The 57,219-nt window shown below is 67.2% G+C and carries 49 protein-coding genes and 1 riboswitch (1 of these 50 only partly in view); of the genes, 24 read left to right on the top strand and 25 right to left on the bottom strand.

The features are described from left to right. The 6 genes from QM682_RS04655 to QM682_RS04630 all read right to left on the bottom strand — a co-directional run. Nucleotides 1–1,285, bottom strand: partial view of a glycerol-3-phosphate dehydrogenase/oxidase gene (locus tag QM682_RS04655; RefSeq protein ID WP_415127596.1) — the 5' portion only. It extends 365 nt beyond the left edge of the window; 1,285 of the gene's 1,650 nt are visible here — the first part of the coding sequence; it begins with the start codon at nt 1,283–1,285; its stop codon lies off the left edge, out of view. Beyond that, the gene (locus tag QM682_RS04650) at nt 1,282–2,805 is read right to left on the bottom strand and encodes an FGGY-family carbohydrate kinase (RefSeq protein ID WP_415127594.1); all 1,524 of its coding nucleotides are present in this window, start codon (nt 2,803–2,805) and stop codon (nt 1,282–1,284) included. The genes QM682_RS04655 and QM682_RS04650 overlap by 4 nt, the downstream gene beginning before the upstream one ends. Before the next feature lie 123 nt (nt 2,806–2,928). Continuing rightward, nucleotides 2,929–3,876 carry a D-ribose ABC transporter substrate-binding protein gene (locus tag QM682_RS04645; RefSeq protein ID WP_415127592.1) on the bottom strand — a complete coding sequence of 316 codons (948 nt, stop codon included), beginning with the start codon at nt 3,874–3,876 and terminating at the stop codon, nt 2,929–2,931. 86 nt (nt 3,877–3,962) lie between these two features. Then, nucleotides 3,963–4,997, bottom strand: a complete 1,035-nt coding sequence (locus QM682_RS04640) for an ABC transporter permease (RefSeq protein ID WP_415127590.1) — start codon at nt 4,995–4,997, stop codon at nt 3,963–3,965. Between the two features lie 24 nt (nt 4,998–5,021). After that, nucleotides 5,022–6,554 carry a sugar ABC transporter ATP-binding protein gene (locus QM682_RS04635; RefSeq protein WP_415127588.1) on the bottom strand — a complete coding sequence of 511 codons (1,533 nt, stop codon included), beginning with the start codon at nt 6,552–6,554 and terminating at the stop codon, nt 5,022–5,024. Beyond that, nucleotides 6,551–7,216, bottom strand: coding sequence for a DUF2291 family protein (locus QM682_RS04630; protein WP_415127586.1), 666 nt, complete (start codon nt 7,214–7,216; stop codon nt 6,551–6,553). Before QM682_RS04630 ends, QM682_RS04635 begins: the two co-directional genes overlap by 4 nt. Before the next feature lie 446 nt (nt 7,217–7,662). Here QM682_RS04630 and QM682_RS04625 point away from each other — a divergent pair, with 446 nt between their 5' ends. The 4 genes from QM682_RS04625 (at nt 7,663) to QM682_RS04610 (ending at nt 12,710) form a co-directional block, all read left to right on the top strand. Next, a complete protein-coding gene (locus tag QM682_RS04625; protein ID WP_415127584.1) occupies nt 7,663–9,228 on the top strand; it encodes an FGGY family carbohydrate kinase in 1,566 nt (521 codons plus the stop codon). 1 nt (nt 9,229) lies between these two features. Then, a complete protein-coding gene (locus QM682_RS04620; protein WP_415127582.1) occupies nt 9,230–10,756 on the top strand; it encodes a glycerol-3-phosphate dehydrogenase in 1,527 nt (508 codons plus the stop codon). After that, nucleotides 10,747–11,679 (top strand): TIM barrel protein, encoded by a 933-nt coding sequence (locus QM682_RS04615; RefSeq protein WP_415127580.1) that lies wholly within the window; start codon nt 10,747–10,749, stop codon nt 11,677–11,679. The genes QM682_RS04620 and QM682_RS04615 overlap by 10 nt, the downstream gene beginning before the upstream one ends. A gap of 107 nt (nt 11,680–11,786) precedes the next feature. Then, nucleotides 11,787–12,710: a sugar-binding transcriptional regulator gene (locus tag QM682_RS04610; RefSeq protein ID WP_415127578.1), complete on the top strand. Its 924-nt coding sequence runs from the start codon at nt 11,787–11,789 to the stop codon at nt 12,708–12,710. A gap of 217 nt (nt 12,711–12,927) precedes the next feature. Here the strand turns inward: QM682_RS04610 and QM682_RS04605 are convergent, their stop codons facing one another. Both QM682_RS04605 and QM682_RS04600 read right to left on the bottom strand, forming a co-directional pair. Next, complete coding sequence (locus QM682_RS04605; RefSeq protein ID WP_415127576.1) at nt 12,928–13,827, bottom strand: alpha/beta hydrolase; 900 nt, start codon at nt 13,825–13,827, stop codon at nt 12,928–12,930. 79 nt (nt 13,828–13,906) lie between these two features. Then, complete coding sequence (locus QM682_RS04600; protein WP_415127574.1) at nt 13,907–14,362, bottom strand: RrF2 family transcriptional regulator; 456 nt, start codon at nt 14,360–14,362, stop codon at nt 13,907–13,909. 113 nt (nt 14,363–14,475) lie between these two features. Between QM682_RS04600 and hmpA the strand changes: the two genes are divergently transcribed. Beyond that, the gene (gene hmpA / locus QM682_RS04595) at nt 14,476–15,684 is read left to right on the top strand and encodes an NO-inducible flavohemoprotein (protein WP_415127572.1); all 1,209 of its coding nucleotides are present in this window, start codon (nt 14,476–14,478) and stop codon (nt 15,682–15,684) included. A 528-nt stretch (nt 15,685–16,212) separates the two neighbouring features. On the opposite strand, the gene QM682_RS04590 is transcribed toward hmpA, so the two are convergent. The 4 genes from QM682_RS04590 to QM682_RS04575 all read right to left on the bottom strand — a co-directional run bounded on the left by QM682_RS04590 (nt 16,213) and on the right by QM682_RS04575 (nt 19,143). Beyond that, nucleotides 16,213–16,437, bottom strand: coding sequence for a helix-turn-helix domain-containing protein (locus QM682_RS04590; protein ID WP_415127570.1), 225 nt, complete (start codon nt 16,435–16,437; stop codon nt 16,213–16,215). A gap of 26 nt (nt 16,438–16,463) precedes the next feature. Beyond that, on the bottom strand, nt 16,464–16,961 hold the full coding sequence (locus tag QM682_RS04585) for a helix-turn-helix domain-containing protein (protein ID WP_415127568.1): 498 nt from the start codon (nt 16,959–16,961) through the stop codon (nt 16,464–16,466). Between the two features lie 115 nt (nt 16,962–17,076). Next, nucleotides 17,077–17,853, bottom strand: coding sequence for a 23S rRNA (adenine(2030)-N(6))-methyltransferase RlmJ (locus QM682_RS04580; protein WP_415127566.1), 777 nt, complete (start codon nt 17,851–17,853; stop codon nt 17,077–17,079). 216 nt (nt 17,854–18,069) lie between these two features. Beyond that, nucleotides 18,070–19,143, bottom strand: coding sequence for an aldo/keto reductase (locus QM682_RS04575; protein WP_415127564.1), 1,074 nt, complete (start codon nt 19,141–19,143; stop codon nt 18,070–18,072). Nucleotides 19,144–19,302: 159 nt separating this feature from the next. Between QM682_RS04575 and QM682_RS04570 the strand changes: the two genes are divergently transcribed. Further along, entirely contained in the window at nt 19,303–20,226 is a 924-nt protein-coding gene (locus QM682_RS04570; protein ID WP_415127562.1) for an AraC family transcriptional regulator N-terminal domain-containing protein, read from the top strand. A gap of 300 nt (nt 20,227–20,526) precedes the next feature. On the opposite strand, the gene QM682_RS04565 is transcribed toward QM682_RS04570, so the two are convergent. Then, nucleotides 20,527–21,507: an NAD(P)H-binding protein gene (locus QM682_RS04565; RefSeq protein ID WP_415127560.1), complete on the bottom strand. Its 981-nt coding sequence runs from the start codon at nt 21,505–21,507 to the stop codon at nt 20,527–20,529. Between the two features lie 234 nt (nt 21,508–21,741). Between QM682_RS04565 and QM682_RS04560 the strand changes: the two genes are divergently transcribed. Together QM682_RS04560 and QM682_RS04555 are read left to right on the top strand one after the other, a co-directional pair. Continuing rightward, nucleotides 21,742–23,283: a UxaA family hydrolase gene (locus QM682_RS04560; RefSeq protein ID WP_415127558.1), complete on the top strand. Its 1,542-nt coding sequence runs from the start codon at nt 21,742–21,744 to the stop codon at nt 23,281–23,283. Next, on the top strand, nt 23,259–24,290 hold the full coding sequence (locus QM682_RS04555; RefSeq protein WP_415127556.1) for a GntR family transcriptional regulator: 1,032 nt from the start codon (nt 23,259–23,261) through the stop codon (nt 24,288–24,290). Before QM682_RS04560 ends, QM682_RS04555 begins: the two co-directional genes overlap by 25 nt. A 12-nt stretch (nt 24,291–24,302) precedes the next feature. Here the strand turns inward: QM682_RS04555 and QM682_RS04550 are convergent, their stop codons facing one another. Beyond that, nucleotides 24,303–25,034: a FadR/GntR family transcriptional regulator gene (locus QM682_RS04550; RefSeq protein ID WP_415127554.1), complete on the bottom strand. Its 732-nt coding sequence runs from the start codon at nt 25,032–25,034 to the stop codon at nt 24,303–24,305. A 103-nt stretch (nt 25,035–25,137) separates the two neighbouring features. On the opposite strand from QM682_RS04550, the gene QM682_RS04545 reads away from it, so the two are divergent. The 5 genes from QM682_RS04545 (at nt 25,138) to QM682_RS04525 (ending at nt 32,846) form a co-directional block, all read left to right on the top strand. Next, nucleotides 25,138–25,710, top strand: a complete 573-nt coding sequence (locus QM682_RS04545; protein ID WP_415127552.1) for a TetR/AcrR family transcriptional regulator — start codon at nt 25,138–25,140, stop codon at nt 25,708–25,710. Nucleotides 25,711–25,826: 116 nt separating this feature from the next. Beyond that, nucleotides 25,827–26,888, top strand: coding sequence for an efflux RND transporter periplasmic adaptor subunit (locus tag QM682_RS04540; protein ID WP_415127550.1), 1,062 nt, complete (start codon nt 25,827–25,829; stop codon nt 26,886–26,888). A gap of 3 nt (nt 26,889–26,891) precedes the next feature. Continuing rightward, entirely contained in the window at nt 26,892–30,005 is a 3,114-nt protein-coding gene (locus QM682_RS04535) for a multidrug efflux RND transporter permease subunit (RefSeq protein WP_415127548.1), read from the top strand. 72 nt (nt 30,006–30,077) lie between these two features. Next, nucleotides 30,078–31,472, top strand: a complete 1,395-nt coding sequence (locus QM682_RS04530) for an efflux transporter outer membrane subunit (protein WP_415127546.1) — start codon at nt 30,078–30,080, stop codon at nt 31,470–31,472. A gap of 75 nt (nt 31,473–31,547) precedes the next feature. Further along, nucleotides 31,548–32,846 carry an anti-phage deoxyguanosine triphosphatase gene (locus tag QM682_RS04525; RefSeq protein WP_415127544.1) on the top strand — a complete coding sequence of 433 codons (1,299 nt, stop codon included), beginning with the start codon at nt 31,548–31,550 and terminating at the stop codon, nt 32,844–32,846. Between the two features lie 50 nt (nt 32,847–32,896). On the opposite strand, the gene QM682_RS04520 is transcribed toward QM682_RS04525, so the two are convergent. After that, nucleotides 32,897–33,193, bottom strand: a complete 297-nt coding sequence (locus tag QM682_RS04520) for a PRC-barrel domain containing protein (protein ID WP_415127542.1) — start codon at nt 33,191–33,193, stop codon at nt 32,897–32,899. Between the two features lie 323 nt (nt 33,194–33,516). Between QM682_RS04520 and QM682_RS04515 the strand changes: the two genes are divergently transcribed. Next, nucleotides 33,517–35,148 (top strand): Na/Pi cotransporter family protein, encoded by a 1,632-nt coding sequence (locus QM682_RS04515; protein ID WP_415127540.1) that lies wholly within the window; start codon nt 33,517–33,519, stop codon nt 35,146–35,148. A gap of 520 nt (nt 35,149–35,668) precedes the next feature. Here QM682_RS04515 and QM682_RS04510 read toward each other — a convergent pair. From QM682_RS04510 to QM682_RS04485, 6 genes are all read right to left on the bottom strand, one after another. Continuing rightward, entirely contained in the window at nt 35,669–36,505 is an 837-nt protein-coding gene (locus QM682_RS04510) for a sulfite exporter TauE/SafE family protein (protein WP_415127538.1), read from the bottom strand. Nucleotides 36,506–37,258: 753 nt separating this feature from the next. Beyond that, nucleotides 37,259–38,296, bottom strand: coding sequence for a class II fructose-bisphosphate aldolase (fba, locus tag QM682_RS04505; RefSeq protein WP_415127536.1), 1,038 nt, complete (start codon nt 38,294–38,296; stop codon nt 37,259–37,261). 6 nt (nt 38,297–38,302) lie between these two features. Continuing rightward, nucleotides 38,303–39,277, bottom strand: coding sequence for a class 1 fructose-bisphosphatase (locus QM682_RS04500; protein WP_415127534.1), 975 nt, complete (start codon nt 39,275–39,277; stop codon nt 38,303–38,305). A gap of 3 nt (nt 39,278–39,280) precedes the next feature. Continuing rightward, nucleotides 39,281–39,742, bottom strand: coding sequence for an RpiB/LacA/LacB family sugar-phosphate isomerase (locus tag QM682_RS04495; protein ID WP_415127532.1), 462 nt, complete (start codon nt 39,740–39,742; stop codon nt 39,281–39,283). Next, a complete protein-coding gene (locus QM682_RS04490) occupies nt 39,739–40,506 on the bottom strand; it encodes a triose-phosphate isomerase (RefSeq protein ID WP_415127530.1) in 768 nt (255 codons plus the stop codon). Before QM682_RS04490 ends, QM682_RS04495 begins: the two co-directional genes overlap by 4 nt. Before the next feature lie 3 nt (nt 40,507–40,509). Further along, a complete protein-coding gene (locus tag QM682_RS04485) occupies nt 40,510–41,274 on the bottom strand; it encodes a DeoR/GlpR family DNA-binding transcription regulator (RefSeq protein ID WP_415127528.1) in 765 nt (254 codons plus the stop codon). A 143-nt stretch (nt 41,275–41,417) separates the two neighbouring features. Between QM682_RS04485 and tkt the strand changes: the two genes are divergently transcribed. From tkt to minE, 5 genes are all read left to right on the top strand, one after another. Continuing rightward, the gene (gene tkt / locus QM682_RS04480; RefSeq protein WP_415127526.1) at nt 41,418–43,448 is read left to right on the top strand and encodes a transketolase; all 2,031 of its coding nucleotides are present in this window, start codon (nt 41,418–41,420) and stop codon (nt 43,446–43,448) included. 52 nt (nt 43,449–43,500) lie between these two features. Beyond that, nucleotides 43,501–43,633, top strand: a riboswitch (FMN riboswitch). 72 nt (nt 43,634–43,705) lie between these two features. After that, nucleotides 43,706–44,143: a 6,7-dimethyl-8-ribityllumazine synthase gene (locus QM682_RS04475; RefSeq protein ID WP_415127524.1), complete on the top strand. Its 438-nt coding sequence runs from the start codon at nt 43,706–43,708 to the stop codon at nt 44,141–44,143. Between the two features lie 185 nt (nt 44,144–44,328). Beyond that, entirely contained in the window at nt 44,329–45,102 is a 774-nt protein-coding gene (minC, locus tag QM682_RS04470; RefSeq protein WP_415127522.1) for a septum site-determining protein MinC, read from the top strand. A 16-nt stretch (nt 45,103–45,118) separates the two neighbouring features. Continuing rightward, nucleotides 45,119–45,940, top strand: coding sequence for a septum site-determining protein MinD (gene minD, locus QM682_RS04465; protein WP_415127520.1), 822 nt, complete (start codon nt 45,119–45,121; stop codon nt 45,938–45,940). Nucleotides 45,941–45,942: 2 nt separating this feature from the next. Then, a complete protein-coding gene (gene minE, locus QM682_RS04460) occupies nt 45,943–46,218 on the top strand; it encodes a cell division topological specificity factor MinE (RefSeq protein ID WP_415127518.1) in 276 nt (91 codons plus the stop codon). Between the two features lie 104 nt (nt 46,219–46,322). Here minE and QM682_RS04455 read toward each other — a convergent pair whose 3' ends face one another. The 3 genes from QM682_RS04455 to QM682_RS04445 all read right to left on the bottom strand — a co-directional run bounded on the left by QM682_RS04455 (nt 46,323) and on the right by QM682_RS04445 (nt 50,555). Beyond that, nucleotides 46,323–48,335: a TonB-dependent receptor domain-containing protein gene (locus tag QM682_RS04455; RefSeq protein ID WP_415127516.1), complete on the bottom strand. Its 2,013-nt coding sequence runs from the start codon at nt 48,333–48,335 to the stop codon at nt 46,323–46,325. 160 nt (nt 48,336–48,495) lie between these two features. Then, entirely contained in the window at nt 48,496–49,887 is a 1,392-nt protein-coding gene (locus tag QM682_RS04450) for a sensor histidine kinase (RefSeq protein ID WP_415127514.1), read from the bottom strand. Continuing rightward, nucleotides 49,884–50,555, bottom strand: a complete 672-nt coding sequence (locus tag QM682_RS04445; RefSeq protein WP_415127512.1) for a response regulator transcription factor — start codon at nt 50,553–50,555, stop codon at nt 49,884–49,886. Before QM682_RS04445 ends, QM682_RS04450 begins: the two co-directional genes overlap by 4 nt. A gap of 87 nt (nt 50,556–50,642) precedes the next feature. Here QM682_RS04445 and QM682_RS04440 point away from each other — a divergent pair, with 87 nt between their 5' ends. From QM682_RS04440 to QM682_RS04420, 5 genes are all read left to right on the top strand, one after another. Further along, entirely contained in the window at nt 50,643–51,734 is a 1,092-nt protein-coding gene (locus QM682_RS04440; RefSeq protein WP_415127510.1) for an ABC transporter substrate-binding protein, read from the top strand. A 205-nt stretch (nt 51,735–51,939) separates the two neighbouring features. Continuing rightward, nucleotides 51,940–52,881, top strand: a complete 942-nt coding sequence (locus QM682_RS04435; RefSeq protein WP_415127508.1) for a Bug family tripartite tricarboxylate transporter substrate binding protein — start codon at nt 51,940–51,942, stop codon at nt 52,879–52,881. Next, nucleotides 52,878–53,372: a tripartite tricarboxylate transporter TctB family protein gene (locus QM682_RS04430; protein ID WP_415127506.1), complete on the top strand. Its 495-nt coding sequence runs from the start codon at nt 52,878–52,880 to the stop codon at nt 53,370–53,372. The genes QM682_RS04435 and QM682_RS04430 overlap by 4 nt, the downstream gene beginning before the upstream one ends. 3 nt (nt 53,373–53,375) lie before the next feature. Continuing rightward, the gene (locus tag QM682_RS04425; protein ID WP_415127504.1) at nt 53,376–54,893 is read left to right on the top strand and encodes a tripartite tricarboxylate transporter permease; all 1,518 of its coding nucleotides are present in this window, start codon (nt 53,376–53,378) and stop codon (nt 54,891–54,893) included. Nucleotides 54,894–55,118: 225 nt separating this feature from the next. Continuing rightward, entirely contained in the window at nt 55,119–55,271 is a 153-nt protein-coding gene (locus tag QM682_RS04420) for a hypothetical protein (protein WP_415127502.1), read from the top strand. A gap of 64 nt (nt 55,272–55,335) precedes the next feature. Here the strand turns inward: QM682_RS04420 and glgX are convergent. Continuing rightward, on the bottom strand, nt 55,336–57,219 hold a 1,884-nt coding region (gene glgX, locus QM682_RS04415), incomplete at its 5' end, for a glycogen debranching protein GlgX (protein WP_415127500.1).

The raw sequence follows: 57,219 nt of genomic DNA, 5'->3' as shown, positions 1-57,219 counted from the left end.
GCGCGATCCATTCGGCCCGCGCCGGGCCCTGCGGCAGATCCCGCCCGCCGCCGATCGCCAGCCCCCGGGTCGAGACCTTGCGCCCCCGCCCCAGCCGGGCCAGGACCAGATCCGCGACCTCTTCGGAAAAGCCCCGGAAGGTGGTCCATTTGCCCCCCACCAGCGAGACGATGGGCCAGCGCCGCGCGCCCTGGGCCTCGGCCACCGGGGCAGAGTGGTCGCGGCTGATCAATCCGGGCGCCACGCCTTCGGAATTCGGCAGGGGGCGGATGCCGGCATAGGCATAGACGATCTGGCCGGGATCGAACTCCAGCCCCGGCAGCAGGCCGCGCAGGGCATCAAGGAAATAGTCGATCTCGGCCTGGGTGCAGGTCACATTCTCGGGGTCGTCGGCGCGGATGTCGGTCGAGCCGACCAGCGCCCGGCCCAGATAGTCGAAGACCAGGCAGATGCGCCCGTCATCGGCCTCGAAATAGATCATCCGGCCCTTCAGAGCGGCCAGAAGCGGGGGGTGGTCCAGCAGGATATGCGACCCCTTGGTGCCCCCGATCAGCTTCGAGGGCGCGCCAAGCTGGGCGTTGATCCGGTCGATCCACGGACCGCCGGCGTTGACGACGATGCGCGGGCGCAGCGCCAGCGGCCCCTGGGGCGTGTCCAGCCGCACCACATCGCCATCGGTGTCCGCGATGGCCGCATGGTTCAGCGCCCGGCTTTCGGGATGTGCGCGCAGCCCGTCCTGGACCAGTTCCCAGACCAGCCGCTCGGGCTGGGTCACGGTCGCGTCGTAATACTGCCCTGCGGCCACGATGCGGGGGGTCAAGGGCGGGATCTCGCGCAGCGCCCGCGCGCGCGACCAAAGCTGGTGCCGGGGCATGACCCGATGGCGGCGGCCATAGAAATCATACATGGCAAGGCCGATCTTCATCAGCACCGCGCCCCGGCTGCGCGGCGCCGTGGTCGAACCCATCAGCGTGCGCAGCGCGGCCGGGATGCCCTTCAGCCAGGAAAAGATCGGGATCACCGTGGGCAGGGGCTTCACCAGATGCGGCGCGTTCTTCAGAAGCAGGTTCCGCTCCAGCGTGGATTGCGCGACCAGGCCAAGCTCTCCGGTTTCCAGATATTTGATGCCGCCATGGATCAGCCGAGAGGGCGCGGCCGAGGTGCCGCCGCCGAAATCACCCTTGTCCGAGATGACGCAGGTGATCCCCTGTTCGCACAGGTCGCGAAACAGGCCCGCGCCGTTCACGCCGGCGCCAAGGATCAGAACGTCGATGTCTTGCGTCATGGCTTTTCCTCGGCCAGGGCCTCGATCCGGGGCCAGATCGGCGCCAGCGCCCCGGCCAGATCGGTGAAGATGGCATAGCGTTCCGCCAGCGCCGCGCTGCGGGCGGGATCGGGCGCATAGGTCCGCGCCAGCGCGGCCATATCGCGCGGGTCCGCCGTGGGGCTGGCGAAAAGCCCGACCGAGGCGCCCGCGCAAAGCGCCGCGCCCCAGGCCGCGGCCTCGTCGGTGTCGCTGACCGAGACGGGCATGGCCAGGGCGTCGGCGAAAAGCTGGGCGAAAAGCGGACTGCGCGAGATGCCGCCAGTCAGCCGCGCCGCCTGCGGGGCGAAGCCGTCGCGCAGGGCGTCCACATGGATGCGGTGGTTGAAGGCGATGCCCTCGATCACGGCGCGCAGCATCTCGCCCCGGTCCTGCCAGCCGCGCAGGCCGAAGAAGCCGGCGCTGGCCTGCGGCCCCATGGGCGAGCCGAACAGGAACGGATGGAAGATCGCGGTCGATGGGCGCGCCATCGCGGCCTGGATCTCGGGGATGATCTCGGCATGGAAGGCACGGCCCTGGGCCTCGGCCCGCGCCCGCTCGGCGCCGCAAAGCGTGTCCAGGAACCAGTCGTAATTCGCCGCCGAGGCGGGCGAGATGGACATGTTGTTCCATTCGCCCAGGGCCAGCCCGTTGCGGCAGAACCAGCGCGGATCGGTTTTCGGCGCATGGCTGACGGTCTCGTTGATGGAATAGGTGCCCGCCACGATGGCGACGGTGCCCCGGCCATGGCCCCCCGCCCCCAGCGCCGAGGCGGTCACGTCATGCAGCCCCGCCGCGACCGGCGTTCCGGGACTGAGGCCGGTCAGCGCCGCCGCCTCGGGTGTGACATGGCCCGCGACGGCGCCGGGCGCCAGAACCCGAGGCAGCGCGTCGGCCAGCGCGCCCAGGCCGAAAAGCGGCAGGATGTCGTCGGCATAGCCCTGGCTTGCCACCTCGGTGAAAGAGGTGCTGGCCTCGGTCAGGTCGGTCGCGATCCGGCCGGTCAGGCAAAAGCGCAGCCAGTCCTTGCAGGCCAGCACATGCGCGATGCGGGCATAGCGGTCGGGATCGGCGTCGCGTATCCACGCCAGCAGCGCCGAGGGGGCCGAGGCATGGGGCATCTGCCCGGTGCGCGCCAGCGCGGCATCGGCCACCCCGTCCCGGCGCCAGCCATCGGCGACCCCGCCCGCGCGGCTGTCCAGCGACAGGATGCCATGGCCCAGCGGGCGGCGCGCGCGGTCCAGCAGATAGACCCCATCGCCATGCGCCGTCGCGGCCACGGCCGCGATTTCACGGGCGGGGCGCCCGCAGGCGGCAACGGCCTCGGCGATGGCGGCGGCCGTCTGGCGCCAAAGCAGGTCCATGTCGCGCTCGACATGGCGCGGCGCGGGCTTGATCTGCGGCACGCGGCGGCGCGCCACCGCCAGCGGCTGGCCCAGGTGATCGAAGATCACGGCCTTGGTCACGGTCAGGCCGTTGTCGATGCCAAGCAGCAGGGGCACGGAAAACCTCGTCGCGCGGGGGATCTTGCGCCCCGCACCCCGGAAGGGGAAGGCGGGCACGGGGCGCGCGGGGGGGGGGAGGAGCGAAAGGGACGGACGCGGCCGAAGCCGCGCCCGCCAGGCTTATTGCTCAAGCACGAAGGGCGCCGTGTAATTGTCGACATTGCTCGCGTCGATCAGCAGGCAGTCGAAAAGCTGCTTCTCGGTGTCGATCCCGGTCTTGCCGGTCTTGATCACCGCATCCGCCTGCTTGACCGCCTCGGCCGAGAAGATGGCGACGGGTTGCAGCACGGTATATTGCAACTCTCCCGCCTTGATCGCCGCCACCGCGTCGGGCGAGCCGTCGAAGCCGCCGACCTTCACGTCCTTCAGCTTGCCCGCCTCTTTCAGCGCGGCGATGGCCCCCAGCGCCATCTCGTCATTGCCCGAGATCACGCCGTTGATGTCGGGATGGGCTTGCAGCAGGGACTGCATCTTCTGGTAGCCCTTGGTGCGGTCCCAGTCGGCGACCTCCTGGCCGGCCTTTTCCAGGTCGGGATACTGGCTCAGCACGGTCTCATAGCCGTTCGAGCGGGTCTGGGCGTTGTTGTCCGAGGGCGCGCCGAACAGTTCGACATATTTGCCCTTGTCGCCCACGGTCTCGACCCATGCCTGCGCGCCAAGCGCCGCGCCCTGGGCGTTGTTCGACACCAGTTGCGCCTTGGCCAGCCCTTCCTGGTTGATCTCGGCATTGACCAGGATCACCGGAATGCCCGCATCGACGGCCTTCTGCACCGCCCCGACCGAGCCGTCGGCATTGGCCGGATCCAGGATGATCGCCACGGACTTGTTGGTGATCGCGGTGTCGATCAGGGTGCTTTCGGTGTTGGTGTCGCCGCGATGGGCACCGACATTGGCGGTATAGCCCATGCCCTCGGCGGTCTTCTTGGCGACCTCGCCCTCGGTGAACCAATAGGGGTTCGCCGGGTCGTTGACGATGATCGAGATCAGGCCCTCGGCCGAGGCGGCTGCCGCCATCAGAGGCAGCGAAGCAGCGGCGGCCAGCAGCGCGCGGCGGGTCAGTTTGAACATTCTTCTCACTCCCTTGGGGTTGGTTCACTGCCTTGCGGCAGACTTTCGCCGGGCGGCCGTTCCGCCCGGCGGGAAGGTCGCGCGCGTCAGCCCTTGCGGGTGCCGCGCCCGTATTGGATCGAGTTCATCAGCACCGCCAGCACGATCACCGCGCCGGTGAAGACCGTCTGCCAATAGGACGAGACCCCGATGATCACCAGGCCCGCCGACAGGAAGCCGATGACGAAGGCGCCCAGCATGGTGCCGCGCACCGTGCCACGCCCGCCGGTCAGCGCGGCGCCCCCGATCACCACCGCCGCGATGGCGGTCAGTTCATAGGTGGTGCCGGCGGTCGGCCCGGCCGAGGTCAGCTGCGACGACAGCACCAGCCCGGCGATGGCGGCAAGCGCGCCCGAGATCGTATAGACGGTGATCTTGACCCGGCGCGTCGGCACGCCCGACAGTTCCGCCGCGCGCTCGTTCCCGCCCGAGGCGTAAAGCCAGCGCCCGAAGGCCGAGCGCGACAGCATCAACCCCGCCAGCACCGCGATGGTCGCAAGCACGATGACCGAGATCGGCACGCCTGCGATGCGGTTGAAGCCCAGCCAGTTGAAGCCGGTATTGCCCAGATCCGGCGTGCCGCGCAGGTTGTTGTAGGTCAGCCCGTTGGTCATCAGAAGCGCGACGCCGCGCGCCACATACATCACCCCCAGCGTGGCGACGAAGGGCGGCACCTTGAAGACCGAGATCAGCAACCCGTTCAGCGCCCCCACCGCCGCGCCCACGGCGACGGTCAGCACCACCACGCCCCAGACCGGCGGATAAAGGATGACCCCCAGCGCGTCCATCTCGATCCCCTGCATCATCGCGCCCGCGACCACGCCGCAAAGCGCCAGGATCGAGCCGACAGACAGGTCGATGCCGCCGTTCAGGATGACCAGAAGCATGCCGATGGACAGGATGCCATAGATCGCGACCTGCGAGGACATGATCAGGAAGTTCGACAGCGTGAAATAGTTCGGCGACAGGAACGAGAATACCGCGATGATGGCGATCAGCGCAAAGAAGGCGCGGCCCTCAAGCAGGATACGGCCGATACTGAAATCGCTTTTCGGTGATGCGGTGGCGGTCGTGGCAGACATGGGTTTCCTCTCTCACCAGATCCGTCAGGCGGCCACGGACTCGCCCGAGGCGGCCATGATCTTTTCCTTGCTGACGGTGCTATCGAATTCGGCCGAGATGCGGCCCTTGTGCATGACGATGATCCGATGCGCGATGGACAGGCATTCGCTGACCTCGGACGTGGTATAGACGACCGCAAGCCCGTTCTCGGCGCCCTTGGCCAGCAGCTTGAACACCTCGGCCTTGGCGCCGATGTCGATGCCGCGCGACGGCTCGTCCAGCATGATCACGCGCGGATTGGTGGCCAGCATCTTGCCGATGACCACCTTCTGCTGATTGCCGCCCGAAAGCGAGCCGATGGCCGCGTCGCCCCCCGCCGTCTTGACGGTGACGGCCTTGATCGAATGCTCGATCAGCTTCTTCTCGGCGACCCGGCTGGTGAACAGCCCCCGCACGAAGCTGTTGATCGAGGCCAGCGTCAGGTTCTCACCCACGCTCATGGTCTGGACCAGCCCGTCGCGCTGCCGGTCCTCGGGGACCAGCGCGAGGCCGCGCGCGATCCGCTCGGCGATCGAGAGATGCGAGATTTCCCGCCCCTCCAGCACGATCTCGCCCGCCGAGGCGGAAAGCCGCCCGGCACAGGTCTCAAGAAGTTCGGTCCGGCCCGCGCCCATCAGGCCGTAGATGCAGACGATCTCGCCCGCGCGCAGGTCCAGGGACAGCTTGTCCACCAGGTTGAAGCCCGCCGGATCGGGAACCGAGAGATTGCGGATCGACAGCGCCACCTCGCCGAATGTCGTCGCGGGCGGCGCGCCCAGGTCGTAATTGTCGCCGACCATGTTCCTCACGATCCATTCCAGGTCGATCTGATCGCGCGGCGCATAGGCGGTCATGTTGCCGTCGCGCAGCACCACGGCGTGATCGGTGATGGTCAGCGCCTCTTCCAGGTGATGCGAGATATAGACGATGCTGACGCCCTTGGCGGTCAGGTCGCGGATGACCTTGAACAGCACCTCGACCTCGCTGGCCGAAAGCGCGCTGGTCGGCTCGTCCATGATCAGGATGCGGCTGTCCACGGACAGCGCGCGGGCGATCTCGACGATCTGCTGCTGGCCCAGGCGCAGTTCCTCGACCGGGGTAAGCGGGTCGATCGCTTCCTCAAGCTCCTCCATCAGCCTGCGGACCTGACGCTCTTCCTCGGCGAAGTTCACGCCGCCGGGACCCATGATCTCGCGGCCCATGAAGATGTTGTCGCGCACCGACATGTTCGGCGCCAGGCTGAGTTCCTGATGGATGATCGAGATGCCGCGGTCGCGCGCCTCGCTGGCGCTGGCGAAGGCGACCGGCCGGCCGTCCAGGATGATCTCGCCCGTGGTCGGGCGGATGACGCCCGACAGGATCTTCATCAGCGTGGACTTGCCCGCGCCGTTTTCGCCGAACAGCGTCGTGACCTGGCCGCGATGGATGTCGAAGTTCACGCCCTTCAGCGCATGGACCGAGCCATAGGACTTGGCCACGTTGCGCGCGGCCAGCACCACCTCGGCCGTGTCGGGCCTGCCGGAAAGGATCTGGTTCATTTGACGCCGACCTCGACCGGGGTGATCAGCCAGTTCTTGGGATTGATCAGGCGGAACGCGCCCGTCACCTCGACCGTCTTGCCCGACAGGTTCGCGGCGTCGATCCCGTCCAGCACGGCGGCCTTCATGGCGCGGTTTATGCCGGCACCGGCGTTTTGATATTCGATCTGGTTCTTGAAGCCGCCGAAGGCGATGTCGCCCGGCGCGTCGCGCAGGTCGGTGCCGTTGATCGCCGGGCCGGTCTGGACGCGGACATTGACGCCCTCGGGCATGCCATCGACCGCCAGCGGATAGATCCCGGCCTTGGCCTCGCCCGCGATGCCGGTCACGCGCACCGACATGATCGCCCCGGTCGAGGCGGGCGTGCCGTATTTCGCGATGGCCGCGTTCTTGTCGGCGGCGATGGCGGCGGCGATCTCGGGGGCGTCGCCCGCCCTGGCCTTGATCGCCTGGGCGATGCGGGGAAATTCCTTTGCGCCATAGCCATCGGGCGAGAATGCCTGCTGGCGCAGATCGGCGTCCGAGCCAATATGCACCACCTTGGTATCAAGCGCGATGCCGGCCAGCAGCAGAACGGCGGCGCCGGCGCCGATGATCAGACCGCGACGCGACGACGCCGGAGCTTTGGGTGCGGACCCGGTCGGGGCTGTGCTCTGGACCATATTCATGCCTCGGATGTGATGAAGGGGCGGCGCCGGAACGCGGCGCCCGGAAAGCGCGCCTCAGGCCGGGCGGGCCTGCGAATCGGCGACACGAGGGGAAACGGGCACGACCGCGCGGCACCCTGGCATGCGCATCCCGATACAGGACATTCCCTGCATTTTCCGGCCCTCCTCTGGCTGGTCATGCGGCCCGGCGGCATCCGCCGCCCAGGCATTTCTCCTCCTGCCGACGGGGCTGGGCCGCAGCCTCGAATCCCGCCGTCCGCATCACCATATCTGAAATATTTTTCGTTGTCCGTAAAAAAATGCATTTCCGAATTCGGCCGTCTGGGCTATGAATCCCTCCGAGGAGATCGCCATGCCAGCGTGCCCCGATCGGCCCGCGCCGCCCGGCGAAGGAGGGACCATGCGCCATCGACCCATCGCCCGCCGGCGGGAACAGCACCATGCCGGGGCCTGACATCCTGATCGGCATCGATGCCGGAACCTCGGTCATCAAGGCGGTGGCCTTTGACCTGGGCGGGGGCCAGATCGCCGCCGCCGCCGTGCCGAACCGCTATCATGCGGGCGCCGACGGCGCAGCCACGCAATCCCTGCCCCGGACCTGGGAGGATTGCGCCACGGCCCTGCGCGGGCTGGCGGGGAAGGTGCCGGACCTGGCCCGGCGGACGGCCGCGCTTTCGGTCACGGCGCAGGGGGACGGCACCTGGCTGGTGGGCCGCGACGGGCCTGTCGGCGATGCCTGGCTGTGGCTTGATGCCCGCGCCGCGCCCACGGTCCGGCGCCTGGCCGCCGGGCCGCTTGGCCGTGCCCGCTTCGAGGCGACCGGCACCGGGCTGAACACCTGCCAGCAGGGCAGCCAGATGGCCCATATGGACGCGCATGCGCCCGAGCTTCTGGACCGCGCCGAGGTGGCGCTGCATTGCAAGGACTGGCTTTATCTGAACCTGACCGGGGTGCGGGCGACCGATCCATCGGAGGCCAGCTTCACCTTCGGGAATTTCCGCAGCCGCGCCTATGACCCGACCGTGATCGAGGCTCTGGGCCTGGACCATCGCCGGAACCTTCTGCCGCCGATCCTGGACGGCAGCCGGACCACCCATCCCCTGACGCCCGAGGCGGCGGCGGCGACCGGGCTTCTGGCGGGCACGCCGGTCAGCCTGGGCTATGTGGACATGGTGATGACCGCGCTGGGGGCCGGCGTGCATGGCGGGGGCGCGGGGGACGTGGCCTGCTCGACCGTCGGCTCGACCGGGGTGCATCTGCGCGCCGTGCGGTCGCAGGACGTGCATCTGAACGCCGAGGGCACGGGCTATGTCATCTGCCTGCCGATCCCCGGCATCGTGACCCAGGTGCAGACCAACATGGCCGCGACCCTGAACCTCGACTGGATCCTGGGCGTGGCGGCGGGGATCATGTCCGACATGGGCCAGCCCGTCACCCATCGCGACCTCGTTGACCGCATCGAGGATTGGCTGGCGCGGTCCCGTCCCGGCCAGATCCTTTACCACCCCTATATCTCGGAGGCGGGCGAGCGCGGCCCCTTCGTCGATGCCCAGGCGCGCGCCGGGTTCATCGGCCTGTCGGCCGGGCATCGCTATCCCGACCTGATCCGCGCCGTGGCCGAGGGGCTGGGCATGGCGATGCGCGACTGCTACGCCGCCATGGGGCCGCTGCCCGGCGAATTGCGCCTGACCGGGGGCGCGGCGCGGTCCAGGGGGCTGCGCGGCATCCTTGCGGCGGCGCTTGGCGCGCCGGTGCGGGTCTCCGGCCGCGACGAGGCCGGGGCGGCCGGCGCCGCGATGATGGCCGCCGTGGCCATCGGCGCCTATCCCGACATGGAAGCCTGCATCGCGGAATGGGTCACGCCGCTTCTGGGCGCGGCCGAACCGCCCGACCCGGCGCTGGCCGCCGCCTATGGCCGGATCTTCCCCGCATTTTCCGCGGCGCGGCGGGCGCTGCCGCCGGCATGGGACGCGCTGGCGCAAGCCCGCGACCCGAAAGGAGCTTGAGATGACCCAGGAACAAGACATGATCGACCTTTTCGTGATCGGCGGCGGCATCAACGGCGCGGGCATGGCGCGCGACGCCGCCGGCCGGGGCCTGAAGGTCGTGCTGTGCGAAAAGGACGACCTGGCGCAGGGCACCTCGTCGCGCTCGGGCAAGCTGGTGCATGGGGGGCTGCGCTACCTTGAATATTACGAGTTCCGCCTGGTGCGCGAGGCCCTGATCGAGCGTGAGGTGCTGCTCAACGCCGCGCCGCATATCATCTGGCCCATGCGCTTCGTGCTGCCGCATTCGCCCCAGGACCGGCCCGCCTGGCTGGTGCGGCTGGGGCTGTTTCTTTACGACAACCTGGGCGGGCGCAGGAAACTGCCCGGCACCCGCACCCTGGACCTGCGCCGCGACCCCGAGGGCGCGGCACTGCTGAACGAATACGCCAGGGGGTTCGAATATTCCGATTGCTGGGTCGATGACGCCCGCCTTGTCGTGCTGAACGCCATGGATGCCGCCGAGAAAGGCGCCGAGGTGCTGACCCGCAGCCCCTGCGTCTCGGCCCGCCGCGAGAATGGCGCCTGGACCGTCCAGACCCGCAGCGAGATCACCGGCGAGATTCGGACCTTCCGCGCCCGCTGCGTGGCGAACTGCGCCGGCCCCTGGGTCTCGGAGGTGATCGCCGATGTCGCGGGCGCCACCTCGACCCGCAAGGTGCGGCTGGTCAAGGGCAGCCATATCATCGTGCCGAAATGGTGGGCCGGCGCGCACGCCTATCTGGTCCAGAACCACGACAGGCGCGTGATCTTCATCAATCCCTACGAGGGGAACATGGCGCTGATCGGCACCACCGATATAGCCTGGGAAGGTCGGGCCGAGGATGTCGAGATCGCCGAGACCGAGATCGACTATCTGCTGGCCGCCGTGAACCGCTATTTCAAGGAAAAGCTGCGGCGAGAGGATGTGCTGCACTCTTTCTCGGGGGTGCGGCCGCTGTTCGACGATGGCAAGGGCAACCCCTCGGCGGTGACGCGGGACTATGTTTTCGACCTGGACGAAGGCGGCGGGGCGGCGCTGCTGAACGTCTTCGGCGGCAAGATCACCACCTTCCGCGAACTGGCCGAACGCGGCATGCACCGGCTGCGCGGGATCTTTCCGCAGATGGGCGCGGACTGGACCGGGACGGCCCCCCTGCCCGGCGGCGACATGGCGAACGCGGATTACGAATCCTATGCCGAGCTTCTGCGCCAGTTGAACCCCTGGATGCCGCGCGCGCTGGTCCACCATTACGGCCGCCTTTACGGCACCCGCACGCGGGAGGTGGTGGCCGGGGCGCTGTCGCTTGCCGGGCTGGGCCGACATTTCGGCGGCAATCTCTACGAGGCCGAGGCGCGCTATCTGGTCGCGCGCGAATGGGCGATGACACCCGACGACATCCTTTACCGCCGCACCAAGCATTACCTGCACCTGACCGAGGATCAGCGCCGCGCCTTCGCGGCGTGGTTCGCCGCCTCGGACCTGGCCCCGAGGACATCATGCCCCTGACGCTTTCGCTGAACACCAATCCTCTGGTCAACCGCTTCGCCGAGCCGGGCGATCTGATCGACACCGTGGCGCGCGACCTGAGGATCCGCGACCTGCAACTGACCCATGAATTCATCAACCCAAGCTGGCCCGCCCCGGTGATCCGCCGGTTGACGCGGGCCATGGGCGCGGCGCTGGCCCGGACCGGGGTGCGCGTCACCAGCGGCATGACCGGGCCTTATGGGCGGCTGAACCATTTCGGCCATCCCGACCGCGACGTGCGGCGCTATTATGTCGATTGGTTCAAGACCTTCGCCGACATCATCGCCGATCTGGGCGGGGTTTCGGTCGGGACGCAATTCGCGATCTTCACCTATCGCGATTACGACGACCCGCGGCGGCGCGAGGAACTGATCCGCATCGCCATCGACTGCTGGGCCGAGGTCGCGGAACATGCCAAGGCGGCGGGCCTTGCCTATGTCTATTGGGAACCGATGAGCGTGGGGCGCGAATTCGGCGAGACCATCGCCGAATGCATGGCCCTGCAAGACCGGCTGACGGCGGCGGGCATGGCGGTGCCGATGTGGATGATGGCCGATATCGACCATGGCGACGTGACCAGCCCGAACCCGGACGATACCGATCCCTATGCCTGGGCGCGCGCCGTGCCCAGGGTCAGCCCGATCATCCATATCAAGCAGTCGATGATGGACAAGTCGGGCCACAAGCCCTTCACCGCCGCGTTCAACGCCAAGGGCCGCATCCAGCCCAAGCCGTTGCTGGCCGCCTTTGCCGAGGGCGGCGCGCAAGACAACGAGATCTGCCTTGAGCTGAGCTTCAAGGAGCGCGAGCCGAACGACCGTCAGGTGATCGGCCAGATCGCCGAAAGCGTCGCCTTCTGGGCGCCGCATATCGACACCGGCGCGGATAAGTTGAATATCTGAAAGTCCGACCGCAGCCCGCCAGCACGAAAGACGCCCGCCATGACCTGCCCACTTGCAATCCGGCCCCTCTGATGGCCCGGCATGGCCCCATCGACCCGGAACAAAGCTTGGCCATCCGGGCGGCCTGGCTGCATTACGCGGGCGGGCTGACCCAGGCTGCGGTGGCGAAGCGGCTGGGGCTTCCTTCGGTCAAGGCGCATCGCCTGATCGCGCGGGCAGTGGCCGAGGGCGTCGTCAAGGTCTCGATCGACGGCGAAATCGTCGAATGCGCCGCGCTTGAGGACCGGCTTTGCCGCCGCTTCGGCCTGGATTACTGCGAGGTCGCGCCTGATCTGGGCGAAGAGGGCATCCCGCTGCGCGCGCTCGGGATGGCGGGGGCGGGCTTCCTGCGCCGCCAGATCGAAAGCGGCGAACACAAGGTGATCGGGCTGGGGCATGGCCGCACGCTGGCGGCGGCGGTCCGGCAATTGCCGCGCTTCGACGCCAGGGACCGGCGCTTCGTCTCGCTCCTGGGGGGGCTGACGCGGAACTATTCGGCCAATCCGCATGACGTGATGCACAGCCTGGCGGCCAAGACCGGGGCGCTGGCGCATGTGCTGCCGGTGCCCTTCTTCGCCAATTCCGAGGCCGACCGCGCCATCCTGCTGGCCCAGCCCGGCGTGCGCGAGATCTTCGACCTGTCAAACGGCGCGACGCTGAAATTCGCGGGCATGGGCACGGTGGACGCGGGGGCGCAACTGGTCGCCTCGGGCATGATCGAGGCGCGCGAGATCGCCGAGATCAACGCCGCCGGCGGCGTGGGCGAGATCCTGGGCCATTTCTTCGACAAGGACGGGCGGGTGCTGGACACCATGCTGAGCGCGCGCACCCTGGCGGTCGATCTGGACGGACCCAGGGGCGCGCGCATCGTCGCCATCGCGGGCGGGCTGGAAAAGGCCGGCGCGATCCGCGCGGTGCTGAAAAGCCGCCGCCTGTCGGGGCTGATCACCGACGAGGCGACGGCCCGCGCGGTGCTGGCGGACGAGGACTGAGGGCCCCCTTCGCCCCCGGCCTGGGCGGGCTTTGGTCGCTGACCCCTGGTCCGAGATTTTGTCACCCTATCGGCGCATATCTTTCAATTCGCGGCGGGGATGCGATGACGGTTCGAGGTGACGGGTCCTGACCGGATCACGCCGAAATCGGGGCTTTCGCGCGGCAGCTCGTCAAAGATCCGCAAGCGAGGCCGATGGCGGGCCGGTCGTGCAACCCTTAGCCCTGCGACAGGCCGAAGACGCAATGCAGCGCCCGGTTCACCGCGACCGGCAGCACCGACATATGCGTTTCATCCGCATAGGTCTGATAACTGGCCCGGACGCCGGGGATCGCGGCCAGATGGAAGGCCATCTCGCGTGCGGCCTCAAGCGTGCGCTCGCGCGATTTGGCCGTCAGGCGTTGATCGGCATCGGCGGCGGCGCGCTGGAAGGGGGCCAACGCGGAGCCCTCCCATTCGCCGGCCGACAGATGCACCGTCACGGGCCGCGATGGCACGAAGGCATCGCGATGGCCCAGCAGGAAACCGTCCTCCCAGGTGATCGAGGGGCTTGCGGCGATCCAATGGCTGAAGGCATCGGGCCGGGTGAACAACAGCCAAAGCGCGAAAAGCCCTCCGAAGGAATGGCCGAAAAGCCCTTGCCGCGCCGGATCCAGCCGGACACGCGGGGCAAGGAAGGCCCGCACATCCTCAAGGATGAAACGCGCAAGCTCCGCCCCTCCGCCCGTCCTGACTTCGGGCGTGCCGGGCCAGAAGGGCGGATAGGTGGCGCCGGGCGGCGGTCCCAGATCCCAACTGCGGCGGAAGGGATCATAGGCATCCTCCCCAGGATAACCGATGGCGACCAGCGCGCCCCAGCCAAGATCGGTGCCGCCGGGCCAGCTTGCCTGCGCCCGCATCGCGTCGATGGCGGTGGCGATCACCGCATTGCCGTCGGTCATGGTCAGCGCGGGCCAGCCGGCAGCGGGCGCCTCGCCCGGCGGCAGCCACACAAACACCCGCCGCACCGCGCCGGTCGCGCTGTCCGCCAGATCGAACCAGCGCAGCCCGGCATGCCCGACGCCTTCGGCCAGCGGCGCCGGAGCGGGGACGGCCATGGGAACAAAGGGCCGGCTCATGCGTCACCCATCGCAAGCGGGGACAAGGCCCCAAGCCCCAGGGCAGCGCCCCTGCCCCCCCGCGCGATCCGGCGGCGCATCAATGCGGCCTCTCGGCGCGGCCCCGCGCCGGATCGGCGACCGGATTGAGCAAGGGCAGGAAATCGCCCTTGCGCCCCAGCGCATCGGCCAGCGACTGGCGGTCCAGCACCGCCATGAACGCCGCAAGCGCCTCGCCCAGCACGCAGGTCAGCCCGCAGGCCGGGGCGATGATGCAGCCACCGCAGCCAACCAGATCGAAATCGTCCTCGGTATGGCGCACGACCGCGCCCAGGCTGATCTTTTCGGGCGGCAGCGCCAGCCGGATGCCGCCGTTGCGGCCCCGGACACTGCTAAGCCAGCCCGCGTTCACCAGGTCGTTGATCACCTTCATCAGATGGTTTTGCGAGATTCCGTAAGCCCTCGCAATCTCGGAAATAGAGCATAGCCGGTCCGGCTGGCGGCCCAGATACAGCAGCACCCGCAGCGCGTAGTCGGTGTATCGCGTCAGTCTCATCATCCGGTCCAGAATTGATGTATATCAATTACATCATTTTGGCGGGGAGTATAGATGCATTTCGGATGCATGCTTCAGCACCCTTCGCAGCGAAAGTCACGCAGGAGAAATAGATGACCCGCACGCCAAGCCCTCGCACCATCGAACTGGTCAAGGCGACCGTCCCCGCCTTGCAGGCGCATGGCCTTGACATCGTTCATGAGATGTATGGGCGCATGTTCCGCGACCCCCAGATCCGCGACCTGTTCAACCAGTCCCATCACGGCATCAGCGATGCCCAGCCGCGCGCGCTAAGCGGCGCGGTCCTGGCCTATGCCGCCAATATCGACAATCTGGCCGCCCTGGCCCCCGCTGTCGAGCGGATCGCGCAGAAGCATGTGGGCCTTCAGATCCTGCCCGAGCATTACCCGCATGTGGCCAATGCCCTTCTGGGCGCGATCGGCCATGTGCTGGGCGATGCCGCGACCCCCGAGATCCTGGAAGCATGGGGCGAAGCCTATTGGTTTCTTGCCGATATCCTGATCGCGCGCGAGAGTCGGATCTATCAGGATCAGGCCGCCTCGACCGGCGGCTGGAACGGCTGGCGCGATTTCCGCATCGCCGAGGTGACGCGCGAAAGCGACGTGATCACATCGTTCCTGCTGCGCCCGGTCGACGGCGCTCCGGTCATGGCGCATCGGCCGGGGCAATATCTGACCTTCTGGTTCCAGATCCCCGGCCATCCACCGGCCAAGCGGAACTACTCCATCTCGTCGGCGCCGGACCGGCGGGGCTATCGCATCAGCGTCAAGGCCGAGCCGATGGGCCTGGTCTCGCGCTGGCTGCATGCGCAGGCGCCGGGAACGGTCCTGAAGGTGGCGGCGCCCGCGGGCGAGTTCTTCCTTGAGGCGCTGCCGCAGCGCCCGGTGGTGCTGCTTTCGGGCGGGGTCGGGCTGACGCCGATGGTCTCGATGCTGGAATGGCTGGTCGCCGAGGGCGCGACCCAGCCGGTCCATTACATCCACGGAACGCATGATCGCGACAGCCATGCCCTGCGCGAACATGTCCGCGCCCTTGCCGCGCGCGGCCATGCCGTGCAGGTCACCGATTTCCATCAGACCCCCTTGCCCGAAGAGGTGGCCGGCCGCGACTATAACCAGGCCGGGCTGATCAGCGACGACTGGCTGCTGGCGCATACGCCGGTCGCGCAGGCGGATTACTATATCTGCGGCCCGCGCCCCTTCCTGCGCGCGGCTGTCCTGGCGCTGTCGCGCGCAGGCGTTCCGGCCACGCGCATCCATTACGAATTCTTCGGCCCCGCCGACGAACTGCTGGCCGCCTAGAACAAGCGGCCCCGGCCCGGCGACCGGGCATGGCCAACCCCTCTTCGCCGGATCCGGCGAAGAGGGAGTTACGGTCAACCATCGAAAGCAGGCAGCATATCCCTGAAGGCCAGCGCGGCGAGGCGAGGAGACATAAGCATAATGACATCCTCGTGCATTATTCGGCCTTCTTCCCACTCATGGGGTGGAGGCAACGGCGCGTGCTCGATAACGAGTGTATCCCCGGAGCCGCTTATGCGAAGCCTGAATGGTTTTAGGCCGGTAAGCGCGAGTAAGAAGGTGATCGGGTAGGGTCGGTCCCCATGAGCCTCGTAGAATAGCTCGGCATGGAGCGAAATAAGTTTCATGACGATTTTCCCTGGCTGACCGCTTCGTCCCGCATGGCTGACCTACCAAGGCCACCAGCGGCGGCGGGACTGACTGCCCTGTGGTGCAGGTAGCATCCGGCGCAGGTCCTCGATGTGCTTTCCTCGTTCCTCGGCTAGAGCCGCGCGTTTCTCGGCATCCGCAAGCTGCTCTTTCAGCACTTCAATTTGACCGTGTAAGGGGGTGTTCTTGGTGGTCAAGTTTTCCCGGATTGTCCTGCCTCGGCTGGTAAACTCTTGCCATCTCTGATGGATCTATTGTCCACGTTCCTTGTCCATCCTGAACACCTGAAACCTTACCAGATTTCAGGGCTTTTTGCAGGGTTGGCCGGGAAACATCGAAGTGTTTTACCGCCTCTCGTATGGAAAGTTTGTCCACCTTTTTCACCCCTGTTCCTGCTGGTCGAAATCGGGTTATTTTTCCCGGTCAAATGCGGGCAAATCTGGCTCCATCCCGTCAAGGAATGGTTGTGAAGGAGGGGGGAGGCCGTTCCCGCTCGGAAGTTGCTGTTCTCCACGAAACAGGCTGGGAAGGCGGCGCAAAGGCGCTTGGTGGTCGATCTGATCGCGGTCAGGCTGTTCCTCATCGGAGACGATCACGGCGGCGGTGAACAGGCTGTAGCGGATGCCATCACGCTTGCCGCTCCATGCTACGCGATCATTGATGATGTGCGCGTTCACGGTGCCGTTCTCCCCGATCTGGCGAACCTCAATCCAGCGGTCCTCAACCAGCACGTCAACTGCCCGCTGGACGGTTCGGCGGCTGCACTTCATCAGGGCTGACAGCGTTTTCTGGCTGACGACAACGGCGTTATGCTCTCCTACCCGTGCTGTCAGGATGTGCATGAGCTGTGCGCGAAGCCCGGTCGATGAAGGCTGTCGGCGCAATGGGGAAACCGGGCCCTGAGCCATCGCCTATCTCTTGCGGAAGTGCTTTTTCCCAAAGCCGGCCGTGGACGCGCGAAAGGCACGTCCAGACGACGGGTCGCTATGCTGGGGCAATCCATGGCCGATGTCCGCAATCGCCTCAAACTCTGGCATATAGCGCCCTCAGCCGCGCAGCCTCGTTGTCCAGCCCATAGGGCGGATTGATCACGAACATGCCCGAGCCGACCATGCCGTGCCCCGGACGGGCAGGCGGAAAGCGGACCTCGGAAAGCAGCGCCTTGGGGTGATCCGCCCGCAACTGCCGGACCATCGGCGCCTGGCGATCATCGGTCAGCACCGGATACCAAAGCGCGATGATGCCCACGTTCCATTTCCGCGCCAGTTTCGCGATATGGCGCGGCACCGCCTCGTAATCGGCCTTCACTTCATAGCTGGGGTCGATCAGCAGCAGGCCCCGGCGCGGGGTCGGGGGGCAAAGCGCGTTGGCCATCTGAAAGCCGTCCTGCCGGTGCAGATGGGCAAAGCGGGTGGCCTGGGCCAGGGCCTCATGCTCGGCCGGGTGCAGTTCGGCCAGATGGGCGTTGTCCTCGGGGCGCAGGAAATGGCGCGCGATCAGGGGCGAGCCGGGATAGGCCGCCGGTCCATGCTGGCGGCGGATGGCCTCCAGCGCCTGGGTCAGGGGATGATCCGCCGGCAGCCACCCCTCGCGCAGGGCGCGGGCGATGCCGGCCTCGGCCTCGCGGGTCTTGCCGGATTCCGGCCCGGACAGGTCGTAAAGCCCACGCCCGGCATGGGTCTCCAGATAGGTGAGGGGCTTGGACTTGGCGGCCAGGTAATCCAGCATCCAGGCCAGAAGAGCATGCTTGTGCAGGTCGGCCAGGTTCCCGGCGTGGAAGGCGTGCTGATAGGACAACATCCCCCGCGCTTATCCCGGCCAGCCTGAAATGAGAAGCGGCGCCACGCATTTCCCCGCGTATTTTCCATGCGGGTTCCATGCGGGGCAGTTCCGTCCTGGATCGCCCGGCCCGATCAGGTCCGGCCCATGCATATCGCCGACAATCCCATGGCGCGTCGATTGCATGCGAAAGGACGGTGCGGCCGGGCGGACGCATTCGCCCGCCCGGCCATGGCATCATGACTTTCGAAGCCCGACGGCATGCGCGCCGAAGATAAGCTGCTGGCCCATCGGGCGGCCGATGAAGCGTTCGGGAAAGATCGGCGGCAAGGCGCTGGCCTGGTCCAGCCGGGCGATCTGTTCGTCGCTGAATGTGATCCCCAGCGCCCCGAAATTGTCTTCGGCCTGTTCGACGGTGCGTGCCCCCACGATAGGCGAGGTGACGGCGGGGTTGAGCAGCGTCCATGCCAGCGCCACCTGCGAGCGCGAGGCCCCAAGCTCTTCCGCGACCTCACCCACCACATCGGCGATTTCAAGCGAGCGTTCGTTGAGATGGCCGGTCGAGGCGATCACGCCCTTTCGCGTCGGCGCGACATTGGCGCCGTTCTCGTCCGACAGGTCGGCGCGGCTGTATTTGCCCGTCAGGATGCCGCCGCCAAGCGGCGACCAGGGCAGCACGCCAAGCCCCAGTTCGCGCGCCATCGGCATCAGTTCGTATTCGACCGTGCGCTCGATAAGGCTGTATTCGATCTGAAGCGCGACGAAGGGCGACCAGCCGCGCAGGTCGGCCAGCACCTGCATCTGCGCCACCCGCCAGGCCGGCGTGTTGCAGATGCCGACATAAAGGATCTTGCCCGCGCGAACCAGATCGTCCAGCGCGCGCATGACCTCTTCGGGCGTGGTCGTGAAGTCCCAGGCATGCAGATAAAGAAGGTCGATCCGGTCGGTGTCCAGCTGGCGCAGGCTGGCCTCGACCGACCGCATGAGGTTCAGGCGATGATTGCCGCCCGAGTTGATGTTCCCGGCATCGCGCGCCATCGTGAACTTGGTCGCCAGCACCACGCGCTCGCGCTTGTCCTTGACGAAGCCGCCAAGGATCCGCTCGGACGCGCCATTGGTGTAGTTGACCGAGGTGTCGATGAAATTCCCGCCACGCTCGACATAGACGTCGAAGATGCGGCGGGCCTCGCCCTCGTCGGCGCCCCAGCCCCAATCCGACCCGAAGGTCATCGTGCCGAGCGACAAAGGCGAGACGCGCAGACCCGAGCGGCCCAGCAGCCGATACTGGTCCAGGGAAGTGGTGTTTGACATGGAAAGGCTGTCTCCGGTTATGGGCGAACGTGTCGCTGTTTCTTGCCCGTCCATATCGGCGGCCCGGCTGCGCCGGCGGTAGAATGTTTGTCCCGAATCCTTGCATGATCGTCCAGATAAGGCCATTGCCGCCTTCCCGCTTGCGTGGGATAAGGCGGCATGAGCCAGCTTGCGACACTTACGGATATCCTCAGCCGCCATGCGCCGGTGGATGGCGCCCATTCCTGCCCTCTGCCGGGTGTGACGCTGCTGCGTTCATCGACGCCGACGATGCCGATGCCGGTCGTCTACGAGCCGACGCTTTGCATCATCGCGCAGGGGCGCAAGCGTGCCATGCTGGGCGCGACCGCCTTCGTCTACGATCCGGCGAGCTATCTGATCGCCTCGGTCGATCTGCCGATCATGGGATCGGTGATCGAGGCAAGCGCGGAGCGGCCATATCTTTGCCTGCAACTGGATCTGGACGCGGCCGCGCTTGGCGAACTCGCGATCCGCCACCCCGCGACGGCTCCCGAGGCCGAGGGGCCTCCGGCCGGGATCGCGCTGAACCGGACGACGCCTGCGCTGCTTGATGCCGCGATCCGGCTTGCGGGGCTGCTGGATACGCCGGAAGACATCGACGCGCTTGCGCCGCTGACGATCCGGGAAATCCTTTACCGCCTGCTGACGGGGGATAGCGGGGCCACGATCCGGCAGATGGCGCGTGCCGACAGCCGCCTCAACCAGATCGCCCGCGCCATCGTCTGGATCAGAACGCATTTCCGCGAAGCTTGCACGATCGAGCAGGCCGCCGCCGTGGCGGGGATGAGCCGCTCGACCTTCCATGCCCATTTCCGGGCGGTCACCTCGATGAGCCCGCTTGAGTTTCGCACGCATCTGCGCATGCAGGAGGCGCAGCGGCTGATGGTCAACGATGCGCTGGACGCGGCCAGCGCGGGTTTCAACGTGGGATACGGAAGCCCGTCGCAGTTCAGCCGCGACTATGCCCGCATCTTTGGCGCACCGCCCGCCCGACATGCCAATCGGCTACGCGGCACGGCCGAAACCCTGCCCGGCATGTCGGAATCGGCGACCGCCGCCTAGTCGTTTGATCCCACGATTTGATGGTGCGATCCTTTCTATGGAATGGAAGGATGCCCTATGGGACAAGTTCGTCCCGTCGGCAGGCTGATCGCGAACGGGATCGCGAAGCCTGTCGATGCCGAGGCGGCGGCGCGGCTTCTCAACGGCACGGCGTTGAATGCCGCTTATGGGTGGCGGCAAGCGATGAACCGGGCGCCGTGCTGCCCAAAGCCGTCAAGGCGCTCCGCGTGATGGCAACGGGTTTGCTGGCCGACCGGAATCCATCCTGAGACCATGGCCGCATCGGCGGGGATGCCCTTTTCAATCGGGCGCGACAGCGGCCTGCCGGAAAGGCTCGGGCAGGCAGCCCATATCAGCCAGGCTTGCCCGGACTGCCTGGTCAAGCGGGGTGCGCGGCTCGGGGCCGATCAACTGTTCCAGGCGGCCATTGTCAAGCCGGACAGGGTGGCGCCAGTATTGGGCGATCTCGGCCGCCTCGCGCGGAAAGCCGCCGAACGGCGACAGCAGATGCATGGCCCACCAGGGAAAGCGGCGGCGGACGACCGCATGGCCGGCCGCGCGCGCGATGGCGTCGGCAATGCCGGTCCCCGTCTCGTCGCAATAGCCGGCGAATTGAACGGCTTCGAATACGGCCAGCTTTTCCGGGACGCCCAAAAGACGCGCCAGCGCCTCGGCCAGATCGGGCAGATAGGCCCAGCTATGGCCGCCGCTGCGATCCAGATTGACCACGCGGCGGACGGGCCGACCGGGCTTGACCATGGCCTGGCTGAACCAGCTTGAACGGACGCCGGGACCGAAGAAATCACCGGCGCGCAGGACCAGCACCGGAGCGTCATGGGAACTCTCTCCAAGGCGGCGCTCAAGCGCGACGCGGATGGCGCCCTTGCGGCTGCGCGGATTTTGCGGACTGTCCGCGTCGATCACCGGCGTCTTCGCCGGATCGAAATTATAGATCGTGCCCGGCAGGACGATCCGGGCGCCGGCCGATTTCGCGGCGGCGATGGTATTGTCCACCATCGGCAGGACCAGCTTGTCCCAATTGGCGTAGTTGGGCGGATTGACCGCATGGATGATGACCGACGCGCCAGAGGCCGCGGCGGCGACATCCCCGGCCGTCATCGCATCGCCGCCGACCCAATCAAGCCCCGGTTTCTTGGCCAGGGCGGCCGGGACATCGCGCGCCATGCCGCGAACCTGCCAGCCGCGGCGGATCAGCGTATCGGCGATAACCCCGCCGATACCGCCGGTGGCGCCAAGGACAAGGGCTTTCCTGTCGGTCATGATCTTCGCTGCATCTTTTGCGTTTCTAATAGCTTGGCTGATTCATGCATGTCGGTTTCATACATGTCGATGGGCCTTTGGGGCGGCCATGCGATCCCGCGACGTTGCGGGCTTTTGTGTTGCACATCGGTCCGGGTCTCCTCCCCATGGCCAATTATTGGTCAACAGCCGGTTGACTTGAGGGGGCATAGCATGATTGATTTATGCGCGCAATAATCATTTCTGGAAGCCACCATGAAAGCGGAAGCCGTCTCTCCTGTGATCCTGCTCAACCCGGCGGACAATGTCGGCGTCGCGCGCATGGCCATCGCCCAGGGCGCCCCGGTCGTGATCGACGGCGCGACGCTGGCCGCGCTGGCCGAGATCCCCAGCGGCCACAAGATCGCGCTGCGCCCCATCGCTGCGGGCGAGCCGGTGCTGAAATACGGCCAGGTCATCGGCATCGCGACGGCGGCCATCGCGCCCGGCGATCATGTCCACCTGCACAATCTGGCCATGCAGGACAGCCATGTGACGCATCACTTCGCGCAGGACGCGCGCGCCACGCCGCTTTTGCCCGAAGGGCAGCGCCGCGGCTTTCAGGGCTATGCGCGCGCCGACGGGCAGGCGGGGACGCGCAATTACATCGGCATCGTCACCTCGGTGAACTGCTCGGCCACCGTCGCCCGAGCCATCGCCGACCACTTCAATCGCGGCGGCGGGCTGGACGGTTTCGACAACGTGGACGGCGTGGTGGCGCTGACCCATGGCACCGGCTGCGCCATCAACATGCAAAGCGAGGGCTATCTTTACCTTCAGCGCGTGCTGGCCGGCTATGCCCGCAACCCGAATTTCGCCGCCATCCTGTTCATCGGCCTGGGCTGCGAGACGAACCAGATCGACCCCATCGTCAGCAGGTTCGGGCTGAAGGAGGGGCCGCATCTGCGCACCATGACGATCCAGAACCTGGGCGGCACGCGCAAGACGGTCGAGATCGCCTGCGGCATCATCCGCGACATGCTGCCCGAGGCGAATGCCGCCGAACGCACGGCCCTGCCCCTGGCCGGGCTGAAGGTCGCGCTGCAATGCGGCGGCTCGGACGGCTATTCCGGCATCTCGGCCAATCCGGCGCTGGGTTACGCGGCCGACCTGATCGTGCGGCATGGCGGCACCGCCGTCCTCAGCGAAACCCCCGAGATCTATGGCGCCGAGCATCTGCTGACCCGCCGCGCCGTCACCCCCGAGGTGGCCCAGAAGCTGATGGACCGCATCGAATGGTGGCGCGAATACACACGGCGCAACGGCGCCGAACTGAACAACAACCCCTCGCATGGCAACAAGCTGGGCGGGCTGACCACCATCCTGGAGAAATCCCTGGGCGCGGTGGCCAAGGGCGGCACGATGCCCCTGGAAGCGGTCTATGAATTCGGCGAGATCATCGACCAGACCGGCTTCGTCTTCATGGACACGCCCGGCTACGACCCGGTGGCGGTCACCGGCCAGGTCGCGGGCGGCTGCAACGTGATCGTCTTCACCACCGGGCGCGGCTCGGTCTCGGGGTTCAAGCCGGCGCCCTGCATCAAGGTTGCAACCAATACGCAGATGTATGAACATATGAGCGACGACATGGACATCAATTGCGGCGGCATCGTCCAGGGCACCGATACGATCGAGGCGGCGGGCAGGCGCATTTTCGAGAAGATCCTGGCGGTCGCCTCGGGCGAGCATACGCTAAGCGAGGATTACGGCTTTGGGGACAATGAATTCGTGCCATGGCAGATCGGAGCCGTAACCTGACCGTCCAGCCCCCGCAAACCCCGGCCGGCGCCGCCATGATCGCGGGCCCGGCCTATGCCACCATCGAGGCCCGCATCCGCCAGAGCATCGCGGCGGGCGCCCTGCCGGACGGCACCGTGCTGCTGGAGGGGCCGCTGGCCGCGCTGTTCGGCTCCAGCCGCTCTCCGGTGAAACGCGCGCTCGCGGCGCTTGAGGACGAGGGGTTGCTCAGCCGCTTCGACGGGCGCGGGCTGCTGGTCGGCAACAAGGGAATCCCGCGCCGCGTGAAGATCGTCCCCGACATGCTGCTGCTGGACGGCGAGGACGGCATCAGCGCCAAAAGCTTCGCCTGGCAGCCGCATTACTACGATTTCGAACGCGAGATCATCCTGCGCTCGGTCTTCGGCCGGGCGCGGGTCAACGAACTGGCGCTGGCCCGGCACCTGGAGGTCAGCCGCACCGTGGCCCGTGACCTGCTGATCCACGCGCGCGAGGTCGGGATCGTCTACAAGGACGACGGGTCGCGCTGGTGGATCGTGCCGCTGGACGAGGCGCGGTTCGAAAACCTTTACGAATTGCGCATCCTGCTGGAACCCGTGGCCATGACCAGCGCCATCGGCCGCATCCCGGACGAGCGTCTGGACAGGATCGAGGCCCGGCTGCTGCGCGCCCAGCAGCGTTTCCCCCGCCTGACCGTGGGCGAGCTGGACCTGCTGGAAGCCGACCTGCATATCGACTGCCTGGGCCATGGCAGCAATCCCGAGATCGCCGAGACGCTCAAGCGCAGCCATTGCATCCTGGTCGCCGGAAAGCATATCCAGCTCGCACTGGGCGCCGAGGCCCGCGTCGATCCCTTCACGGGCGAACACCTCGAAATCCTGGCCGCGCTGCGGGCGCAAGATCCCGCCACGGTGCGCGAAACATTGGTCAGGCACCTGGAACTCTCCGCACAAAAAGCCGTCCATCGCCTCGCTGCCTTTCGCAGCAAGAACAACCAGCACAAACTTCCATATATCCTGGAAACGTGACCGCCGCCGCGCTCAGGCGGCGGTGATCCAGGTCATCGCACGCGTCACCCGGTCCAGATGGTCCTGCATGGCGACCCGCGCCTCGGACTCAAGGCCGGCGGCGATCGCCTCGGCGATGCGGCGATGCTCGTGGTTCGCGCCGACCCGCCGATCCGCCATCAGATCGACCAGTTCGGATTGCCGGCGCAGCGCATCGCGCGATTCCGCGACGATATGGACGAAAAGCGCGTTCCGCGACGCCTGCGCGACCAGGTTGTGAAACTCGCTGTCCAGGGCCACCCATTCCGGGCCGTCCGCAGGCTGCTCCATCTGGTCGCAAAGCGCGGCCAGCAGCCTCGCCTGGGCCTCGGTCCGGCGCAGCGCCGCCCAGCCCGCCGCCGGAACCTCGATATGGGCGCGCGCCTCGATCAGGTCGCGGGCCGCGATATTGCCATAGACCAGATCGGCATGCTGCATGTTCGAGATCACGAAGCTGCCGCTGCCCGAACGGCTGCGGGTCAGGCCCAGCGTCTGCAACGAACGCATCGCCTCGCGGATGATGGGCCGGCTGACGCCATAGCTGCGGGCAAGCTTTTCCTCGGAGGGCAGGCGCGTGCCGACAGACACCTCGCCCGCCAGGATCGCTGCGCGCAGATCCTCGAACACCATCTCGGCCGCGTTCTTGCGGTGGATCGGCGCCTTCCGCGTCAACCAGTCCGACACCTTGGCCCCCATCCGCGCGATTTCCGTCCCAGTCTGGCGCATGGCTCGGCGCAGGGCAATGGCCGTCGCGCGGCCAGAGATCACGGCGGCTTGACTCGCGCAGGGAGTTTATTTACGAACGGTCGTATGGAAAAAAGGAAGTCCGATGGGCCGCAAGCGCAGTATCGACCGTGACGGGCTGATGCAGGCGGTCGAAACCGTCGCCCGGCGCGTCGGCGTCAGCGGACTAAGCCTGGATGCCGTCGCCAAGGAGGCCGGCGTCAGCAAATCCAGCGTCGTTTACGATTGCGAGGGCAAGGCCGGGCTTCTGGCGGCCTTCGTGCGCCATCAGATCGCACAATTCCGCAAGGCGCATGGCGAGGCTTATGCCCGCCACCGCGACATCGCCACGCCCAATCCCTGGCTGCACGCCATGCTTGACGAATTCCGCATCGCGCCAAGTGATGACGACATCTCGATCACCATGCTGATCAGCGCCAGCATGGGCGAGAATGCGGAATGCCGCGATGTCATGCGCAAGGCGCTGGTCCAGGACATCGAAACCGTCGTCGCCCAGGCCGCCGAGCCGTGCAAGATGCTGCGCACGCTGCTGACGCTGCAAGGCATGCTGTTTCTGGAGTGCTTCGGCTTTCACCGCTTCGACGAAGTGACCCGCAACGAAATCCTCGACGACCTGATGGTCCTCGTGGACAGCGACAAGGGGGCCGCGATCCCCTGACAGCCGAACGCCCTCCCCCACCTCCCCCTCAGCCTAAGAGTTTGATCATGCATTTTCTTTCAATCCCGGGCGGGGTAACCTGCCTGCTGGCGGCGCTTGGTCTGTCAAGTGCGGCCATGGCCCAGCAGCTGCCGCCACCCGCCGTCAGCGTCCAGACCATGGTGCCCCAGCCCCTGCCGGTGATCAACGAACTGCCCGGCCGCGTCGCCGCCACCCGCACCGCCGAGGTGCGCCCCCAGGTCGGCGGCATCGTCATCAGCCGGGTCTTTGAACAGGGCAGCCACATTCAGGCGGGCGACGTGCTTTACAAGATCGACCCCGCGCCCTTCGCCGTGCGCGTCGCCAGCGCCCAGGCCCAGCTTACCCGCGCCGAGGCCGCCGAGGCCAATGCGCGCGACCAGATGCGCCGCACCGAGGCCCTGCGCGAGCGCCGCGTGACCGCCGGGGTCGAGTTGGAGAATGCAGCGACCACGCTGGCCCAGGCCCAGGCGGACGTGGCCATCGCCCAGGCCGCGCTGCAAGAAGCGCGGCTGAACCTGGGATATACCGATGTGACCGCGCCGATCTCGGGCATGGTCGGCCGCGCGCTGGTGACCGAAGGGGCGCTGGCGGCCGCGCAGACCGATGTGATGGCGACGATCCAGCAGCTTGATCCGGTCTATGTGGACTTCACCCAGTCCGCGTCCGAAATGTTCGCCCTGCGCCGTGCCCATGATGCCGGGCAACTGGCGCTGGCCGCCTCGGGCGATGCGCGGGTGCGGCTGATCTTCGACGATGGCAGCGAATATGCGCGATCGGGCAAGCTTCTGTTCTCGGAATCCAGCGTGGACAGCTCGACCGGGCAGATCACCATGCGGGCCGAATTCCCCAACCCGGACGGCGACCTGCTGCCCGGCCTTTACGTCCGCGTGCGGATCGAACAGGCGGTGCGGGAAAACGCGCTGACCATCCCGCAGATGGCGGTGCAGCGCGACGCCTCGGGCCAGGCATATGTCTATGCGCTGAAGAACGAGGATACCGTCGAGCGCCGCGACATCCGCCTGGGCCAGACCGCCGACAGCCATTGGCTGGTCGAAGAGGGGCTGGCCCCCGGCGACAAGGTCGTCGTCGCGGGCGCGCAGAAGCTTTTCCCCGATGCCAAGGTCGTGGCCCAGCCGGTCGCGCAGGCGAAGGAGTAGCCCATGGCCCAGTTCTTCATCGTCAGGCCGGTCCTGGCCTGGGTGATCTCGATCTTCATCGTGATCGCGGGGCTTCTGGCGCTGCCGCGCATGCCCATCGCGCAATATCCGCAAGTGGCCTGGCCGCAGATCAATATCTCGACCAGCTATACCGGCGCCGCGCCCGAGGAAATCAACCAGGCCGTCGCCCAGCCCATCGAGGACGAGCTGAACGGCGTCCAGGGCCTGGCCTATTACGAATCCGTCGCCGACAGTTCCGGCGTCATGCAGATCGCCGCGACCTTCGAGCCGGGCAGCGACATCGCCCGCGCCCAGGTCGACGTGCAGAACGCCGTCGCCCGCGTCGAGCCGCTTTTGCCGCAAAGCGTGGTCGATCAGGGCGTGCTGGTCGAAGAGGCGGGCGCGGGCTTTCTGATGCTGGTCGCGCTGACCTCCGAGGATGGCTCATATGACGACATCGCGCTGGGGGACTACATCAACCGCAATGTCGTGGGCGAAATCCGCCGGATCGAGGGCGTGGGCCGGGCGCAGGTCTTCGCCCCCGAGCGCGCGCTGCGGATCTGGATCGACCCCGCGAAGATGACCGGCCTGAACCTGTCCAGCGCCGAGGTGGTGGCGGCGATCCGGGCGCAGAACGCCCAGGTCTCGGCCGGCAAGGTCGGGGCGGACCCGAACCCGGTCGGCCAGCAACTGACCGCGAACGTGCTGATCAAGGGCCAGCTTTCGGACCCGCGGGAATTCGGCCAGATCGTGCTGCGCGCGAACCCGGACGGCTCGAACGTGCTTCTGCGCGACGTGGCCCGGATCGAGGTGGGGGCCGAAAGCTACAGCTTCGCATCCTCCATCAACGGCAAGCCCGCCGCCGCCATGGGCATCCAGCTTTCGGCCACGGGCAATGCGCTGAACACCTCGGACGCGGTGCATCAGAAGATGCAGGAACTGGCGCGCTTCTTCCCGCCGGGGATCAGCTATACGATCCCCTACGACACCACCCCCTTCGTCGCCGCCTCGATCGAGAAGGTGCTGCATACGCTGGTCGAGGCCGTGGCGCTGGTCTTCGTCGTCATGTTCCTGTTCCTGCAAAACTTCCGCTATACGCTGATCCCGACCATCGTGGTGCCCATCGCGCTTCTGGGCACGGTCGCGGTCATGCTGGTGGCGGGATTTTCCATCAACGTGCTGACCATGTTCGCCATGGTGCTGGCCATCGGCATCCTGGTCGACGACGCCATCGTCGTGATCGAGAACGTCGAGCGGATCATGGCGACCGAGGGCCTGCCCCCGCGCGAGGCCACGCAAAAGGCCATGGGACAGATCTCGGGCGCCATCGTCGGGATCACGCTGGTCCTGTCGGCGGTGTTCATTCCGATGGCCTTCTTTCCGGGCTCGTCGGGGATCATCTACCGGCAATTCGCGCTGACCATGGTGGTCTCGATCCTGTTCTCGGCCTTCCTTGCGCTGACGCTGACCCCGGCGCTTTGCGCGACCTTCCTGAAGCCGGTGCAGGGCCATCACGGGAAAAAGGGCTTCTTCGGCTGGTTCAACCGCAATTTCGACCGGCTGACCGCGCGCTATACCGGGGCGGTCACGCTGGTCACGCGGCGGCGGCTGGTGATGATGGCGCTTTACCTGGCGCTGGTCGGCGCCACCGCCTTCGGTTTCCTGCGCCTGCCCTCCAGCTTCCTGCCGAACGAGGACCAGGGCTTCATCATCACCGATATCCAGACCCCGCCCACGGCCAGTTCGAACCGCACCGACCAGGTGCTGGCCCAGGCGACGGACCTGTTCCAGGGCATGGATGCGGTCGAGAACACCGTCGCCATCCGTGGCTTCAGCTTCTCGGGACAGGGGCCGAACGCGGGGCTGATGTTCGTGACCTTCAAGGACTGGGCCGAGCGCGACCAATCGGCGCAGGAACTGGCCAGCGCCGCGAACATGCAGATGTTCGGCTATCAGGACGCGCAGGTCTTCGCCCTGTCGCCGCCGCCGATCCCCGGCTTCGGCACCACCGGCGGCTTCAGCTTCCGGCTGCAAGACCGCTCGGGACAGGGACAGGCGGCGCTGCTGGCGGCGGCCCGGCAACTGATGGCGCAGGCGCGGGAAAGCGGCATCGCCACCGGCCTGCGGATCGAGGGGCTGCCCTCGGCCGCGCAGGTCTTCGTCACCGTGGACCGCGAAAAGGCCAATGCCTTCGGGGTCAGCTTCGCGGATATCTCCTCGACCATCTCGCAATATCTCGGCTCGGCCTATGTGAACGACTTCCCGAATGCCGGGAAGAACCAGCGGGTGATGGTCCAGGCCGATACGGGCGCGCGGATGGATGCGCAGGACATCCTGAAGCTGACGGTGCGGAACGCGAATGGCGGCATGGTGCCCTTCAGTTCCTTCGCCACGGCAAGCTGGGAACAGGGACCGTCGCAGGTGGTGGGCTATAACGGCTATCCCTCGATCCGCATCGCCGGCGCGGCGGCGCCGGGCCACAGTTCGGGCGCGGCCATGGATCAGATGGCGCGCCTGGCCGAGGAACTGCCGCAAGGCTTCGGCTATGAATGGACCGGGCAATCGCTGGAAGAGATCCAGGCCGGATCGCAGGCGACGCTGCTTTACGCGATGAGCATCCTCTTCGTCTTCCTGCTGCTGTCGGGGCTTTACGAAAGCTGGTCGATCCCGCTTTCGGTGATGCTGGTGGTGCCGCTGGGCATCCTGGGCTGCGTGCTGGCGGTGATGCTGCGCGACATGCCGAACGACATCTATTTCAAGGTCGGGCTGATCGCGATCATCGGGCTGTCGGCCAAGAACGCGATCCTGATCGTCGAATTCGCCAAGGAACTGCGCGAGCAGGGCGAAAGCCTGATCGAGGCCGCGACCCAGGCCGCGCGCCTGCGCTTCCGGCCGATCCTGATGACCTCGCTGGCCTTCACGCTGGGCGTGGTGCCGCTGGCGATCGCGACCGGCCCCTCGGCCGCCAGCCAGAACGCCATCGGCACCGGGGTCATCGGCGGCATGGTGGCGGCGACGGTGCTGGCGATCTTCTTCGTCCCGGTCTTCTTCGTCTTCGTCCTGGGGCTTTTCAGCCGGCTGACCAGGCGCCGGGCCGAAACCGCATCCGCCGGCTGATCGTTCAATCCGCGCGACGCGGGCCAGGGACGATCCCGGCCCGCGCCTTTTCCCTTCTTCGAGTGATCCCTCATGACACAGAATATCACGCTTTCGCGCCGCCTGATGCTGGGCGGACTTTCCTCGATCCTGGCGCTTTCGGCCTGCTCGCAGGTCCTCTATACCGCGCCCAAGGCGGATGTGGCCGACCGCTTCGCCGCCAACAGCCCCGCGCGCGGGGCGGGCGACAACATCTGGTGGGCGGCCTTCCGCGACAGCCAGCTGGACGCGCTGGTCGATGCCGGGCTGAAGCGGAACCTGGACGTGCAAACCGCCATCTCGGTCATCCGCGAGGCGCAGGCGAATGCCCGGCTGGTCGGCGCGAACGACCTTCCCCAGGCCAGCCTGGAAGGCGCGCTTTCGCGCGGCGACAGCGAGGGCAGCGGCATCGTGCTTGAAAGCAGTTCGGCCACGCTGGGCATATCCTGGCTGATCGACATCTTCGGGGCCAATCGCGCGGCGCGGGCCGGGGCCTCGGCCCAGGTCGACGCGGCCTATCTTTCCGCCGAGGTGGCGCGGCTGACGGTCGCCAGCGCCATCGCCTCGGCCTATGTCGATGCCCGCTATTACCAAGAGGCCATCGCCCTGACCCGGCAAAGCCTGGAAAGCCGCCGCCGCACGCTGTCGCTGACGCGCGAACAGGACGTGCTGGGCAGCATCAGCCGGGTCGAGGTCTTGCAGGCCGAGCAACTCGTGACCCAGGCCGAGGCCGCCCTGCCTGCGCTGGAACTGGGCTATGACCAATCGGTGAACCGGCTGGCCACGCTGACCGCCGGGCGCAGCGCCGACATCGCCGCGCGGTTGCGGCGCGGCGGCGGCAGCCAGCCCCGCGCCCGCTATCAGGCCCGCGTGGGCGTGCCCGCCGACGTGATCCGCGCCCGCCCCGATGTGCGCGTGGCCGAACGCAACCTGGCCGCCGCCGCCGCCTCGGTCGGCGAGGCGCAGGCCGCGTTCTATCCCAAGCTGACGCTTTCGGGCAGCGTGACCCCCATCGACCTGGGCCGCGCGGGCAGCATGAAGACCTGGGGCTTCGGCCCGCAGATCTCGGTCCCGCTATTCACCGGCGGCGCGAACAAGGCGCGGCTTTCGGCGGCGCAGGCACGGGCCGAGCAGGCGCGGCTTGCCTGGCAGGCGGCGGTGCTGAAGGCCGTGGAAGAGGTCGAGAACGCCCTGGCCGGCTATAACCGCGATGCCCGCTCGGTCAGCGCGCAGTCGCGGCTGGTCGACAATGCCCGCGAATCCGTGGGCCTGGCCCGCGCCTCCTATGAGCTGGGCGAGGCGGGCTTCTTCCCGGTCCTCGATGCCGAGCGCACGCTGTTGTCGGCACGCCAGGACCTGGCCAATGCGGTGCGCCAGCAGGCGCTGAACTTCGTCGCCCTCAGCGTCGCCTCGGCGGGCGGGGTCGGCATGAGCGCGCCGCGAAGCTGACCTGTCCCCGTCCCTGTCCCTTTCCGCCGCCCTGCCCTATGAAGCGGGCGGCGGTTTGCGGGAAAGGATCGGGCAATGGTATGGGATCAGCGGCGCGAGGGCGGGGCGCCCCGGCAGGCCGAGGCACGCGACCCCGGCGAGATAGATTATGCGCGGGTGATCCATTCGGCCTCGTTCCGGCGCTTGCAGGGCAAGACCCAGATCCTGAACCTGGGCGACGGCGATTTCTACCGCACCCGGCTGACCCATTCGCTGGAGGTCTCGCAGATCGCGGGCGGGCTGGTGGCGCAGCTTGCGCGGAACTTTCCCGACCATCCCGCCCGCGCCCACCTGCCGGGGCGCAGCCGGATCCAGGCCATCGCCTGCGCCCACGACCTGGGCCATCCGCCCTTCGGCCATGGCGGCGAGGTGGCGCTGAACTATTGCATGCGCGATGCCGGCGGGTTCGAGGGGAACGGCCAGACCCTGCGCCTGCTCGCCCGGATCGAGGCGTTTTCCCGGACCGCAGGCGCCGACCTGACGCGGCGCAGCCTTCTGGGCGTGCTGAAATACCCGGTCGGTTATGCGCGCGCCGCCAATCCCGCGTTGAAGCCGTGCCTGCATGGCGATCTGTCGGTCTTGCGGACCATCGACCTGGAAAGCGCCGCGCCCCCGAAATGCTACCTGGAAAGCGAGGCCGAGGTGGTGGACTGGATCCTTGCCCCGCTCTCGGCCTCGGATCGGGACGGCTTCGCCGCGCTGGCCGAGCGGCCACGCGGCCACGCCAAAAGCCTGCACAAATCGCTGGATTGCAGCATCATGGATCTGGCCGACGACATCGCCTATGGCGTCCACGACCTTGAGGACGCCTTTGCCCTGGGCCTGGTCGGCGCCAATGCCTTCCGCGCCGCCGTGACGCCCGAGGATTGCGCAAGCCTGACGGGATGTGATCACAACGCCCTGGCCCAGGGGCTGGCCGGGTCCGAGCACGCCCGCAAGCGGGTGATCGGCGATCTGGTGCATCACCTGATCGCGGGTGTCGGGCTTGTTGCCGTCCAGGGCTTCCACGATCCGCTTCTGGCCTGGCGCGCCGCGATCCCCCCAGGACCACAGCGCCTGCTGGCCGCGCTGAAAAGCTTCGTCATGGGCCAGGTGATCCGCAGCCCCTCGGTGCAGCAGCTTGAATTCAAGGGGCAGGCCATGGTCGTGCAGGTGTTCCAGGCGCTGCAATCCGACCCCCAGCGGCTATTGCCGCGCCCGTGGCTGGCGCGTCTGGAACGGGACGGCATGCGCGCCATCTGCGATCATGTCGCCAGCCTGACCGATGCGGGGCTTCTGAAAAGCTATGAGCGGCTGTTCGCACCGCGCATGGGCTCGGTCTTTGACCGGCTCTGACGGCAGACGGCCCGCGACAAGGCGGGGCGCCGCCGAATGTTCCGTCGCGATCAGCCGCGATGCGCGCGCATTCCCTTCAGCTCATGCTTGCTCCAACGGCTTAGGGCGTGGACGGCACCCGCGTCGTCGCGCATGAATTCAAGCTGGCTCACCGGCAGGGCGACGGGTTTCGCGCCGGTCCCCAGGAAACCGCCGACATCGACGACCGCGACCGCATCCGCGCCATGGCCGTGCATATGCGCGATGCCGCCGATCTTTTCGTCGCCCGGCCCATAGACGGGCGCGCCGGTCAGATAGTTCTGCGTCAGCTCGTCAGGATTCAGCCGGGCATGAGTTGCATGGTCCATCGTCGTTTCTCCTTTCAATGCTCATGCCGGCCCAACGCCCGCCGCAAGGGGCCGTTCCGCTGACATAAATCAGTCCGCGGCCCAGACCGGGACCGGGCGTTGATCCCTGAAGGAAAGGCCGCCATGCGCCGGGAACCGATATTCTCGCCGGGATCTGCAAGGACAGCCCGCAATCCGGGCAGATCCCCCAACCCGCGCGCGCTGAGGCGGCAAAGACACAAGGCGGTCGCGGCATCACCGGACCTGCTTGATCGGGAAACCGTCCCAAGTCACGCTTTATTCACCCCTTGGGCGTAATCTCTGGAAAACCCGCAGGAGAGGGAATGGCGTCGCTTCTGATCTTCTTCCAGCTTGCCGGCGCGGTGGCGCTGTTGCTTTTCGGCCTTTCGATGGTGCGCGAGGGGGCAACGGACGCCTTCGGCATGCGCCTGCGCATGGCATTGGGACTGGGGACCAGAAACGGGCCAAGGGCCTTTCTCTCGGGCCTGCTGGCGACGCTGGGGCTGCAATCCTCGACCGCGACGGCACTGCTGACCACCTCATTCGTGGAACGCGAAATGATCCGCCCGCGCATGGCGCAGGTGGTGCTTCTGGGCGCGAATCTGGGCACGGCGCTGACCGCGTGGATCGTCTCATCGGGGGTCGAGGCGGTGGCGCCGCTGCTGATCTTTGCCGGCTATGTGCTGTCGCGCCGGACGGGCGCGCTTTGGACGGGAACCGGGCGGGCGCTGATCGGGATCGGGCTGATGCTGGTCTCGCTGGCCCTGCTGGCACAAGCGACTGGGCCGCTGCGCGCCTCGCCGGGGCTTGCGGCCTTCCTGCCGGTGCTGGATGGCGCCTGGCCGGTGGCGCTGGTCTTTGCCGCCGGGCTGGCGGTGCTGTGCTCCTCGTCGCTGGCGGCGGTGCTGCTGGTCGCCTCGCTGGTGCTGCCGCCGGGCCTGACGGTCGTGCTGGTCCTGGGCGCGAACCTGGGCGGGGCGATCCCCGCCGTGATGGCGACCGCCCGGCTGGGGGCCGCGGCCCGGCGCGTGACCTGGGGCAACCTGACCGTTCGCGCAGTCGGCTGCATGCTGGTCCTGCCCTTCGCCGCGCCGCTGGCCGCCGCCCTGCAAGCCGTGCCCCTGCCTGAAACCGGCCTTGCGGTCGAGGCGCATCTGGCCTTCAACCTGGGCCTGTCGGTCCTTGCCTGGCCCTTTGCCGGGCTGCTTGATCGCCTGCTGACCCGCCTCATCCCCGAGGATGAGGATGAAGGCCACGAACCCGGCCCGCAATGGCTGGACGAGACGGCGCTGGGAACCCCGCTTCTGGCCCTGACCGGCGCCAGCCGCGAGGTTCTGGCCATCGGCGATGCGGTCCAGCGCATGCTGACCCAGACCCGGCTGGCCTTTCGCGACAATGAACCCGAGCCTCTGGCCGAGGTCGCGGCGATCGAAAACCGCGTGGACCGCCGCCAGCACGAGGTGAAGTCCTATCTTTCACGGCTGGGCAGCGCCGCCAATGACGAGGATCGCCGCCGCTCGATCACGATCCTGGATTATGTCATCAACCTGGAACATATGGGCGACATCATCGACAAGGGCCTGGCCCGCGCGGTGCGGCGCAAGATCGGGCTGCGCCTGCGCTTTTCCGATGCCGGCTATCAGGAGCTTGAAACCCTGTTCATGATGACCCAGGAAAACCTGCGCATGGCGCAGACGGTGTTCATGACCCGCGACAGGGACATGGCGCGGCGGTTGATGGAACTGAAGGTGGATATCCGCAACCATGAGCGCCTGTCGGCCGAGCGTCACCTGATCCGCCTGCGCGAAGGCCGCCCCGACAGCCGGGAAACATCATCCCTGCATCTGGACATCCTGCGCGACCTCAAGCGGATCAACGCGCATCTGGTCTCGGTCGCGCATCCGATCCTGGATGAGGAAGGGTTGCTGATCGAAAGCCGGCTGCGCAGCGCCTGAGACGGTTGCCGGATTCCAAGAGGATCGCCAAAGGGCTTTGTCGCACAAATATCGCGATGGGAGTCATCTTGGAGATCCGGGATCATGGCCAAGCAGCACCGGCCGAAGCGCGCATGCGCAAAGGCAGGCTAAACCGGCCCGCTTCGACAGGGTTCGGCCCGCCGCACGCCGTTCATATCGCCGATGTTGCTCGTCCGGTCTCCACGCTTGGTCGAATGCGGTGATATCCCCATGGCTTCGGCCAATCTGGTCGCCGGGCATGGCGGGGCCGCCTTCATTGTCACCGTCTTCGCCTTGATGCGGCGTCAGGCGCATGATCGTTTCAGCAGCCGCAAGGGCGCCGGGGTCGCGGTTTGCGGATCAAGGCTTGCCGCCCCGGTCAGGGGCGTGACGCGGCTGCGGCGCGTTTGGCCATGAGGCCCGGGAGCGCGACCGGCATGGCGATCCGGCCTATGTCCAGAAATGCGCGCGGCCGCCCCCGACGGTAGCGGCCGCGCATCCGCCTTGCCCAAGCCGTTCCTCAGCCGAAAGCCTTCCAGAGGTTCCAGATGCTGAGGCTGGTGATAAGCAGGCCGACGATGATCAGCAGCACCCGCGTCGGCAGGTAACGCACCAGCGCCGCAGCAAAGGGTGCCGCGAACAGGCCGCCGACCACCAGCCCGGCGATCGTCGTCCAGTGGGTAAGACCGCCGAGCAGCGCGAAAGAGAAGCCGGTGCTGACCGCAAGGAAGAACTCGGCGGCGTTGACCGAGCCGATCGTGGTGCGCGGATCCTGACCCGAACCCACCAGCGAGGTGGTGACGACCGGACCCCAGCCGCCGCCGCCAATGGCATCGACAAAGCCGCCGATCAGGCCGAGGGGCGCCACATAGGTCGGCGGATCGGTGCGGATGCGGATGGTGCGGAACGCCTTGACCAGGATGAACAGGCCGATCAGGACGAGATAGCCCGAGATCCACGGCCGAAGCACGGTGCTGTCGAGATTCGTCACCAGATAGGCGCCGATCAGGCCCCCGGCGATCCCGGGGATCAGCAGCCGCTTGAAAAGCGCCTTGTTCACATTGCCGAGCTTCCAGTGGGAAAAGCCCGAAAAGCCGGTGGTGAAGATCTCGGCGATATGCACCGAGGCCGAGGCCGCCGCCGGCGTCACTCCGGTCGAAAGCAGGAAGGTGGTCGATGTCACGCCATAGGCCATGCCAAGCGCGCCATCGACCATCTGGGCGAAAAGCCCGACGCCAGCCGCGGTCCAGAAGCCGCGCGAGGTGACGCCGGCGTGGATCTCGGCCGAGACGACGCCCCAGTCCACCGGCGCCAGCAGCAGGGTAAGCAGCAAAGCGGCCACCACCACGCCGGCCACGACCGGGATCCAGTTGCGATTTATCCAGGGGCGGGCCTCCGGGACTGCCGCCGTTGAAGTATCTGTAGGTGCCATCTGTCTTTTCGCTCTCTCGTTTTTCTTCCGCAGCGAACGTCTTTCTGGGGCGCTTGGTCCAGGGCGGCGCGAACCGGCCATGACAAGACCTCCTGACGGATCGATGCTGGGGGATTGTTGGGGGGAGCTGTTCGGCGGGCCTGCCCTTGAACTAGCTCTCTGCCATCGGCTGCGTGCTCCATTCTGGAAACGGGCGACACACCCGTCCAATAACACAGTAATTCTGTTGATTTTATGTGATTTGCAAGAAAAGGAACCGGGCGGATTATGCCGCGACGCAACAATGCTTTTCCCCAGCACGATGCCTTGGCAGGAATTTCTCGTGTCCGTCCCGCCAGGTTGGGCGGTCGACCGATCGGCTTTCAAATCGCGGGTGATTCGCCATCCGTATCGGGAAGCGGACGATTCATGCTTGCTGCGGCACGACCGCGCCCGCTGTCGGGGCCAATCTCCAGGCCATTGATGCCGGCGGCACGCGCGCACCAGACCTTCCCTTTCGGAGCAGGCTCTTCTGACCCTCCCTCCGGCCACACCAGGAGGTGAGCGCGACGATCTGGATGAGGGCCCGGCATGCCAACCCATGCGCCCGGAAAAGGGGACGGGGCGAGCCAAGGCTCGCCCCGGTCGCTGCCGCTGGGCCGGAGGCGGGGCGCGCGCAAACGCGCGCCCCGGCCGGGATCAGGCGTAGCGTTTCGCCATGGCGGCCAGCGACAGCGGACGGATCCTGTCGGCCTGGCCGGTGGTGCCGAAGGCTTCGAACCGATCCTTGCAGACCTGGCTCATCATCGCCATCGCGGGTTTCAGGTATTTGCGCGGGTCGAACTCGGCCGGATCTTCCGAGAAGACCTTGCGGATCGCCGCCGTCATCGCCAGCCGGTTGTCGGTGTCGATATTGACCTTGCGCACGCCCGACTTGATGCCGCGCTGGATCTCTTCGACCGGCACGCCCCAGGTCGGCTTGATGTCGCCGCCATGGTTGTTGATGATCTGTTGCAGATCCTCGGGCACCGAGGACGAGCCATGCATCACCAGATGGGTGTTGGGCAGGCGGCGGTGGATCTCTTCGATCACATGCATGGCCAGGATGTCGCCATCGGGCTTGCGGGTGAACTTGTAGGCGCCGTGGCTGGTGCCCATGGCGATGGCCAGCGCGTCGACATTGGTGTCGCCGACGAAGCGCACGGCCTCGTCTGGATCGGTCAGAAGCTGGTCGTGGCTAAGCTGCCCGGTCGCGCCATGGCCGTCCTCCTGGTCGCCCATGCCGGTTTCCAGACTGCCCAGAACGCCCAGCTCGCCCTCGACCGAGACGCCGCAGGCATGGGCCATCTCGACCACCTTGGCGGTCACGTCGCGGTTATAGGCGTAATCCGCGGGCGTGGTGCCGTCGGCCTTCAGGCTGCCATCCATCATCACGCTGGTGAAGCCATTCTGGATCGCGGTGGCGCAGGTCGCAAGCCCGTTGCCGTGGTCCAGATGCATGCAAAGCGGAATCTCGGGGAACGCCTTGGCGAAGCCCTGGATCAGGCCGGCCAGCACCAGGTCGTTGGCATAGGCGCGCGCGCCCCGGCTGGCTTGCAGGATCACCGGCGAATTGGTCGCCTGCGCGGCGGTCATGATCGCCAGACCCTGCTCCATGTTGTTGATGTTGAAGGCGGGAACCGCGTAACCGTTCTCGGCCGCGTGGTCCAGAAGCTGGCGCAGGGTAATCATGGCCATGGGGCGTTATCCTTTGCTGTGAAGATAGGAGAGGATGGTCTCGACCTCGTCCCTGGCACCGAAGATCAGGGGCGACATGTCATGGGGCGCCGAGGGGCGGCGTTGCAGGATGGGCTGCGTGCCGTCCGAGGCCAGGCCGCCCGCCTGCTCGACCACGAAGGCGATGGGGACGCATTCGTAAAGCAGCCGCAGGCGCCCGTTCTCGAAGCCCGGCCGACTGTCGCCGGGATAAAGGAAGGCGCCGCCGGTCAGCAGGATGCGGTGCAGATCACCCACGGCGGCGCCCAGCCAGCGCATGTTGAAGCTGCGCCCGCGCGGGCCGTCGCGGCCCAGCCGCAGATCCTCGACCCAGGCTTGCAGGCCCGGCGGCCAGTTGCGTTCGTTCGAGGCGTTGTAGGCCATGATCGAGGCCGTGGGCTTCAAGACGACATTCTCGCGCACCATGCGGAACTCGCCCGCCTCGGCGTCCCAGCCCGCGATATGGGTGCCGTCGCCCAGCGACCAGCAGAAATCCATCGAATGCCCGAACGAGGCATAGCCCGCCGCCACCACGGATTCGCCCGTGCGCAGGAACCCTTCGGGCGCGGCCGGCATGATCGAGAACAGCATCCCCAGCGGCGCGCCGATGCCGATGCTGCCCGAACCGTCGATGGGGTCCATCGCCACGTCCCAGGCACCCTCGGGATTCAGTTCGATGACCGCCTCGGCCTCCTCGGACAGGACCAGCCGGACGCCGGCGCGGCGCAGCACCTCGATCATGTGGTGATGCGCGCCCACATCCAGCGCCTTCTGCCGGTCGCCGCTGTCGTTCACTCCGACGATCTCGGTCGGATCGCCGTGCAGGCGTCCCGCCGCCAGACGCTCGGCCAGCGGCGGCTGCGCCTCGGCGATGGCGCGGACGATGGCGGCGGGGCCGTCGCCGGTCAGGACCTGCGACAGCAGGCGGCCCGTCGCGGGGCCGTCATTGGGCAGTTTCAACATGGGTCACACCTTGCCATATTTCGCATCGACCTGGTCGATGGCGCAGACATTGCCGGCCGAGCGGCCGTTCGGATCGAAATTCATCGTCTGGGCCAGCCAGGCATCGGCGATGGCCTTGGCCAGTTCGCTGCCGATGACGCGGGCGCCCATGGTGATGATCTGGGCGTCGTTCGACAGGGCCGCGCGCTCGGCGGAATAGGTGTCATGGGTCAGCGCGGCGCGGATCCCCGGCACCTTGTTCGCCGCGATGCAGACGCCGATGCCGGTGCCGCAGACCAGGATGGCGCGGTCGTATCTGCCCGCCAGAACCTCGGAGGCCACACGATCCGAGAGATTGGCATAGAACGCGTCCGGCCCCGCCTCGGTGCGCGAAATCTCGGCCACCTCGTGCCTGTCCTTCAGATGCTCGGCCAGGGTCTTGGCCAGACCCTCGCCCGCGCTGTCGCCTGCGATCGCCAGTCTCATTTCTCGTCTCCGATGGTTGCGGCGCAGCGCGCCAGAATGTCCAGATAACCCTCGACCTTCCAGGCGGAACGGCCGATGAAAAGCCCGTCCACATGCGGGCAGGCGATCAGTTCCTCGCAATTGCCCGGATTGACCGAGCCGCCGTAAAGGCAGGGCACGCGGCGGCCCAGCACGTCCCGCGCGACCGCGATGATCTCGGCCTGGCGCGCATCGGCATAATCCGAGGTCGCGGGAATGCCGTCGACGCCGATGGCCCAGACCGGCTCATAGGCCAGAAGGATCGGCGCATCGCTGCCCGCCGCGCCCGCCAGCGCGCCGCGCACCTGGGTTTCCAGCACCTGCCGCGCGCGGCCCGCCTCGCGCTCGGCCAGGGTCTCGCCGATGCAGATCAGCGGGATCAGGCCGTGGCGAAGGGCGGCGGCGGTCTTCAGGCCCACGGTCTCGTCCGTCTCGCCGAAATGGGCGCGCCGTTCGGAATGGCCCAGTTCCACGATGTCGAGGTTGCAGTCGCGCAGCATGACGGGGCTGATCTCGCCGGTCCAGGCGCCCTCGTCCTCCCAATGCATGTTCTGCGCGCCGACCTTGACGGAACTGTTGGCCAGGATCTCCTTGACCTCGCGCGCGGAGGTGAAGGGCGGGATCACGAAACGCTGGATGCGCGGATCGCGCGTGCCCTCGGAGGCGGCCAGGGCATTGGCAAAGCCCTGCGCCTCGGCCAGGGTCTTGTTCATCTTCCAACTGGTGCCGATCCAGAAATCCGTCATATGTCAGTCCTTGGCTATGGTCAGGGGCAGCCCTGCCGCCTCGATCGCGGCGCGGTCGGGACCCGGCGGGGCGGCATCGGTGATGATGGCGTCGAACTCGGCCAGGTCGGCCAGCGTGTGCAGCGCCGAGCGGCCGAAACGATTGTGGTTGACCAGCAGCACCGCGCGATCCGCCGCCGCGATCATCGCGCGCTTGGCGCGCACGGCGGCATCGTCCATGTGAAACGCGCGCAGGCCCGCCACCGCGGGGGTCGAGACAAAGGCCAGGTCGGCCCGCAGCCGCGTCAGCGCATCTTCGGTCACGGTGCCGAAAAAGCCGTTGAACTTGGCGCTGAACATGCCCCCCAGCGCGATCAGCGCGATCCGGGGCGCGGATTTCAGCGCCTCGATCACGGCGGCATTGTTGGTGATCACGGTCAGCGGCGCCGTTTCGGCAAGCCGCGCGCCCAAAAGCGCCGCCATCGAGCCGTCATTGATCATCACCGTCATCCCCGGCTCGACCAGGTCCAGCGCCGCGCGGGCCATGCGGCCCTTGGCCTCGGCATCCTGAAGCGCGCGGATGCGGAAATCGCTTTCGAACTGGGTGCCGGCCTCGACCGTGGCGCCGCCGCGCACCTTGCGCAGCAGTCCCGCCTGCTCAAGGTCGTCAAGGTCGCGGTGGATGGTCATCTTCGAGACGGCGAAACGCTCGGCCAGCGCGTCAAGCTCGACCGCGCGGGCCTGGGCCAAAAGCCCCATGATCGCCTGTCTGCGCTCGTCCCGTTTCACCAGTCGGCCCTCTCCCATGCGCCGGTTGTAACATTCCCCCGCAAATTCGCAACATCATTCTTGTGAGATTGTGACCGGCCATTGTTATGATTGTTGTTATCGCTGACAGGGCGGGTTATGCAGCAGCAAAACCGGAGGAACCCATGCCCCTAGATTCGCCCAAAGACCCGAAGATCGCCGAAAAGGCCGCGCTTGATCCGCAGAATTTCGCGCTGGCGAACTGTATCCGCGCATTGTCGTTCGACGCGGTGAACGCCGCCAATTCCGGCCATCCGGGCGCGCCGATGGGCATGGCGGACGCGGCCGCCGTGCTTTTCTCCAAGCATCTGAAATTTGACGCGAAAAACCCAGACTGGCCGGATCGCGACCGCTTCGTGCTGTCGAACGGCCATGCCTCGATGCTGCTTTACAGCCTGCTGCACCTGACCGGCTATGAGGATATGACCCTCGATCAGGTCAAGAACTTCCGCCAATGGGGCGCGATCACGGCGGGCCATCCCGAATACGGCCATGCCAAGGGGATCGAGACCACGACCGGCCCGCTGGGCCAGGGCCTGGCCACCGCCGTCGGCATGGCGCTGGCCGAAAGGCGCCTGGCCGCCGAATTCGGCGACGATCTGGTCGATCATCACACCTATGTCATGCTGGGCGACGGCTGCCTGCAAGAGGGCATCGGCCAGGAAGCCGCCAGCCTTGCCGGCCATCTGGGCCTGGGCAAGATGATCGTGCTTTACGACGACAACTCGATCACCATCGACGGCCCGACCTCGGTGTCCTTCTCCGAGGACGTGCCGGCGCGCTTCCGGGCCCTGGGCTGGCATGTGCAGTCCTGCGACGGCCATGACGGCCAGGCGCTGGACGCGGCGATCGCGGCGGCAAAGGCCGAAACCGGCAAGCCCTCGCTGATCGCGATGAAGACGATCATCGGCTTCGGCTCGCCCAACAAGGCCGGCACCTATGCGGTCCACGGCTCGCCCCTGGGCAAGGATGAGGCCGCGCTGACCCGCGAAGCCATCGGCTGGTCCTCGGAACCCTTCGTGATCCCCGATGCGCTGGCGGCGGAATGGCACGCCATCGGCACGCGCGGCGCCAAGACCCGCGAAGCCTGGGAAGCGCGCCTGGCCGGCAAGCCCCAGCAGACCCGCGCCGAATTCACCCGCCGCCTGTCGGGCGCCCTGCCCGAGGGCTATGACGCCGCCGTCAAGGCCGCGCGCGACACGCTGTTCGCCGCGCCCAAGAAGGCCGCGACCCGCAAGGCCAGCCAGATGGCGCTGGAACCGCTGACCGCCGCCCTGCCCGAGATGATCGGGGGCTCGGCCGACCTGACCGGCTCGAACCTGACCCGCGTGAAGGCGGTGGACAGCCAATACACGCGCGAGGCGCCGGGCCGCTATATCGGCTATGGCGTGCGCGAATTCGGCATGGCGGCCGCGATGAACGGCATCAACCTGCATGGCGGCTTCATCGCCTATGGCGGCACCTTCCTGGTCTTCTCGGACTATGCCAGGAACGCCATCCGCCTGTCGGCGCTGATGGGGGTCGGCACGATCTATGTCATGACCCATGACAGCATCGGCCTGGGCGAAGACGGCCCGACCCACCAGCCGGTCGAGCATCTGGCCAGCCTGCGCGCCATTCCCGGCCTGACCGTCCTGCGCCCCGCCGACACGGTGGAAACGCTGGAAGCCTGGGACATCGCCATCCGCAACCGGCATGTGCCCTCGCTGCTGGCCCTGTCACGCCAGGACGTGCCGCAGCTGCGCCTGGACGCGGGTGACGAGAACCTGACCGCCAGGGGCGCCTATGTGATCCGCCAGTTCGGCGAAGGCCGCGACGCCACGATCATCGCCACCGGCACCGAGGTCACCATCGCCGTCGACGCGGCCGAAAAGCTGCACGCGGACGGGCTGAACGTCGCCGTGGTCTCGATGCCGTCCTGGGAACTGTTCGACGCCCAGCCCGAGGCGTATCGCAAGGAAACCCTGGGCGACGCGCCCCGCATCGCCATCGAGGCGGCGGGCAAGTTCGGCTGGACCCGCTATGTCGCCAGCGAGGATGACGTGATCGGCATGACCGGCTTCGGCGCCTCGGCCCCCATCGACCGGCTTTACGCCGAATTCGGCATCACCGCCGAGGCCGCCGCCGCCCGCGTCAAGGTGCTGACCGGCAAGTAACGCGAAACGGGGTCCGGGGGCTTGTCTTTCCCCCGGACCTCCTTCAAAAAGCAGGCGTTCTCGGGGCGGGGTGCGATTCCCCACCGGCGGTTACAGCCCGCGAGCGCCTCTGTCTTGGCAGGGGGTCAGCAGATCCGGTGAAATTCCGGGGCCGACAGTCACAGTCTGGATGAAAGAGAATGGGATCGGTCATGGCGCGCCATGATCGGGCCTGCGATCGCCTTGGGGCCATTCTGCGATCAGGAAAGGTTCCGCATATGACCAATACCCTCAATATCGCCTTCATCAAGGCCCGCTGGCACGCCGATATCGTGGACCGGGCGCTGGAAGGCTTCCAGGCCGAGATGGATCAGACCACCACGGCCTGCAACATCACCGCCTTCGACGTGCCCGGCGCCTTCGAGATGCCGCTGCTGGCCAAGAAGCTGGGCCAGTCGGGCAAATACGACGCCATCGTCGCGGCCGCCCTGGTGGTGGATGGCGGCATCTATCGCCATGATTTCGTGGCCCAGGCCGTGGTCTCGGGGCTGATGCAGGCGCAGATGGAAACGGGCGTGCCGACATTCTCGGTCAGCCTGACGCCGCATCACTTCCACGCCAGCGACGAACATCACGGCTTCTATCGCGACCATTTCGTCAAGAAGGGCGCCGAGGCGGCCCATGCCGTCCGCGCCGTCGCCGCGCTGGACCTGTAAACCCTTCGCCCCCGCTGCTCGCGACGGGGGCAAGATCCGTGTGATCACATTCGCTTTTGCAGGCACGGTTCCGCCGAATGCACCCATCGTCGGCAAAGCGCATGGACGTTGCGGCGCTGGCAGGGTAGTCAGTCCAGAACCCGGAGACGCGGCCCCCCGCGCGCCCCATAACTTCGAGCAGAGACGTGGCACAACAGAACCGCAGCAGCGCGACGCCGGTCGCGACGGTCAAGCCCATCCAGATGCGCGGGCGGTTCTTCACCGCCGTCGCCCTGCATCTGGCGGGCCGCCCCGATCAGGGCTTCTTCGACGCGCTGGACGCCAAGCTGCGCCAGACCCCGCTGTTCTTCGAGAACGCGCCCCTGGTGATCGACCTGGAACAGGCCCAGGGCCTGGACGGCGCCGGCGATCTGCAAGCCCTGGCCGAGGCGCTGCGGGCGCGCAAGCTTTCCGTCTTCGGCATCCAGAACGGCACGCCCGAGATCGCCGCCGCCGCCCCCGCCGCCGGCCTGGTCGTGATGCCGGGCGGGCGCAATGTCCCGCTTGAGCGGGTGGACCGCGAACGCCGCCAGGCCGCCGTCGCCGCCGCAGTCACGCAGGCCCAGTCCGAACCGCCCGAGCCGCCCGCGCCCGCCTCCAAGCTGATCACCCAGCCGGTGCGCTCGGGGCAGACGGTCTTCGCCGACCGGGGCGATCTCGTCGTCATCGGCTCGGTCAGTTCCGGCGCCGAGGTCATCGCGACCGGCAACGTCCATATCTACGGCCGGCTGCGGGGCCGCGCGCTGGCGGGTGTGAACGGCGACACCTCGGCCCGCATCTTCTGCCACGCGCTCGATGCGGAATTGCTGGCCATCGCCGGGCTTTACACCACCAGCGAAAGTCTGGCGGCGGATACGCCCAGGGAATATGTGCAGGTCTTCCTGGAAGGGGAGAAGCTGCGCGTCGAAAGCCTCAAATAGAAAAAGGATAGGTTTCGTGAGCAAGGTCATCGTAGTCACATCCGGCAAGGGCGGCGTCGGCAAGACCACGTCCTCGGCGGCCATCAGCGCAGGGCTGGCGATGCGCGGGCACAAGACCGTCGTCATCGACTTCGACGTGGGCCTGCGCAACCTCGACATGATCATGGGTTGCGAACGCCGGGTGGTCTTCGACTTCATCAACGTCATCCAGGGCGATTCCAAGCTGAAGCAGGCGCTGATCAAGGACCGGCGGCTGGAAAACCTGTATGTGCTGCCGACATCGCAGACCCGCGACAAGGACGCGCTGACGAAAGAGGGCGTCAAGAAGGTCCTGGACGAACTGCGCGAGGAATTCGACTATATCGTCTGCGACAGCCCCGCCGGGATCGAGCGCGGCGCCCATCTGGCGATGTATTACGCCGATGAGGCCGTCGTGGTGACGAACCCCGAAGTCTCGTCCGTGCGCGACAGCGACCGGGTGCTGGGGCTGCTGAACTCCAAGACCTTCCTGGCCGAAAAGGGCGATGGCAGCGCGGTCAAGTCGCAGCTTCTGCTGACCCGCTTCGATCCCACCCGCTCGGCCAAGGGCGAGATGATGAGCGTGCAGGACGTGCTGGAAATCCTGGCGATCCCGCTTCTGGGCATCATCCCCGAAAGCACCTCGGTGCTGAAGGCGTCGAACGAGGGCACGCCGGTCATCATGGATGAGAACTCGGCCGCCGCCAAAGCCTATACCGACGCGGTCGGCCGCCTGGTCGGCGAACAGATCGAGATGCGCGTGAACGGCGGCGAACAGCGGCGCGGGTTCTTCTCGCGGCTGCTGGGGCGGACGGCCTGACCATGTTCGGTTTCTCTTTCCGCCAGAAAAAGCCCGCCTCGGCCCAGACCGCCAAGGAACGCCTGCAAATCATGCTGGCGCATGAAAAGGTCGGGAATTCCGTCAGCCCGGATTTCCTGCCACTGCTGCAACGCGACATCCTTGAGGTGGTGCGCCGCCATCTGGAAATCGGCATCGATGATGTCGAGGTCAAGATGGAGCGCAGCGACGACCTGTCCAGCCTTGAAATCAATATCGAACTGCCGGGCACCGAAAAGCTGAAGGTCCGCCAGATCTGATCCCGCATAAGGGATGCGAAAAGGCCCGGAGAACGCTCCGGGCCTTTTTCCGTTTTCAGCGAACCCCGCCGGTCAGGCCCCGGACAAGCCGGGGCCTTCGCGGATCAGAAGTCCATCTTCACGCCCAGCGTGATCGTGCGGCCCGACGCGTAAAGCGGATCGATGTCGCGCGCCAGCACGCCGCCCCGCACCACATCGCGCTCGCCATAGCTGGAACGCTCGTAATAGGCGCGGTCGAAGACGTTATCGATGCCCAGATGGACCACGACATTCTCATAGTTCGCGGGGCGCCACTCGCCGTAAAGGTTCAGCACGGTATACGAGCTTTCGTCGTAGAAACCGGCCTCGGCCAGATCGTCGCCGTCCAGCTTGCCGGCCCATTCGACCGAGCCGCCGACCTTCAGGTTGTATTGCGCGATCTCTTGATCGACGAACAGCGTCGCGACCTTGCCGACCGGGACGGCGGCGCCGCCGGCGGGCAGGGCATCGATGCCGCCCTGGCTGACATCGGCCTTGGTGAAGCTGCCGCCCACCCGGCCCGAACCCCAGCTATAGGCGCCTTGAAGCGTGAAGCCCTTGCTGCGGTATTCATCGACATTGCCCAGGTAATAGGGCTCTTCATCAAAGATGAACTCGCCCATGTTCTTCAACCGGGTGTCGAAGAAGGTCAGGTTGCCGGTCCAGTTGCCCTGGTTGGCGTTCAGGCCCAGCTTGATGTTGCGCGCCGTCGAAGGCTCGAAATCGCTGGCGGTGTAAAGGTCCGAGGTCCGCGCGTGCAGCAGCGCGTATTCGCCGAACTTATAGCCCAGCCAGGTATGCGATGCCCCCGCGAACACCTCGTAGCCCTGGGCGAACTCATACGAGATCGTGCCGTTGACGCTGGCGCCGGTATCGCTGTGACGCTCGCCGTTCCAGTCGGTGAAACGGTGGTGATCGACGCGGGCGCCGGTGGACAGGTCGATGCCATTGTCGAATTCGAACCGGCCCTGCACGAAGGCGCCGATCTGCATCGTCTCCATGGTCCAGTAACGGCGGTCGGTATCGCCGTAATTGTCCACGTCATAATCGTTATAGGCCCAGTCGATGCCCGAGGTGATCTTGCCCGGACCCAGCGTATAGGTGTTCTTGATCACCCCGCCGATGGTGCGGTTCTTCAGCTTCATATCGCCGTTGGTCGCGTCCACCGCATAGTCGGGACGGTCGTATTTGTTCTCGGTCAGATAAAGCATCGCCTCGGGATCCCAGGCGTCGCTCGGCGAGGTCAGGCTGTATTTCAGGCTGATCGAATCACGCGTGACCTTCAGCGGATAGACCAGCTTGTCCGCGTTCAGGTCCATGTTCATCTTGATGGTGCGGTCGCCATCGTCCTCGCTGTGGTCCAGCGCCAGTTCCAGGCGGCGACCCTCGATCTCATAGCCCAGCTTGACCAGCGCACCCTTGTTGCCCGGCTCGGTGCCCACGACCTCGTAGCCGTCGCCGTTCTTGTAGTTCTTGCCATGGGTGCCATGCACCATGGCGAACCAGTCGAAGCCGCCATAGACGCCGTAACCCGCCAGCGAGCCGGACCAGCCGCGCCCGTTCGTGCCATAGGACAGGCCGACCCGGCCGCCATGGGTCTTGCCATCGGCCAGCAGATCCTTCGCGCCCACGGTTTCGTAATGCACCGCGCCGGCGGCGGCGCCGAAACCGGAATCGGCGGCGGCGGCGCCCGCCTCGACCTCGACCGATTTCAGGAAGGCGGGATCGATCACGTTCGAGCCGGTATGGTGCCAGCTCGTCGGACCCTGCGGCACGCCGTCCACGGTCACGGCCAGGTTCGACTGCTCAAGTCCGAAGACATGGATACGCTTGGCCGGACCCGCCCCGCCCGAAACCGAGATGGCGCTGTCGCGGGCGAAAAGCTCGGACACATCGGCAGGCTGAAGCGCGTCTATATCCTCGGCGGTGACGCTGACGCCGCCGGTCGCCTCGACCTTTTCCTGGCCATCGGCGATCAGCGTGATCTGGTCCAGAACCACCGGCGCCGCGACCCCCTCAGCAGCTTCCTGCGCCGACAGCGCCGAGCCGAGCGCAAGCGCGGAAACGCCTGTCAGAGCGAAAATAAATCGAGTTTTCATACAGATTGACCCTCATACACTGAAATCGGCGCCGGGTATAATAGTCGGTTCAGAATGATCAACTTTTTTTGTCAGAAATCCACGGCAGGCGCCGATACCCCTTCGCCACGTTGCAAAAAAGCCACGGCCGCCGTTCCATGACCCCGAAATCACGGCCCGCTCAGCCCGCCAGCGGAAAGCGCAGCCCCGCCACCAGCCCGCGCCCCCCCGCGCCCGAGGCCAGCTCAAGCTCGGCCCCGAAAAGCCGCGCGATCTCGTCGACCACGGGCAGGCCAAGGCCCATGCCGGGGCCGGGTGTCGGGCCGCGCGCGAAACGGCCATAGGCGGCGGCGCGGGCCTCGGGGGGGATGCCCGGCCCGTCATCCTCGACCTCGATCAGCGCGGCGCCGGGAAGCGCCAGGACGCGCACCGTGACCTCGGTGCCCTGCCCGGTATGCAGCACCGCGTTCGAGATCAGGTTGCGAAGCGCCTCGCCCAGCAGCAGCGGCTCGGCCCGGACCGGCAATTCCGCCGCCGTTCCGGGGCCAAGCTCGAAGCCCAGGTCTATCCCGGCCTCGGCGGCGGCGGGGATCTGCTCGGCGGTCAGGTCGCGGGCGAAGCCGACCAGATCCATCGGCGCGCCGACCCGACCCGCCGCCGCGTCCACCTTGGCCAGCAGCAGAAGCTGGGCCAGGATGCGCTCGGCATGGGCGACGGCGGCATCGCCCTTATGCGCCGCCGCCTGCGCCTCGGCCAGGGTCGAGGCGCGCGCGGCCAGCGCCAGTTGCGTGCGCACCACCGCCAGCGGCGTGCGAAGCTGGTGCCCGGCATTGCCGGTAAAGTTGCGCAGCCCGTCCAGCGCCGATTTCAGCCGCGTCATGAATGAATTGATCGTGCCGACCAGGCCCCGGACCTCGCTGGGGACGCGGGTTTCGACCGGACCCAGATCGTCGGGGCTGCGGGTGGCGATGGCCTCGCCCAGCCGGTAAAGCGGGCGCAGCGACAGCGTGACGGCGATGCCCACGATCAGCGCCGCGCCCAGCATCATCAGCCCCAGCCGCAGCGCCGAGCGCATCAGGATCGTCCGCGTCAACTGCTCGCGCGCGGTGGTCGTCTCGGCCACGGTGACGACAAAGGGCACCTCGTCGATCCCGGTCGAGGCGGCCCGCGCCAGGCTTGCCACCCGCACCGGCTCGCCGCGAAAGAAGCCGTCGGAAAAGACCGGACCGCCCCCCTGCCGCGCCGGGGCCAGCGGCAGGTCGCCATAGCCCGTGACCAGCCGCCCCGGCGGGCCGTCGACGCGGTAAAAGACCCGGTCCTCGGCCGCCGAGCTCAGCATTTCCAGCGCGCCATAGGGGATCTCGATGGCGATGCGCCCATGCTCGTCCAGCGAGGCGCGCTCGGCGATGACCAGGGCCGAACCGGCCAGCACCCGGTCGGCCAGCGCGGTCGCCATGTGCTTGGCCTCGCGCCAGGTGTCCAGCAACGCCAGCGCGCCGAAAACCGCCGTCGCGACCAGCAGCCAGGCCAGAAGCCGCCGCCGGATCGACGAGGGGCGGCCGAGGCCGATCACGCTTCGGTCCGGTCCAGGAAATAGCCGATGCCGCGCGCGGTCCGCACCGTCAGCCCGGCGGGGGCCAGGCGCTTGCGCAGGCGGCTGACATATTGCTCGATCGCATTGGCGGACAGGTCGTCCTCAAGGCTGGTCAGCGATTGCACGATCGCCTCGCGCGCGACGACCTTGCCGGCGCGGGTGATCAGCAGTTCAAGCAGGCCGCGTTCGCGCGCGGGCAGGTCCAGAAGCTGCCCCAAGACCGAGAAGCTGCGGCTGTTCTGGTCGAAATCCAGCGCCCCGAAGCTGACCGTCGCCGTCCGCAGCCCCGCCTGGCGCCGCAGAAGCGAACGGATGCGGGCCTCGAACTCGCCGATGTCGAAGGGCTTGATCAGATAGTCGTCCGCGCCCAGGTCCAGGCCCCGCACGCGTTCCTCGGGGGCGCCGCGCGCGGTCAGGATCATCACCGCCGCCGGGTTGCGGCGCGAGCGCATGGCCCGCAGCACCTCAAGCCCGTCCATCTGCGGCAGGTTCAGGTCCAGGATCACCAGATCAAAGCTTTCCGCCGCCGCCAGCGCCTCGGCCGAGGCGCCGTCATGGACCAGATCCACCGCATAGCCCGATTGCCGCAGCAGTTGCGCCAGCCCCTCGGCCAGCGAAAGATTGTCCTCGACCAGCAGAATGCGCAAATCTCTCTCCCCCTCCCCGACAGGCTAACCGCTGGCGGGGCGCTTGTGAACGGGCCTCGGCTGGGGCAATCATCGGATATGCGGCCCTTGATCCCTCTTTTCACCCTGCTGGCACTGGCACTGGCGCTTGCGCTGGCCCTGGCGCCGCCCGCCCAGGCGCGGGTGACGCTCTTTCCCGCGCCGGGCGGGACCGAGACGGGCAGGATGACGGTCTATTCCTCGCTGGACGACGATCTGGCCCGGCCCCTGGTGCTGGCGTTCCAGGCCCGCCATCCCGGCATCGGCGTGCATTACGAAAACCTGCTGACCGGCGCGCTGCACGACCGGATCCTGTCCGAAAGCGCCACCGGGCGCACGGCGGATTTCGCCTTTTCCTCGGCCATGGACCTTCAGATCAAGCTGGCGAATGACGGCTATGCCCGGCCCGTGGTCACGCCCGCGACGCCCGGCTGGCCGGACTGGGCGAACTGGCGCGACAGCGTCTATGCGCTGACCTTCGAGCCGGCGGTCTTCGCCTATCACAAGCCCAGCTTCGCGGACGCGCCGCCGCCCTCGACGCGGGCCGAGCTTATGGACTGGATGGCCCGGCACCCGGACCAGGCGCGCGGGCGGATCGGCACCTATGACATCGCGCGCTCGGGCGTGGGCTATCTGTTCATGGCCCGCGACCAGGAACTTTACCCCGACATCTGGTCGGTGCTGGCGGCGATGGGCCGGCTGGACCTGCGAACCTTCGCCACCACCGGCGATCTGCTGACGCGGATCGCGGACGGACGGCTGGCCCTGGGCTATAACCTGCTGGGCTCTTATGCGGCGGAATGGGCGCGGCGCGATCCCGATCTGGGGGTGATCCTGCCCCGCGACTTCACCGTGGTCGTGTCGCGCGTGGGCCTGGTGCCGGACAAGGCCGCCGACCCCCAGCTTGGCGCCCAGCTTCTGGCCTTTCTGATGTCGGACGAAGGCCAGCGCCTGCTGGCCCATACGCTGCGGCTTTCGGCGGTCGGCCTGGAGGTCGCGGGCCAGCAGGGCATGGCCGGCGGGATGGAGGATCTCAAGGGTCTGCGCCTGCGCCCGGTGCCGGTCAGCCCCGGCCTTCTGGCCTATCTGGACCAGGCCACGCGGACCCGGCTGCTGGCGCGCTGGCACCGCGCGATCCGCCCCGAGGCGCCGCCGCGCTGAAGCCGCCGCGCTGAAAGCGCGACCCGATCACGGATATGTCAGGTCCATGACAGGTTCCTGTGGTGAAAGGCTGGCACGGTTGCACGCGCCGCGCGCGGCCAAGGAGGAATGCCCGCGCTTTGGGAGAGGCGGGGGCCATAGCCACGAAAAAGACATAGCGCGACCGGACGGCACCCACCGGACCGGCGCCAGCGGAGGAAATGTCATGAAGCATCTCGTTCTCGCCAGCCTGTTCGCGGGCGCCATGGCGCTGCCCGCCATGGCCGATTACACCATCATCGCGCCCGCCAATCCGGGCGGCGGCTGGGACCAGACCGCCCGCACCATGCAGACCGTCCTGCAAGAGGAAGGCATCTCGAAATCGGTCCAGGTCCAGAACGTGCCCGGCGCCGGCGGCACCATCGGGCTGGCGCAGTTCTCCAGCCAGAACAAGGGCAACCCCGACGCGCTGATCGTCGGCGGCTATGTCATGGTCGGCGCCATCCTGACCAACAAGGCGCCCGTGTCGCTGAAGGACGTGACCCCCATCGCCCGGCTGACCGGCGAATACGAGGCCATCGTGGTCCCCGCCGCGTCCGACATCCAGGACGTGGCCGGGCTGGTCGCCAAGCTCAAGGAAAATCCCGGCTCGGTCAGCTGGGCCGGCGGCTCGGCGGGCGGCACCGACCATATCGCGGCCGGCATGATCGCCAAGGCGGCGGGCGTCGATCCGACCAAGATCAACTACATCGCCTATTCCGGCGGCGGCGAGGCGCTGGCCGCGATCCTGGGCAACCAGGTGACGGCGGGCATCAGTTCGCTGGGCGAATTCGAATCCCAGATCAAGGCCGGCACGCTGCGGCTTCTGGCCATGTCCTCGCCCGAGCGGATCGAGGGCGTGGACGCGCCGACCCTGAAAGAGGCGGGGCTGGACGTGGAATTGCAGAACTGGCGCATGGTCGCCGCCGGCCCCGGCCTGTCGGACGAACAGAAGGCCAAGATCAACGCCGATATCGAAAAGATGGTGAAATCCGAAGCCTGGCAAAAGCAGCTTGCCGACAAGGGCTGGATGGACACCTATCTGGCCGGTCCCGCGTTCGATGCCCAGCTTGAACAGGACACCGCCGCCACCGAAGCCATCCTCAAGGACATCGGTCTGGTCAAATGAGCGAGATCGACCGTGAACCCAAGCGCCGCCCCGATCTGGCGGCGCTGATCATCGCGGTGGGGCTGGCGCTGATCGCGGGCGTGATGCTGTGGGACAGCGCGCGCCTGACCGATCTGGGCGGCTATTCCGGGGTCAGCCCCGCCACCATTCCCCGCGTCGTGGCCTGGTGCCTTCTGGGCCTTGCCGCCTGGACCGCGCTTGAGGCCCTGCGCGGCGACTTCCCCGAGCGTCCGGCCCAGAACCCGCAGCCGGTCCTCTGGATCATCGGCGGCCTCGCGCTGCAACTGATGACGCTGCACGCGGCCGGCTTCTCGATCGCGACGGGGCTGCTTTTCGCCGCCACCGCGCGGGCCTTCGGCAAAAGGAACCTGGCGCTGAACCTGGCCATCGGCATCACCGTCTCGTTCTTCGTCTGGGCCGTCTTCTCGCAGCTTCTGATGCTGCACCTTCCGGCGGGACCGCTGGAAAAACTGATCTTTCCGGGGGGCTAAGCCATGGGTGCCTTTGAATTCCTGCTTCAGGGCCTCGCCACGGCGGCCGAACCGGCGATGCTGCTTTACGCCCTGATCGGCGTGACGCTGGGCACCGCCGTGGGCGTGCTGCCGGGGATCGGCCCGGCGCTGACCGTGGCGCTGCTGCTGCCGGTGACCTACCGGCTGGACGCGGCCGGCTCGCTGATCATGTTCGCGGGCATCTATTACGGCGGCATGTATGGCGGCTCGACCACCTCGATCCTGCTGAACACACCCGGCGAAAGCGCCTCGATCATCACCGCGCTCGAAGGCAACAAGATGGCCCGCAAGGGGCGCGGCGGACCCGCGCTGGCCACGGCCGCCATCGGCTCTTTCGTGGCGGGGCTGATCGCGACGCTGCTTCTGGCCTTTCTGGCGCCCACCATCGTCAAGGTGGCGCTGGTCTTCGGTCCGCGCGAATATTTCGCGCTGATGGTGCTGGCCTTCGTCACCGTTTCGGCGGCCTTCGGCGATTCGGCGCTGCGGGGGCTGACCTCGCTGTTTCTGGGCCTGGCGCTGGCCTGCGTCGGCATCGACCAGTTGACCGGGCAGACGCGGCTTTCCTTCGGGGTGCCGGACCTGCTGGACGGGATCGAGGTCACGACCATGGCCGTCGCCATGTTCGCCCTGGGCGAGGCGCTGTTCATCGCCGGCCAGCGCGTCCAGCACCAGGACGAGGTTACCGCCGTCAAAGGCTCGGTCTGGATGTCGCGCGAGGATTGGAAACGCTCGTGGAAGCCCTGGCTGCGCGGCACCGCCCTGGGCTTTCCCATCGGCGCCATGCCGGCCGGCGGGGCCGAGATCGGCACCTTCCTGTCCTACGCGACCGAGAAGAAGCTAAGCAAGCACCCCGAGGAATTCGGCAACGGCGCCATCGAGGGCGTGGCCGGACCCGAGGCCGCCAACAACGCCTCGGCCGCCGGGACGCTGGTGCCGCTTCTGACGCTGGGCCTGCCCACCTCGGCCACGGCGGCGATCATGCTGGCGGGCTTCCAGCAATTCGGGCTGCAACCGGGGCCGCTGCTTTTCGCCACCAATCCCACGCTGGTCTGGGGGCTGATCGCCAGCCTGCTGATCGCGAACTTCATGCTGCTGGTCTTGAACCTGCCGCTGATCGGGCTGTGGGTGAAACTGCTCTCGGTGCCGAAACCCTGGCTTTACGCGGGCATCCTGCTGTTCGCGACGCTGGGCACCATCGGCGCCAACCCCTCGGTGTTCGAACTTGGGATGCTGCTGGCCTTCGGCGTGCTGGGCTATGTGATGCGGCTTTTCGGTTATCCGATCGCGCCCATCGTCGTCGGCCTGATCCTGGGTCCGATGGCTGAACAGCAGTTGCGCCGCGCGCTGTCGATCAGCCAGGGCGACTGGCTCTATATGGTGCAATCGCCCATCGCCGGCACGCTTCTGACCATCGCCGCGCTGGCGCTGATCGTGCCGCTGATCCTGCGCGCCAGGGGCCGGGGCCAGGTGCTGTCGCAACTGGGCGGGGACGAGGACTGATCCACCACATGAAAGCCAACCGGCCCGGAGCGCACCCGCCTCCGGGCCGGTTCCGTTTCGGGACCGCCCATGCGGCCGCCGCACCAGATCGGGCGCAAGATCGGGCGCAAAATCGGGCCATGTCCTGCGCGCATGGCCGCCCTACCCTGATGCTGCATTGCAGAAAGATCCGGCGGCGCCCATCTTTGCCGGTATCGAAGCAATCGATCCAGACAGGCAAGCATCATGACCGCTTTTCGTTTCCTCCGTTCGGCCTTCGGCACTTTCCGCGCCGCGATCCATGCGGCGGCTGCGGTGAAGACCCACCGCAGCCCCGCCGCGCGCGACCTGAAGACACTGGGCATCCCGCAGGACGCCTTCCGCGCGATCCAGCTCTAGGCCCAATTCCGGGCCCGCCCCCCGCCCCCCGCGACCGCGAAGGCCCAGGCCGGGCCTTTGCGCATCACGCCCGGACCAAAGCCTGCACGCTCTGCCAGCCGATCTTGCGCCCACCCGAAGCCGGCTCATCGCAGCCCGGATCCTCGCGGGCGGTGTCGATGCACAGCCGCCATTCCCCCTCGGGCAAGGCGAATTCGGCGTCGTCGCCCGCGTTCAGCACGATCAGCAGGTCCGGCGCGCCCGGATGCCGGCGCAGCATCCCGAACAGGCGCAACCCGGCATCCCGCCAGTCCGCCTCCTTCATCTCGCCCCCGCGCGGATGCAGCCAGCGGACGCGGGGCATATCGCCTCCGACCTCGACCCCGACCCCAACGGCGAAATCCGCGACCGAAAGCCCCTGCCCCGCGCGAAACCCGGCCAGCGCCGCGACCGCCTCCCGGATCCCCGGACGCACCTTGCCCCAGTCGATCCAGGATATCTCGTTGTCCTGGCAATAGGCGTTGTTGTTGCCCCGCTGGGAATGGCCCAGCTCGTCCCCGGCCAGGATCATCGGCACCCCCTGGCTCAGCAGCATGGTCGCCAGCATGGCGCGGACGCGGCGGATACGCGCCTCCAGGATGGCGGGATCGTCGCTTGGCCCCTCGGCGCCCATATTGTCGCTCAGGTTGTGGCCGCTGCCGTCGCGGCCATCCTCGCCATTGGCCTCGTTGTGCTTGTCGTTATAGCTTACGCAGTCCCACAGGGTGAAACCGTCATGCGCGGCGACGAAGTTCACGCTGGTCGTCGCCGGGCGGTGGCTATGGTCGAACTGCACCGGAGAGCCGCCCAGCCGTTCCGACATCGCCCCCACCAGCCCCGGATCGCGGCGCCAGAATCCGCGCGTGTCGTCGCGGAACTTGTCGTTCCATTCGCGGAAGGGCCAGGGATAGCCGCCCACCTGATAGCCGCCCTCGCCGATGTCCCATGGCTCGGCGATCAGCTTGATGCCGTTCAGCACCGGATCCTGCCGGATCGCGTTGAAGAAGCTGCCGTCGCGCTCGAACCCATGCGCCTCGCGCCCCAGGGTCGAGGCCAGGTCGAAGCGATAGCCGTCCACATGCATCACCTCGACCCAATAGCGCAGGCTGTCCATGACCATCCGCAGCACCATCGGATGGGCCACGTTCAGCGTGTTCCCGGTCCCGGTGGTGTCGAAACTATGGCGCGGATTCTCGGGCGACAGAAGATAATAGCTCGCATTGTCGATACCCCGGAACGAAAGCGTCGGCCCCATCTCGTTGCCCTCGCAGGTATGGTTGAACACCACGTCCAGGATCACCTCGATCCCGGCCTCGTGGAAACGCCGCACGGCCCGCTTGACCTCGCGGATCTGGCCGCTGTGCAGGTAAGGCCGGTGCGGCGCGAAAAAGCCCAGCGTCGAATAGCCCCAATAATTCGAAAGGCCCTTTTCCCCCAGATAGCGGTCATTGGCGAAGGCATGGACCGGCAGAAGCTCGATGGCCGAGACGCCAAGCGACTTCAGATGCGCGATCACCGCATCGCTCGCCAGCCCCCGGAAGGTGCCGCGCAGATGCGCGGGCACATCGGGATGCAGTTGCGTCAAGCCCTTCACATGCGCCTCATAGATCAGGCTTTTCTGCCAGGGATGGCGCAGGGCGCTGTCCGCGTCCCAGTCGAAAGCCGGGTCCGCCACGGCGGCCTTCGGCATGAAAGGCGCGCTGTCGCGTTGATCGAAGCTCAGATCGTTTTCGCCCACATGATAGCCATGCAGCGCATCGTCCCAGCGGATCGTGCCGCGCAATTCGCGCGCATAGGGGTCCAGCAGCAGCTTGTTGGGGTTGAAGCGATGCCCCTGTTCGGGCGCGTAGGGACCGTGGACGCGATAGCCATAGACCTGGCCCGGCCGCACGCCGGGCAGATAGCCGAACCAGATGCCGCCCTCCATGGC

Source organism: Paracoccus sp. (in: a-proteobacteria) (genome assembly GCF_047605025.1).
Taxonomy (GTDB): Bacteria; Pseudomonadota; Alphaproteobacteria; order Rhodobacterales; family Rhodobacteraceae; genus Paracoccus.
The sequence above is the reverse complement of the archived record's forward strand: the minus strand, read 5'-3'. Positions and strand labels throughout refer to the sequence as shown.

Excerpts from the sequence above, each read along its gene's own strand:
- QM682_RS04645 (WP_415127592.1), bottom strand. The coding sequence starts at position 3,876 with ATGTTCAAACTGACCCGCCGCGCGCTGCTGGCCGCCGCTGCTTCGCTG.
- QM682_RS04640 (WP_415127590.1), bottom strand. The coding sequence starts at position 4,997 with ATGTCTGCCACGACCGCCACCGCATCACCGAAAAGCGATTTCAGTATC.
- QM682_RS04635 (WP_415127588.1), bottom strand. The coding sequence starts at position 6,554 with ATGAACCAGATCCTTTCCGGCAGGCCCGACACGGCCGAGGTGGTGCTG.
- QM682_RS04630 (WP_415127586.1), bottom strand. The coding sequence starts at position 7,216 with ATGGTCCAGAGCACAGCCCCGACCGGGTCCGCACCCAAAGCTCCGGCG.
- QM682_RS04625 (WP_415127584.1), top strand. The coding sequence starts at position 7,663 with ATGCCGGGGCCTGACATCCTGATCGGCATCGATGCCGGAACCTCGGTC.
- QM682_RS04620 (WP_415127582.1), top strand. The coding sequence starts at position 9,230 with ATGACCCAGGAACAAGACATGATCGACCTTTTCGTGATCGGCGGCGGC.
- QM682_RS04615 (WP_415127580.1), top strand. The coding sequence starts at position 10,747 with ATGCCCCTGACGCTTTCGCTGAACACCAATCCTCTGGTCAACCGCTTC.
- QM682_RS04605 (WP_415127576.1), bottom strand. The coding sequence starts at position 13,827 with ATGAGCCGGCCCTTTGTTCCCATGGCCGTCCCCGCTCCGGCGCCGCTG.
- QM682_RS04600 (WP_415127574.1), bottom strand. The coding sequence starts at position 14,362 with ATGAGACTGACGCGATACACCGACTACGCGCTGCGGGTGCTGCTGTAT.
- hmpA (WP_415127572.1), top strand. The coding sequence starts at position 14,476 with ATGACCCGCACGCCAAGCCCTCGCACCATCGAACTGGTCAAGGCGACC.
- QM682_RS04585 (WP_415127568.1), bottom strand. The coding sequence starts at position 16,961 with ATGGCTCAGGGCCCGGTTTCCCCATTGCGCCGACAGCCTTCATCGACC.
- QM682_RS04580 (WP_415127566.1), bottom strand. The coding sequence starts at position 17,853 with ATGTTGTCCTATCAGCACGCCTTCCACGCCGGGAACCTGGCCGACCTG.
- QM682_RS04575 (WP_415127564.1), bottom strand. The coding sequence starts at position 19,143 with ATGTCAAACACCACTTCCCTGGACCAGTATCGGCTGCTGGGCCGCTCG.
- QM682_RS04570 (WP_415127562.1), top strand. The coding sequence starts at position 19,303 with ATGAGCCAGCTTGCGACACTTACGGATATCCTCAGCCGCCATGCGCCG.
- QM682_RS04565 (WP_415127560.1), bottom strand. The coding sequence starts at position 21,507 with ATGACCGACAGGAAAGCCCTTGTCCTTGGCGCCACCGGCGGTATCGGC.
- QM682_RS04560 (WP_415127558.1), top strand. The coding sequence starts at position 21,742 with ATGAAAGCGGAAGCCGTCTCTCCTGTGATCCTGCTCAACCCGGCGGAC.
- QM682_RS04555 (WP_415127556.1), top strand. The coding sequence starts at position 23,259 with ATGGCAGATCGGAGCCGTAACCTGACCGTCCAGCCCCCGCAAACCCCG.
- QM682_RS04550 (WP_415127554.1), bottom strand. The coding sequence starts at position 25,034 with ATGCGCCAGACTGGGACGGAAATCGCGCGGATGGGGGCCAAGGTGTCG.
- QM682_RS04545 (WP_415127552.1), top strand. The coding sequence starts at position 25,138 with ATGGGCCGCAAGCGCAGTATCGACCGTGACGGGCTGATGCAGGCGGTC.
- QM682_RS04540 (WP_415127550.1), top strand. The coding sequence starts at position 25,827 with ATGGCCCAGCAGCTGCCGCCACCCGCCGTCAGCGTCCAGACCATGGTG.
- QM682_RS04535 (WP_415127548.1), top strand. The coding sequence starts at position 26,892 with ATGGCCCAGTTCTTCATCGTCAGGCCGGTCCTGGCCTGGGTGATCTCG.
- QM682_RS04530 (WP_415127546.1), top strand. The coding sequence starts at position 30,078 with ATGACACAGAATATCACGCTTTCGCGCCGCCTGATGCTGGGCGGACTT.
- QM682_RS04525 (WP_415127544.1), top strand. The coding sequence starts at position 31,548 with ATGGTATGGGATCAGCGGCGCGAGGGCGGGGCGCCCCGGCAGGCCGAG.
- QM682_RS04520 (WP_415127542.1), bottom strand. The coding sequence starts at position 33,193 with ATGGACCATGCAACTCATGCCCGGCTGAATCCTGACGAGCTGACGCAG.
- QM682_RS04515 (WP_415127540.1), top strand. The coding sequence starts at position 33,517 with ATGGCGTCGCTTCTGATCTTCTTCCAGCTTGCCGGCGCGGTGGCGCTG.
- fba (WP_415127536.1), bottom strand. The coding sequence starts at position 38,296 with ATGGCCATGATTACCCTGCGCCAGCTTCTGGACCACGCGGCCGAGAAC.
- QM682_RS04500 (WP_415127534.1), bottom strand. The coding sequence starts at position 39,277 with ATGTTGAAACTGCCCAATGACGGCCCCGCGACGGGCCGCCTGCTGTCG.
- QM682_RS04495 (WP_415127532.1), bottom strand. The coding sequence starts at position 39,742 with ATGAGACTGGCGATCGCAGGCGACAGCGCGGGCGAGGGTCTGGCCAAG.
- QM682_RS04490 (WP_415127530.1), bottom strand. The coding sequence starts at position 40,506 with ATGACGGATTTCTGGATCGGCACCAGTTGGAAGATGAACAAGACCCTG.
- tkt (WP_415127526.1), top strand. The coding sequence starts at position 41,418 with ATGCCCCTAGATTCGCCCAAAGACCCGAAGATCGCCGAAAAGGCCGCG.
- QM682_RS04475 (WP_415127524.1), top strand. The coding sequence starts at position 43,706 with ATGACCAATACCCTCAATATCGCCTTCATCAAGGCCCGCTGGCACGCC.
- minE (WP_415127518.1), top strand. The coding sequence starts at position 45,943 with ATGTTCGGTTTCTCTTTCCGCCAGAAAAAGCCCGCCTCGGCCCAGACC.
- QM682_RS04455 (WP_415127516.1), bottom strand. The coding sequence starts at position 48,335 with ATGAAAACTCGATTTATTTTCGCTCTGACAGGCGTTTCCGCGCTTGCG.
- QM682_RS04435 (WP_415127508.1), top strand. The coding sequence starts at position 51,940 with ATGAAGCATCTCGTTCTCGCCAGCCTGTTCGCGGGCGCCATGGCGCTG.
- QM682_RS04430 (WP_415127506.1), top strand. The coding sequence starts at position 52,878 with ATGAGCGAGATCGACCGTGAACCCAAGCGCCGCCCCGATCTGGCGGCG.
- QM682_RS04425 (WP_415127504.1), top strand. The coding sequence starts at position 53,376 with ATGGGTGCCTTTGAATTCCTGCTTCAGGGCCTCGCCACGGCGGCCGAA.
- QM682_RS04420 (WP_415127502.1), top strand. The coding sequence starts at position 55,119 with ATGACCGCTTTTCGTTTCCTCCGTTCGGCCTTCGGCACTTTCCGCGCC.